Consider the following 57671-nt stretch of genomic DNA (forward strand, 5'->3'; position numbering starts at 1 on the left):
CCCCAAATCAAATGCATAAACAAAAGGAAATCAAAATGAAAACTTATAAAAACAAAAACCAAAGCAAATACAAATTTACTCTGGTTTAATTATTTATTTTTGTCCTTTAATCTGTATCGGATTTTCAGGACTAGTCAAATGTATAAATTTTTAATTTATTTTTCAGAATCAGGTCTGGTAGCTCTTCCGTATACCTGGAAATTAAATACCATAGAATAATTTCTTAAAGAGTATTGTGTGCTATAAGGATAATGTGGATCTCTTGCAAATGCAGCTCTTGATGGTACTAAAATAACACCCTGAAGATTATAAGGGTTTCCGCTTGGAAGATTATTAAAAGCTTTGAATTTCTGAATAGCCTCGCGGAAGCCTTCAACTTCATAATAACTTCTTTGCTGTGCTACTCCTGTTGTTGCTGCATCCCGGATACTCTTTTTAGCATAGTAGAATAACGGATCAATCATTGGAAGTCCGTTACCATTAATTGTATTTACCAGTGTTAAGCTGGAGATGAAAGAAACATTTCCATCAGTATTTCCCGCTAAATAAGCATTAGCTCTTACCATAAGCGTAAGAATATCAGATTCTCCGATAGTTTGTGGATCAACTGTTGGCTGTGCGCCTTCTCTCACAATGTATATGGTCCCTGAAGGAAGCGTTTGATACGGCAGATCTATTAATTTTTTTTCATTGTCATCACTGGTATCTGTTGTACTGAAAGCTTTTATGTTTCCCTGGGCGTCCAGATAATTTTCGCTCATAAACTTCTTAATAGCCTGATCGTCATAACTGTTCTGAACGGAGATGTCTTCCGGTTCTTTATAAGTTTCAACTTCATCATCTTTCTTACATGCAGAAAAACATAAAGATCCCGCAAGGATATATAAAAATATTTTTTTCATTTCAAAAAACTTTAATTACTTTACAAATAATATAACGGCAAAAGTATAAAAAATTATGAGAATAGATAAATTTTTATGGTGCATTCGTTTTTATAAGACGAGAAGTATTGCAACAGAGGAAATTAAAAAGAACAGAGTTTCAATCGGAACGTCTGCCGTAAAGTCGTCCAAAGAGGTAAAAGAAGGAGATGTTATCAAGATCCGTAAAAATCAAATCGATTATAAAATAAAAGTTACCCAGATTCCCAAAAGCAGGATGGGAGCAAAACTTGTTCCTCTTCATATCCAGGATGTGACGGACAAAGAGCAATACGAATTATTAAAGCTCCGCAAGATGTCGCAGGACTATTATAGAAATAAAGGCGAAGGAAGACCTACTAAAAAAGACAGACGCGAGATGGATGAATATGTAGGAAATGATATTGCCTCAGACTTTACAGACTGGGATGATTTCTTTGGAGAAACAACAGATGGTTCCGAAGAAAACGAAGATTAAAATAAAAAGCTCTAGAGATAGAGCTTTTCTACTATTTCCCGGACAATATCTTCAGGATCTCTGGAATCTGTGTTGATGCTGAACTGCGCTTTGCTGTAAAATGCATTTCTTTCAAATAAATGCTTGGCAATAAACTCGGGCAGGTCTTCATCGGAAATATTAGCTATTAAAGGCCTTTTTTCTTTCTGTTTGGAAAGTCTTTCATATAAAGTACCCACAGAGGCTCTTAAAAAAAAGCTTATGGAGCTGAGGTTGATAATTTCCATATTGTTGTAATAAACCGGCGTTCCTCCTCCCAGGCTTAAAACCACGTTTTCTTCCGAAGCAAGAATTTCTTCCAAAGCCTCTCTTTCCAGCTTTCTAAACTGAATTTCCCCCTTTTTTTCGAAAATCTCAGGAATGGTTAATTTATTTCTTCTGGAAATCTCTTTATCGAGGTCAATGAGTTTAAAATTTATTTTATCGCTTAAAATTTTGGAAATGTGAGATTTGCCACATCCCATGTATCCGATCAGTGAAATAACCATGAATTTTTTTTTAACAAATTTGCAAAAAAGTTTTGAGATAATGAAAAAACTCCTATCTTTGCACCACTGAAAACGAGGGACATTATTCAAATGTAAAATCGTTGCAAAGTGACCGACTCGGTAGCTCAGCTGGTAGAGCAATACACTTTTAATGTATGGGTCCTGGGTTCGAATCCCAGCCGGGTCACAAGCGAAAAAAATTACTAGATTTTTGTAATTTTATAGCCTGCGTGGTGAAATTGGTAGACACGCCATCTTGAGGGGGTGGTTTCCTAAGGATGTGCTGGTTCGAGTCCAGTCGCAGGCACTGCAAAGAAAATTTTATAATTAATGGTGGATAATTAAAAATTAATTTTATATTTATCATTATTAATTATGGCCGACTCGGTAGCTCAGCTGGTAGAGCAATACACTTTTAATGTATGGGTCCTGGGTTCGAATCCCAGCCGGGTCACAAGTTTACTGAAAAGTAAATTTTTTTCATATTAATATTTTGTGATTTGGTGTTCAAAGGTCTCCGCAAGAGACCTTTGATTTTTTTATTCCACTATAAAAACGAAAAACTCTGATAAAGTAATCAGAGTTTATGTTTTATAAGTAAAATATGCTGGGTATTTTGTTGAACAAGTGTTTAATATTAATCCAGATGCATATTGTCAATTAATCTTACACCATCCACTACAACTACAATGAATGCTCTGTAATTTCTGTCTTTATAGAAAAAGTCAGTTTCTTTCAATGTATTTTCATCAGCGATCAGAAAATACTCTAATTTCATGCCCTGCTGATGATCAAAGATATCTGTTACTCTTTCTTTTATTTCCGGAATGGTGATAATTCTGAACCAGTCATTTACTTTGGTTAAGGTCTCATAAATAATTTTTGCAGCTTCTTTCCGGTCTTCGTGGAGTCTTTGGTTTCGTGAGCTTAATGCTAAGCCGTTTTCTGCTCTGTAAATGGAAACGCCTGTAATTTTCACAGGAAGATGTTTCTTTTCAACCATTTTTTTGATAATGGCGAGCTGCTGGAAGTCTTTTTCCCCGAAATAGGCATTGTCCGGCTGGATCTGTCTGAAAAGCTCTTCTACTACTGTTCCCACTCCGTCAAAGTGTCCGGGTCTGGATTTTCCTTCCATTTCGTTTTCCAGTCCATCGAAATCATAATGCCGGCTTTCTGTTTTTTCAGGATAAATATCAGCTACTTCAGGAATATAAACCGCATCTACCAACCCCGAATTTTCCAGGATAAGAATATCCCTATTAATATCTCTTGGATATTTTTCAAGATCTTCCGGATTATTAAATTGGGTAGGATTTACAAAAACTGAAGAAACCACCAGGTCATTATCTTTTCTGGCTTCTTCATACAGGGAAAGATGACCTTTATGAAGTGCTCCCATCGTAGGGGCAAAGCCTATCTTTTTTCCCATTTCTTTCTGTCTTTCAATGAAATCCTGCAGGGTTTTCTTATTCTTTATAACTTCCATAGTTTATTTTAATACTAATTCAAAAATACTAAAAATATCATATAATTATATGAGTTTTTAATAATTTGAAAATGGGAATTATCGTAAAAAAATGTTAATTAAAATAATGTTGAATGTTTTTTTGTAATTTTGCACATTAAAGCGTTTTTACAAAAATATAGATAGAAATTTATGCCGAATCAAAAAATACTGTACATTACTACAGAGATGTATCCATATCAGGAAGACACGAATATGGCTGCATTGGTAAACAAAATGGCACTTAAGATGCACAATGAAGGCAATGATGTAAGAGTTTTTATGCCAAGATTTGGACAAATAAGTGAAAGAAAATTCCAACTTCATGAGGTAATCCGTCTTTCGGGAATGAATATTATCATCAATGACCTGGACCAGCCTTTAATTATTAAAGTAGCGTCTCTTCCGGGGGAAAGACTTCAGGTTTACTTTATTGATAACGAAGAATACTTCAAAAGAAAACAATACTACGTAGATGACGAAGGAAATCCTTTTGATGATAACGATGAAAGAGCGATTTTCTTTGCAAGAGGTGTTATAGAAACTATCAAAAAACTAAACTGGGTACCGGACGTTATCCATTTGAATGGATGGATGTCTTCTTTTGTTCCAATTTATCTTAAAACCTATTACGAATCTGATACTTACTTCAAAGATGCCAAAATCGTCCTTTCCTTATACAATGAGAAAGACGCCAACCTGGACAAGAACATTGCTGAAAAATTGACATTCGATAATATTTCCGGATTAAAAGCGTTAGATAATCCGACAATCAAAAACTTTGTTATTGAAAGTATGAACTATGTTGACATGGTGGTAAAAGGAGATGAATTTCTGGATGCAGACCTTGATAAAGGTTTCAACGAAACAACAACTCCGAAATCAGAATATGTGGACGTAGATTCTATAAACCAACTTTATTAAAACACATTTTTAATGATTCATACTGTTAAAAGGACTTTAGCCATGCTTTTTGTGGCGGTTTTCGGAAGTGCCCTTCTTTATAATTGCGAACCGGAAGCGGATTCGCTGGGCGAGCAGCTTTTTATAGACGGGGCTGCAGAAGGTAATGTAACTTCTTACGACCTTATTGCTTATAATATTAATAATCATGATACTATCAGAAGTGATGCAGGGAGACTTGTAAGTCTGGTGAATACAAATACATCCTATTCTGCAGCTGTTTTGGGAGCTTTCTCTGAAGGGCAGTTTGGTATGCAGAAGGCTTCATTTCTTACTCAGTTAAGAATGAGTACGGATAATTTTAATTTCGGAACAACACCAAAGGTCGATTCTGTAGTTTTAGTTATAAAGCCGACTCCGGTAGCCGACTCTTTAGTTACGCGGCCTGTTAAGGATGAAAATTTATTGGTAGGAAATGAAACAGTACCTGTTTCTACCACAATAAAATCTTATCCAACTGATTATTCTTTTAAATATGGAAAAATGAAGCTCGGTCCTGGCGGTACACATACTTTATTACATATTAATGTAGATGAAGTTACAACGTTTTTGGATGGTAACGATCCCAATTTCAAACGCTCCAATTTAGTTGTAAGTACCGGTGCAGCACTTGGCTCTACAGTATTTGACGGGACTGTCACCGCTAAAACTATCACGAAAAAATCAGATAATTCAACTTTGTTTACTTCTGATGCTGGAATTAGAATTCCTTTAAATAAAAATTTTTTCCAGACTATGATTCTTGATAAAAATGGTAAGCCGGAACTAATGGATGCTGCTAATTTTACAAGACACTTTAAAGGAATAAAACTATCTGTAACTGAAACAGACGGATATCTTTTGCAGTTTAGTCCAAATGATATGGAATTGGTAATGTATTATACCAATGAAGTAAATAATAACGGGACCATCACAAGGCCGCAGTCTAACTTCAAATTCCTTCTTACAGGTAATGTTGGGAATGCACGTTTCGGACAATATGAATATAATAGAACTGGTTCTGCATGGGCAAATGCTTCATCAACAATTAATGAATCAGAAGGTGATGCCAAGCTTTATATGCAAGGAATGGGAGGTCCTTCCGTAGGCGTGAAAATACCGGATGCAACTATTACAACTCTTAAAAAATTATATCAGAACGATAAAGCAGCAATTGTTAATGCTAAAATCAGAATTTTTACAGATGCTGCAAGCTGGAGCAATAATTACAGAAGAACAAATAATAACTTCTCTATTTTGCCTATCGATAAGAAAGATCCGGCTACAGAAGTACTTACTTCTTCAGGATTCATTGCAGATATTAATGCAGGATTTACATGGCTCAAATCTTATGATTTAGATAAAAATCCTACTTACTATGATTTCACTATAACAAAAACAGTAAAAGACATTGTTGAAGGAACGGCAGAAAATAAAACATTACTTATTAATATTGGACAATTTATAAGTACGGGAACTTCATTCCTTGGCTATAAATATACAACCAGATCATTTGCAACAGAAAGAGGAGTTTATGTGGGATCAGATAAAACGAATCCTAACAGAATTCAATTAAAAATCATTTACGGAACTAAAAAATAAAAAACACCAGATATAAATATGTGCGGAATTGTAGGATATACAGGATTTCAGGATGCGTATGAAATTGTAATCAACGGTCTTAGAAGATTAGAATATAGAGGATATGACAGTGCGGGAATTGTGTTGGAAGGTTCAAACAATAAGTTTGAAGTAGAAAAGACAAAAGGTAAAGTAGATGACTTAGTCAATATTTCAGCACAGTTAAAAGGAACAGCTAAAATAGGGATGGGGCATACCAGATGGGCTACCCATGGAGTTCCGAGTGATAGAAATTCACACCCTCATTTGTCAAACAACGGGAAAATTGCTCTTGTACATAACGGTATTATAGAAAACTATGATACTATTAAAACAATGCTTAGCGAAAAAGGATTTACTTTCAAATCCGAAACAGATACTGAAGTACTGGTTAACCTTATCCAATATTTCATGGATCTGAAATCTGAAACAGATTTCCCGACAGCTGTAAGATATGCTTTGAATGAAGTATACGGAGCATATGCTATTACTGTACTTCATGAAGATTATCCGGGTGTGTTGGTCGTGGCAAGACTTGGTTCTCCACTGGCAATCGGACTTGGAGATAAAGAATATTTTATTGCTTCTGATGCATCACCTTTCGTAGAATTTACCAAAGAAGCAATCTACCTTGAAGAAGGACATATGGCTACCATTTCTTTGGAAAATGGGGTAGACATCAGAACTATTAATGATAACTCAAGAATTGAGCCTGAAGTTCAGGAGCTTAAATTAAGCTTAGAACAAATTGAAAAAGGCGGATACGAGCATTTTATGCTTAAAGAGATCTTCGAGCAGCCTAAATCCATACATGATACGATGAGAGGGAGACTTCTTGTAGATGAAGGGATTATAAAAATGGCCGGTATCTGGGATCATTTGGAAAGATTTAAAAATGCAAACAGGATCATTATTATTGCCTGTGGTACTTCGTGGCATGCAGGCCTTATTGGGGAATATCTTATTGAAGAATATGCAAGAATTCCGGTAGAGGTAGAATATGCATCAGAATTCAGATACAGAAACCCGATTATTACGGACAAAGATGTTGTTATTGCAATCTCCCAATCAGGAGAAACCGCAGATACAATGGCTGCACTGAAGCTGGCAAAAGAAAAAGGAGCATTTATATATGGCATATGTAACGTAGTGGATTCGTCTATTGCAAGAATTACAGATGCCGGTTCATATACTCATGCAGGACCAGAAATCGGTGTGGCTTCTACGAAAGCATTTACTGCACAGCTTACCATCCTTAGCTTAATTGCGTTAAAATTAGGAAAGCATAACGGTAATTTAGGTAATGCTGAATTCATGAGCTTAATTGCTGAACTGGATGCTATCCCTAAAAAGATCGAAGAAGTATTAAGTACAACCCACGAGTTGACTCAAAATATTGCAAAAGATTTTATAAGCACTACAAACTTCCTTTATCTGGGAAGAGGCTACAATTATCCTGCGGCATTGGAAGGTGCTTTAAAACTGAAAGAAATCTCTTATATACATGCAGAAGGATATCCGGCGGCAGAAATGAAGCACGGACCTATCGCCCTTATTGATGAGAACATGCCAATCGTTATTATTGCTCCTAAAAAAGGACATTACGATAAGATTGTGAGTAATGTTCAGGAAATTAAGGCCAGAAAAGGAAAAGTTATTGCTGTAGTTAATAAAGGAGATAAGCAGGTAAGCGAAATGGCAGATTATATTATTGAAATCCCTGAGACTTCAGAATGTTTCTCGCCAATCGTGGCATCAGTGCCTTTACAGCTATTGGCTTACTACATTGCTGTATACCGAGGAGCCAATGTAGATCAGCCGAGAAACCTGGCAAAATCTGTAACCGTGGAATAAAAAACAGTTGTAAATAAAATAAATTTAGATTTCTTCCGTTATTTCAAAAAAAATCTTAAAAGTTTCTTAAAAAAATTATATATTTACGGCTTAATTATAAAAATTAACATGAAAAGGATATTTCTTTTATTATTGTCTGCGTCGGTAGCATCAGTATCTTGTTCAGGTGGTGGCAGTTCTTCTGTAGGGAAGCCTGGAACAAAAGGAGAATTGATACCAAGAGAAAAAACGAAATCATTTGTTGCGGAAAGACCATATGGAATGGTTGGTATTCCCGCAGGTTCATTTGTTGCTGGTCTTGCAGATCAGGACCCAACAAATACTCCTGAAAAAGCTTCGTTGAAAACTGTTACTGTTTCCTCTTTCTTCATGGATGAAGCGGAAACTACCAATGCAGAGTACAGAGTATTTATCAATTATGTAAGAGATTCCATTGCGAGAACTCTGCTGGCTGAAGCTGCTGGAGAAGGCGGTGAAGAAGGCGGACGTAGAGGAGCAAGCATCGGTGACTATGCATACCTTGCTAAAAAAGAAGAAAATTTAACACCTTATCAAGAATATTTAGAAGGCCAGGGAGGAAGAGAAGACGGAGGTTATGATGCAACTAAAAGATTAGACTGGAAAATCCCTTTACATTGGAGTACCGGAAAGTATCCTGATGTAGAATATGCGGAAGTTCTGGAATCTATGTATCTGCCTGCTTCTTCTAGAATCGGAAACGAAAGAATTTTAGACGTTAGTAAACTAAAATACAATTATCAGTGGGAAGATATGGATGCTGCACTTGCTGACAACGAAAGAGGAGCCAACTTCCTTAAAAGTTCAAGCATTGCAATTTATCCGGATACTACAGTTTGGGTAAAAGATTTCCACTTTGCTTACAACGAACCATTGTTTGAGCAGTATTTCTGGCACAAAGCCTATAAGGATTATCCTGTAGTTGGGGTAACCTGGGATCAGGCAAGAGCTTACTGTAACTTCAGATCTAAACTGAAAACAGATTATAACGAAAGCTTAAAAAGAAAAAAACAAAGACCAATGAAGTTCCGTCTTCCTACAGAAATCGAGTGGGAATATGCTGCCAGAGGCGGAATGCAAAATGCTACTTACCCATGGGGAGGTCCATATTTAATGGATGACAGAGGTTGCTACCTGGCTAACTTCAAACCTAAGAGAGGTAACTATATGGAAGACGATAAAAAAGGTACTTATACATATACAGCACCAGTAAAGAAATTTAAGAAAAATGGATTTGGGTTATTTGATATGGCTGGAAACGTTTCTGAATGGACAGAATCTGCGTATAACAACTCTTCTTATGGATTCTCTTCTACGTTAAATCCTTCTACGAAGAATAAAATAGATACGAAGAAGTCTGTAAGAGGCGGATCTTGGAAAGATATAGGATATGCCCTTATGACAGGTGCTAGAGATTGGGAAAGAAAAGATTCTGCAAGAAGCTATATCGGATTCAGAACTGTACAGGATATTCCTGAAGCAGCTGTTAAGCCAAGAAGAGTTAACAGATAATTAACCGGACAATTTTTCAATAACAATTTTATTTAACATTAAAAAAACTAACTTAATATGTTTAAGACTAAAGATGCTTGGATGAATTTCTTTTATTCATTCGGTGCTGCAATTGTAATTCTTGGAGCTTGGCTTAAAATTACTCACATTACCTTGGGACCAATTAATGGTAATATGGCTCTTACAGTGGGGCTTATTACAGAGGCCATTATCTTTATTATTTTCGCATTTGACCCTCCGAAATCAGAAGAGTCTTATGCATGGGAAAATGTATATCCTGAATTATTGGATAAGCATGCCAACCCAAACCCTTTACACTCTAATGTGTCATCCAAAAACAATGCACAGCAGTTTGCAGAATTAGAAAATTCTCTTTCAAATAAATTAGATAAAATGCTTCAGGAAGCAAAACTGGATGTTCAGTTATTTGATAGGCTTAGAACAGGGATCGATAAATTCTCCAGCTCTGTTGATCAGATCAACCAGACTGTTGATGTGTCTGCTTCTACTCATAAGTATAATGATCAGCTTAACAAAGCAGCTCAGCACATGGAAAGCATGAATGCTTTATATGCAATGCAGCTTGAAAACGGTAAAAAGCAATCAGAATTTGCTAACAAGTATGTAGCAGATATGCAGAAATCTGCAGAGCAGTCTGAAAAATTCAATCAAGAATTGCAAGGTTTAACAACTAATTTAAATAGCTTAAACAGAGTTTATGGCGGTATGCTTACTGCTATGAAGTCTTAATTCCTAACCATTTCTAAATTTAACTACTTAATCAAAAACTAAAAGAAAAGAGAATGGCACAAGGAAAACAGACCCCTCGTCAGAAGATGATCAACCTGATGTATTTGGTGTTCATCGCGATGATGGCCCTAAATATTGATGCAGAAATCATCAGATCATACTATGACTCCACATTATCATTAAGAGATACCCGTCTTTTAACTGAAAAGAAAAATGAGGGTATTTTTGAAAAAACTTTAGAAGCTAAAGCTCAACAAGTACCAGACACTTACTCTCAGCCTTGGGAACAATATAAAATATTGAAACAAAAAATCAATGATTTAGTTTCTCATTCGGAAGCAATCAAAGATAAATTGAAGAAAAAGGCTGAATTCATGGAAAAAGATCCGGTAACCGGAAAAGCCATTGATGTTAGTGAGAATTTTTCAGCACTTAATAATAATGAAGGTGCTACAGAATACTTCTTTAAGGAAGGAGATGAAAATACCCCTTCAAAAGAAGCAAATGAATTAAAAAGTAAGATTGATGATGTAAGAAACTATATCAATACTACTTTTGGAAATAACCCTCAATTACAGAATTTGGTTAACAGAGCTAATGCATCTCTTATTGCTGAATATCCTAAAGGAAAATCACCAAACGAGAAAACATGGTTCCAGAATAAATTCTATCATCAGCCATTGATTGGTGCAATTTCCAACTTGGAAATTATCCAGAATGATGCAAGAAACGTTCAGTCGGATGCTTTAGCATTATTATTACAGGAAAAAGTAGATGCAAGCATTAAATTCAGTAGCTACGAACCTATTGTTTCTGGTCCGGTTGATATCCAGGCAGGAAAGCAGGCTGAAGTAAAAGTAATGTTAGGTACCTACTCAAACAGTAACAAGATTAATATTTCTGGTGTAAGCAGAATAGAAAACGGTAAAGGAATCATTCCTATTTCAGGATCTGGTGTTGGTGAGCATAAACTTGCCGGAACGATTACTTTAACGGATGCTTCAGGAAAGCCTCAGACTTTCCCATGGACACATACGTATAACGTAATTGCAGGACCTAGAGAAGTAAAACTTGAAAAAGGATTATTACTTTCTGCTGATAAAATGAATGTAATGTATAGAGGACTTGAGAACCCTGTTTCAGGATCTATCTTAGGTGCTGATAATTCTAAACTTTCATTATCTGCTCCGGGAGCATCTGTAAGAAATACAGGTCCAGGAAAATGGATCGTGAAGCCTACAACAGGTAACGTAGTCAGACTGACATTATCCGGAATAGATCCTTATGGAAAATCCGTATCTCAGGTATTTGAATATAGAATTAAAAATGTTCCGCCGCCACAAGGTCAGATGAGAGGACAGAACGTATTGTCGATGCCGGCAACTTCTATTCCTAACCAGTCTGTACAGGCAGCCATTCCTGACTTCGACTTCCCGGTTTCATTTAATGTTACCCAGTTCATGGTTAGAGTTCCTGGAAGAGCAGCATTACTGGTTCACGGAAACTCATTAAGTGATGCAGCCGGATTAGTGAAAAATCTTAGATCTGGAGACGTAGTTTCAATTTTCGAAATTAAAGCTACAGCACAAGGGTTAGAAGGACAGCAGATTAAAAACATTACTCCTATAATTATTAATGTTCAATAGGACTAAAATTGTAATTTATTATGAAAAAATATATTAGCAGCCTTTTAGTATTAGTTTCGGGATTTGCTTTATCCCAGACTATTCTGAATGCTTCTTCTCCAGAAGAGTTCAGACAGATGAGAGAGGAAAACAAACAAAAAGTTGGTGATACTATTATTGATAACAAAGTAAAGCCTCTTGAATATGGTTTTGTAGAAGATAAAGACGTTCTTAAGAGTATGTTTGTTTGGGAAATCATCGATATGAATGATAAGATCAACCAGCCATTCTACTACGATAACCCGGATGGGCTTCTTTCTACACCTACCAGATCTCTGTACCAGTTACTATTAGATGGTGCATTGACAGGGAAGATTGAGCAGGTTTATGATGATGAAAACTTTACCGTGAAACTTTCACCGGAAGGTATTCAGAAAAGACTTGAAAAAGTAGTAATCAACGATGCTGCCATTGATATCCTTAACTCCGGAAGACAGTTAACCGAACAGGAGAAAAAAGAATATACCGACGTTTTCAAGACAACTACTGAAAAAGTAAAAGTTCTTAAAATCATGGGTATGTGGTTTATCGATAAGAGAGACGGACAGATGAAATACAGACCTCTGGGAATTGCAGCAATGGGACCAGATCCTGCTGTACAGGGAGTTATTGGACCAGATGGTAAGCCGATTGCCAGTAATGACGAGCTGATCGACCTATTCTGGATCTACTATCCGAATGCAAGAGAGATTCTGGCAAACAACTATGTTTACAACAGAAAGAACTCTTCTGCTGACCTTTCTTTCGATGATATCATCAATGCAAGAAGATTCTCTTCAGTTATTTACAAATCATCAAGCGGTTTAGGTGATGGTACTATCAAGGACTATATCCCTAAAGATGCTGAAGATCAGTTGGAAGAAAGCGAAAGAATCAAGGCACAGATCCTGAATATGGAAAATGATATGTGGAATTACTAGATTTCACTTGATATTTATACAAAACCTGAGTACTTTTACTCAGGTTTTTTTATTATGAAAGATGTAGACTATATTATTGTTGGAGATGGATATGCGGGATTGTTTTTCGCTCATCAGCTTATAAAGAATAACAAATCTTTTGTACTCTTTTCAGAGGGCAGAAAGAGTGCTTCCCAGGTTTCTGCCGGAATTATCAATCCGGTAGTCCTCAAAAAATTTACCACCTTCTGGAAAGCTCAGGAACAAATTGACTTTTTGAAAGACACTTTGAATGAAATAGAATCTTATACCGGGAAAAATTACCTTATCAATTCACCTATCCACAGAATTTTTCATGACGGGAATGAGCAGAACCTTTGGCTCAGGAAATCAGATAACGATGAACTTTCAGGTTTCCTGGATGGAAAATTCGATCATTTAGAGGTGGTAAAAAACGACTTTAATACCGGAAAGGTCAATCAGTCTGCCAGACTTGAGGTAAGCGGTTTTTTCATGGGTCTATTTGATTTCTTAGAAAAAAAAGGATTTTTGGTCAAAGAAAAGTTTGATTATGAAAAATTAGATGTTTCTTCAGCTACTTATAAAAATTTTCAGTGTAAGCATATTGTATTCTGTGAAGGAATGGGTGTGAAAGAAAATCCATTTTTCTCAGACATTGCTGTTATCCCGAACAAAGGGCATCATATTAAAGTAAAACTTTCCGCATCTATTCCAAAGGATATTACGATCAAAAAGAAACATTTTTTATTCCCTACAGATAATGGTCTTTATTTCTATGGCGGAACCTATGATAGGGAACAGCTTCATCATCATATTGACGAATCTGCAGTTGCACAGCTTGTGAATGGGCTGTCAGAAATTTATCCGTATGATTTTGAAGTTAAAGAAGTGAATTTCGGTTTCAGACCGACAGTAAAAGACAGAAGGCCGATTATCGGAAGGCATGCATCATACAAAAACCTGTATGTATTCAATGGCCTTGGAGCAAGAGGAATTCTGAATGGCTGTTACTTTTCAAAGAACCTGTATCAGTTTATTGAAGAAAATGTCCCACTGCATGAAGAAGTTTCCAGTGACAGATTTAAATAGTCAAGCTGGAAGTACTGTTGGGCTTTCAATTTGCTACGGCTGCATTAAAGATTTGATGAAATATATTAAACAAAGAATTTAACTATGAATGAAAATATCCTGGGCATAATAGCTGGAGTTCTTACTTCCATCTCCATGATCCCCCAACTGATCAAAGTCATTAAAGAGAAAAATGTAGATGATATTTCCCTGGTCATGCTCATAGTACTCATTACCGGGCTTTCACTTTGGGTCTGGTACGGCTTTATAAAAGAAGAGCTGCCCATTATTTTGTCAAATGCTTTTGCTGTTCTGGTCAATATAAGCCTTCTGATCTGCTATATGATCTATAAAAAATCTTAAAGAGAATTTATAATAAAAAAGACGTTTTACAAACCGTAAAACGTCTTTTTTATATCGTAAAATTTAATTCAGTTATGGTTGAAGGACAAATTTAGCCAAAGGAGCCATTCTTGCCTTGTTCAATGTCAGCGTATTGCCGTTTACAGAATAATTATCTGCGGCAAGCACTGCTTTTGTAAATAATTGCTCGGTTTCAAGATCCTCACAGGCCATCATCGTAGACATTCCCTGGTTAAATTTGATTCTCATCATATCAGGTTTGATCTCAAAAGTACCTCCAAATCCATTGCATCCAGCATGACCTTCATATCTCATACCTTCTGTATTAAGCTTGAAATAAGGATTGTTTTTGGGGTTTTTAAGTTGGATTGGCTGCCCGTTCAGTTCCGTCAGCTTCCATGTTTTTCCTGTAATATCTGTTGTCTTTTGCGCCGTAGCCGGTGCTGTTTTGCATGCCGTAAGAAAGACAAGTAAAAAAAGAGCTGATAAATAATAATGTAAGTTTTTCATAAGTATTATTTTGTGTAAGGTGGTGTTTAAATTAATAAGAAGCCATTTTTGCGGAGCCGGATGCTTTTGTTTCACGTTTTGCGTGGAACAGAACCATATCTACATTTTTTTTCAGTAAAGTAATATTTCCTTTAATATTCGAATACTGATATTCCTCATTGCTTGCAGTATACTCAGGAAGAGCATCACTTTTTTTAAGATCATAGGTTTTACCCTCCAGATGTACGGTTGCCGTACCTTTTGTATGGTTGATGATCACCTCGATTTTTTCTCCATAGCTGTCGGTGAAAACATCTTTTGTGGTTTCATCTTTGTTTTCCGGTACTGTCTCTGTAAGTACCTCTGCTTCTTTGCCCGGATGCTTACACGCTGTTGAGGAAAGGACTGCCAGCCCGATAAGGACCGATGTGAATAATTTTTTCATAATGATAGGTGATTGGTAAGTGTATCATGAAATAGTGATATTAATACTGCATAAATTTACAAATATTTTTAATAAATATATGTTAATTTTACATAAATTAATCTGATGTTTCTATCTGTTGTATATTACAATTCTTTACTGTCGTTTTTATAACCTACAAAAGGGTAGACCTTAAAGATTTGCAAAGAATAATTACCGCAGGACGCTTAAGCTGTCGGTTTTAAGAATAAAAAGTACAGTTTTTTTTCACGTTACATTTGTTGTTTTAATTGGGTGCAAAAGTATTAAAAATTATATAATGTTGATATACAGTGAGAAATGATTTAAATCATGCTCATGATGATGATTTTTTTTGAGATTAATAGAAAAAAGAGAACTGGCAAAGTCAATTCTCTTTAAAGTTAATTTTAATTAATATTTTTAATTGAATTTTTAAGGTGCTGTAATCTGGTCAATGGTGAAAAATGCTTTGGTTGTGTTGCAGGTGCCGCCCGGGCATGTAGTTGCATTTCCTACATCAGTAGGAGTTGTAGCTCCCATCTGTGGATGCGCTGTTGTTTCTGATCTGAAATTTCTATATTATATAATTATATCACATTATGTTTATAATTCATCATAAGCGCCAATTGTATGTTGTTTTCTTGTTAATGTTTTAAAATTGCTGATCATTCAACAAGTGGCTTCTAAAAAAAGTGAATGTTTCTTTCTTCAGCTAATTTAAAGGAGAGTTAAATTTTGTTAATCTGCTATGACGATATACATATCTAGATGTACATTTGCCACTTCAAAATGAGAAACTTTATAATATACTTTTTAACAGGTCTTTTTCTGCTTTTCGTAGTAGAAAGCAGACTTAACGTTAAAACACTCCGAAATGACTATTCAGGTCATGTTTCTCATCACATGCCTAAAAAAGCCAATAAGCTGAACCAGACTTTCGAAAAGCTTTCAGTACAGCAGATGGCAGATAATGTGGAAAATCCTACCCTGGAACTTACTGAAGACGATTTCCAGCTTTCTGATACCCTACAGTTTATTGCTGTATTTGCAGGGGTATTCAGTCTTGTTTATATTTTTGGACTTCGTTCTTTTAAAAGCAGAAAACCTGGTATTCATGGTTTTCTTTCACTTTATTCCAATGTTAAAACATTCATTCTGATCCGTTCTATCAGAATTTAGAATTTCATTTTTCCCGATCTGTTTTCTGTCCATAGTCCGGATAGGAAATACCCTGCGTTATCTATGCCGGTCATCTTACGGCGCAGGACCCCTATTACCAAACATTCTTATTTTCAAAACATTAACGATTTATATTAAACTCTAGAATTATGATCAAAAGAGTTGCCTCAGGCATTGCGATAAGCACCCTTTTATTGACTGTTGGCTGCAGTCAGAAGAAAGAAGAAAAAGAAGAAGCCGCAGTATATCCTGTCACGAGTCCTGTAAAAATGGACACCGTGATCAATAAAGAATACGTAGCCCAGATCCAGTCTGTAAAAAACATTGAAGTCCGTGCACAGGAGAAGGGATTCCTTGAAAAAATTTACGTAGATGAGGGTCAATATGTACACGCAGGACAGACCCTTTTCAGAATTATGCCTCAGCTTTATCAGGCAGAATTATTAAAAGCCAGAGCAGAAGTGGAGCAGGCGACCATTGAATTGAAAAATGCCAGCACCCTTGCCAGTAACAACATCGTTTCTAAAAACGAAAGAGCAATGGCCAAAGCCAAGCTGGATGCTGCCAATGCTGAAATGAAACTGGCCCAGATTCATTTATCCTTTACAGATATTAAAGCACCGTTCTCAGGGGTAATCAACAGAATTCCTTTAAAACTGGGAAGCCTGGTAGATGAAGGAGATCTGCTGACCTCATTATCAGATAATACCAACGTTTACAGCTATTTTAATGTTTCAGAACCGGAATATTTAACCTATCAGACCCATGCTGACGGAAGAGGAAGCAACCAGGTATCTTTAATTATGGCTAATGGAGAAATGCTTCCGCAGAAAGGAGAAATTCAGACCATAGAAGGTGAATTTGACAATGAAACAGGAAATATTGCCTTCAGGGCAAAATTCCCTAACCCTGATAAACTTCTTAGAAACGGGGAAACCGGGAAAGTACAGATGACTCTTCCTGTGCATAATGCACTGATCATTCCACAGAAAGCGACTTATGAAATCCAGGATCAGAAATATGTATTCATCATCGATAAAAATGGAACGGCAAAATCCAGAAATATAAAAATAGCTTATGAGCTGCCGGATCTTTATGTGGTAGGTTCAGGACTTGCCGAAGGAGATAAAATCCTTTTAGAAGGAGTACAGAAAGTAAAAGACGACCAAAAAATACAGACCAAATTCCAGGATCCTAGAAAAGTTCTTCAGTCATTGAAACTAAAAGCAGAGTAGTCTACTTGTAAAACGAAGCAGTATGTTTAAGAAATTCATCCGCAGACCTGTTCTGTCTATTGTGATCTCACTGATCATTGTATTTATGGGGATTCTGTCGCTGGTAAAACTTCCGGTGACCCAGTTTCCCTCCATTTCACCCCCTAAAGTAAATATCACCGCAGAATACCCGGGAGCCAACAACGAACTATTGATCAAATCAGTGGTCATTCCCCTTGAAAGAGGATTGAACGGAGTTCCTGGTATGAAATATATGACCTCCGATGCCGGTAACGATGGCGAAGCTTCCATTCAGATCGTATTTGATCTCGGAACAGATCCCAATGTTGCTGCAGTAAACGTTCAGAACCGTGTATCTTCAGTTGTTAACAAACTGCCACCTCTGGTAGTGCGTGAAGGGGTAAAAATTACCCGTGAAGAACCCAATATGTTGATGTACATTAACCTGTACAGTGACGATCCCAAAGCCGACCAGAAGTTTCTTTTCAACTATGCTGATATCAATGTGATGTCCGAATTGAGAAGGGTAAGTGGGGTAGGTTTCGCAGATATCCTGGGGACCCGTGAATATGCCATGCGTATCTGGCTTAAACCGGACAGACTTACCGCTTATAATATTTCCGCAGATGAAGTAATGGAATCCCTGAACCAGCAGAGTTTGGAAGCTTCTCCCGGAAAAACAGGGGAGAGTTCAGGAAAACGTTCTCAATCATTTGAATACATCCTGAAATATTCCGGACGTTTCAATAATGAAAAAGATTACGGGAATATTATCTTAAAAGCAAAACCGGGTGGAGAATTTGTAAGATTAAAAGATGTGGCTGATATAGAATTCGGTTCCTCAATGTATGATATCTATTCTACACTGAACGGAAAGCCTTCTGCAGCTATCACTGTAAAACAGTCCTATGGTTCCAATGCAAGTGACGTTATCAAAAATGTAAAAACTTTGATGAAAGATCTTGAGAAAAATAACTTCCCGAAAGGAATGCATTACGACATAAGCTATGACGTTTCCAGGTTCCTGGATGCATCCATGGAAAAGGTTATTCATACCTTATTTGAAGCCTTTATTCTGGTGGCGATTGTAGTATTCCTGTTCCTTGGAGACTGGCGTTCAACCTTAATTCCTGCGCTGGCGGTTCCGGTTTCACTGGTGGGTACATTTGCCGTCATGTCCGCATTTGGAATTACGCTAAACATGATTTCACTCTTTGCCTTGGTAATGGCCATCGGGGTCGTTGTCGATGATGCGATTGTGGTTATTGAAGCCGTGCACGCCAAGATGGAAGAAAAAGGACTTTCTCCACTAAAAGCAACGGAAGAAGCGATGCATGAAATCAGTGGTGCGATTATCGCGATTACTTTGGTTATGGCATCCGTATTCATTCCGATTGCATTTATGTCCGGCCCGGTGGGAGTATTTTACCGTCAGTTTTCCATTACCATGGCTTCAGCAATTATCCTTTCAGGAATTGTAGCATTGACGCTGACTCCGGCTTTATGTGCTTTGATCTTAAAAAATCATCACGGAAAAGCTAAAAAGAAAACGCCAATTACTATCTTCCTGGATAAATTCAATAATTTATTTACAAAAGGTGCAGGGAAGTATGAAAAAATGCTGAATAAAACAGTGAAGAAAAAATCCATCACGCTTCCTTTACTGCTGGCATTTTGTGCATGTACATATTTCTTAAGTAACTCACTTCCTTCAGGATTTATTCCGGCGGAAGACCAGGGAATGATCTATGCCATTATCCAGACGCCTCCGGGTTCCACTTTGGAAAGAACCAACCAGATTGCCAAAGAATTATTAAGAGAGTCTGAAGACATTGACGGGGTGCAATCTGTTTCTTCACTCGCAGGGTACGAAATCCTGACAGAAGGTACCGGCTCCAACTCAGGAACCTGTCTGATCAACCTTAAAAGCTGGGAAGAACGTAAAGAATCTGCTGCTGAGATCATTGAAAAGCTTGAAGAGAAAGCTAAAAATATTCCCGGCGCCAATATAGAATTCTTTCAGCCGCCTTCCATTCCAGGTTATGGTGCTGCAGGAGGTTTTGAACTCCGTCTGCTCGATAAGGCAGGAAGCGGAGACTACCACAAAATGGAGCAGGTAAGCAATGATTTTGTAAGAGAATTGAAGAAACGTCCTGAGCTTGGATCTGCATTTACATTCTATTCTGCAAGTTTCCCTCAGTATATGCTAAAAGTAGATAATGACCTTGCCGAACAAAAAGGAGTAACGATAGAAAATGCAATGGATAACCTGTCTACATTGATCGGGTCTAACTATGAGACCAGTTTCATCCGTTTCGACAGACCGTATAAAGTAATTGTGCAGGCAGGTCCTCAATACCGTGCTTTGCCTACGGATCTCCTGAAATTATATGTGAAAAACGATAAAGACCAGATGGTTCCGTATTCGGATTTTATGAGAATGGAAAAGGTATATGGACTATCAGAAATTACAAGACATAATATGTATAATTCTGCAGAAGTAAGCGGAACTCCGGCGCCGGGATACAGTAGTGGGCAAGCTATTAAAGCAATCCAGGAGGTTGCGGATAAAACTCTTCCGAGAGGTTTCGGTATCGACTGGGCGGGTATTTCCAAAGATGAAGTGAGCAGAGGGAACGAAGCCGTATTTATCTTCCTGGTCTGTCTTGGATTTGTCTATCTGATTCTTGCAGCACAGTATGAAAGCTTTATTCTGCCGTTGCCGGTAATTTTATCCCTTCCTACAGGTATTTTCGGAGCATTTTTATGTCTGAAATTGTTAGGGTTGGAAAATAATATCTATGCTCAGGTTGCCATGGTCATGCTGATTGGTCTGTTAGGTAAAAATGCAGTATTGATCGTAGAATTTGCCGTTCAGAAGAAAGCAGAAGAAGGAATTCCTGTAGCGAAGGCAGCTATTGAAGGGGCGGCGATCCGTTTCCGTCCGATTTTGATGACTTCATTTGCCTTTATTGCGGGTCTTATTCCGTTGGTAATCGCAACCGGACCGGGAGCGGTAGGAAACAGAACGATTGGTACCGCAGCTGCAGGAGGAATGTTGATAGGAACTATTTTCGGGCTGATGATTATTCCGGGGCTGTATTATATTTTCGGAACTATCGCAGATAAATCGAGACTGGCAAGATATGAAGAGGAGAATCCTTTAACAGAACAAACTGAACCTTATCAACACGATAACAAACATGAAGATTTATAATAAATATATAGCAGCCATTGCTCTATCACTTGTACTTACAGGTTGTAGAGCTCCCATGGCCACCGTTATAAAAGATGAAGTAAAAGAAAACCTGCCTCAGAATTTCAATCAGGAAGAGCAGCAGGATGCTAATGCAAACAGTGGAACAACCCCCTGGAGACAGTTTTTCACGGACCCGAATCTGGTAAGTTTAATCGAAACGGCTTTGAAAAACAATCAGGAATTACTGATCACCCTTCAGGAGATTGAAATTGCAAAAAGTGGGGTATTGGCTAAAAAAGGAAGACTGACACCAACGGTATCAGCCGGAATAGGAGCCGGAATAAAAAAAGCCGGCCGTTATACCAGTGAAGGAGCTGGTGATGCCACTACGGAAATAGAGCCCGGAAAAGAAATGCCCGATCCTCTGGGCAATTTTGAAGGCGGATTAATGGCCAACTGGGAGATTGATATCTGGAAAAAGCTCAGAACTGAAAAGGAGGCTGCCGTTGCTCATTATCTTTCTACAGTAGAAGGGAAAAACTTCGTATTATCCAATCTTATCGAAGAAGTAGCGGACAATTATTATGAATTGCTGGCACTTGACAATCAGTTAGACATCATTCAGCAGTACATTAAACTGCAGCAAAGAGCATTGGAAATTTCTAAAATTCAGAAAGAAGCTGCTGCGGCTACGGAACTGGCTGTTAAGAAATTTGAGGCGGAGCTGGCAAAATCCAAAGCTGCAGAATATACAATCCGTCAGGATATTACAGAGAAAGAAAACCAGATCAATGCGCTTTTGGGAAGATATCCACAGCCTATCGTGAGAACGAAAGAAAGCTTTATGTCTACGATGCCGCAGACTGTTTACACGGGAATACCGTCTCAGCTATTAGCTAACCGTCCGGATATTAAACAGGCGGAATTGGAATTAAAAGCTGCAAAACTGGATGTGCAGGCAGCAAGAAAGGAGTTTTATCCGTCACTGGAAATTTCTGCTACACTAGGATTGGAAGCCTTCAAACCTTCTTATCTGGTTAAGTTGCCGGAGTCTATTGCTTCTAATCTGGCAGGAGAACTGGCCGGGCCATTAATTAATAAAAGTGCGATCAAAGCAAACTTTCAGACTGCTGATGCCAGACAGGTACAGTCGCTGTACGAGTATGACAAAACGATCTTAAATGCTTATCTGGACGTAGCAAATCTTATGTCAAAGGTTAAGAATATAGATCAGTATTACCAGTTGAAATCGCAGGAGACCAAAGCTTTAGATCAGTCTATTGATATTGCGAACCAATTGTTCCGGAATTCAAGAGCAGATTATCTTGAAGTTCTCTTGAATCAAAGAGATGCTCTGGATGCCAAAATGGAGCTGATCGAAGCTAAACAGAAACAGCTGAGCACCGTTGTAGACATCTACAAAAGCTTAGGCGGTGGCTGGAAATAAGACATCATAATTCTATCAATAAAACAGTTAATGTTTTGAGCTGATCCCTTCGGGGATTGGCTCTTTTTGTTTTTATGAGTGAGATTTTATTGCATTTAGGATTGATTTTATTCACTGGTTGTTTGAAATAGACAGAAAATATTCTTGTATATAAAAATTTGGATTAAATCTCAACGGTGGGATTTGAAATGCGTTAAAAAATGTTAAATTTGCAAAAATATAAAAACTAAATACACAAGCAGATGAAGAAAATTTACTCTGGTGCATGTATTCTATGCACAGTTCTTGGATTTTCCGCCCAGGAAGTATTATGGCAGAAAGACATCAAATCCTCTACACAGGATTTTCTAAGCCAGGTGACCACAACCATAGATCAACAGTATCTGATCACGGGAAGCAGTATTCAAAGCAGTAAGCTTCAGGCTGAAGGCAGTAAGCAGAATAACGGCTACGATTTTCATTTAGTCAAACTCAACTAGCAGGGGGAACAGGTCTTTGAAAAATATTTTTCAGGAAATAACCACGACTATCTTTCCGCAACTGTTTCTACACAGGACGGAGGTTTTTTGATTTCAGGCACCTCCTATTCATCAAAAGGTCTTGATAAAAAAAAAAGACTCCAAAGGAGGTTCAGACATTTGGCTCATCCGCCTCAATGAATTTGGCGACGAACTCTGGCAGAAAACGTTAGGATCAGCATCCGATGAAGAAGCAAGATCAGTTATTCAGACGACAGATCTCGGATTCTTTGTAGCCGGGAATGTCACCCTTCGACAGGCTCAGGGTACTACTAAAGGTTATGGTTCCAAAGATATTTTGATTGTAAAGCTCGATAAGGATGGAAAAGAACTCTCTCAGTCAATCTTAGGAGGAAAAGGCTTGGATGAAATTGAAAAGATGATTCCAACAAAGGACGGAGGTGTATTGGTTGGGATATATTCAAGAAGCAACCTGGGCGGTTCAAAGAAAACCGAAAACTTTGGTGAAGGAGATTATTGGGTGATCAAGCTGGATAAAACCGGGAAAACAGAATGGGAAAAGAATTTCGGAGGAAAAGGAGATGATCATTTGAGAACCTTAGCGCTAACCTCTTCTGGCTATTTAATCGGAGGAGAATCCAGATCCGAAAGATCAGGAAACAAAACGGTTGGAATAGAAGAAGGCACCGATCTGTGGCTAATCTCTTTAAACGAAAGAGGCGAAGAGATCTGGCAGAAATCCTACAATTTTGGGAACCGTGATATTCTGATGGGAATGAGTGTTATTCAGAGTCAGGATTCAGGGACCAAGACCTGACCAAAGGAATTTTACTTGGAGGTTACACTCAGGCTGAAGGCAGAATTGAAGCAGATGATGAAACTTTCTGGATGTTGTATCTGAATCAGGATGGCAATGAGCAGTGGAGAAAATACGTGAAGGGAGACAATAGACAAAGAGAGGAGAGACTTTCAGATATTAAGCTGAACAGGGACGGTTCCATTATTCTGGCTGGAACCAGCGCGGAGGAACTTGGAAAAGAGAACTGGAAGATCGTGAAGCTGGGAGATAAACAGCTTGACCAGCTGATTGAAAAGCAGGACATCAAGATCTATCCTAATCCAGTATCAGACTATGCTTATGTGGAAATAGGCTATGATTTCAAGGAAGCTGATATTATGCTGTATGATATGGGTGGAAGACAGCTTCAGAGCTTGAAGACTAAAAATAAAGTAACCAAAATAAACACTCAAAACCTAATTCAGGGAGCTTATCTGGTGACGATAAAAACGGATACGAATAAAACAGCCAGTGCTAAACTAATAAAGAAATAAAATTCAAATTAGAATGAAGAAATTATTAATACCAATAGCCTTATTATGTATCGCTAATGTTTATGGACAATCAGGAAGCGGAAATAATAATAGTAATGATGGAAGTTCAAAGTTACCGGAAATAATTCCACCATCGCCTACAGCCTATGCCTTAGGGAATTATGGTAATGTACCTGTAGGGTTATTTATTGGGGCTCCCAATATATCAGTTCCATTACTTACTTATAAAACAAATAATATTACTTTACCATTAAGTCTTTTTTATGGCTCTAATGGGATCAAAATAGATGAGGTTTCCTCTAATGTAGGTTTAGGCTGGAATTTGAATTTTGGAGGTGTAATTACCCGTATGGTAAGAGGCAATGCTGATGAAGCTTCAACCAGTATTCCGGTACCTGAAAATGATAATGTAAATGGAGCATATACAAATCCTGTTACTAATCAGTTCTTCTTTAATTTAGCGAATCATACTAGTGCGGCAGATACGCAGGCTGATTTGTATTCATTTAATTTTAATGGATTTTCCGGAAAATTCTTTTATGATCGAAATAATCAGCCTCATATTGTAGACCAGCAGGCTCTAAAAATCGAAAGAATTGGTAATACTACAGGTGACGGGCAGGATTTTCTATTAACGACCTCTACAGGTGAAAAATATTATTTTACCCAGAAAGAAAGATCTATGTACAGGAATGTCGGAGGAGGACACTCCCTTATTCAGTCATCTATTACAGCATGGTATCTGACGAAGATTGTCCATCCTAAAGGAGACGAAGTCTATTTTACCTATGAAGATTATAATCTACCGACTTATGTAAGTTCACAATCACAGAGCTTGAGAATGTCTACAGGTTTCCCTGCTACTCAGACAGTATGTGGAGGTGGAAGCGGATATTCAACATCTCCAACATTAGGCCCCATTATAGATAATACACTCCGGGTTATAGGAAAAAGAATTACTTCGATAAGCAGTAATAATCCATTAAACGGAACTGTTACTTTTACTTATTCAACGGATACTACAAACCTGGATATTGAAGGGAATACTAAAATTCAAAATATTGCTCTAAAAGATCAAACAGGAGCCAATATAGAAACAGCAACTTTCAATTATCTTAATACGACTAATAAAAGAAATTTTCTAACCAGTGTAGTTTTCAAAGATCCTAATAAATCCTACAGTTTCGAATATGAAGATCCATCTGCATTTCCCTCAAGATTATCTTTCAGCCAGGATCATTGGGGATATTATAATGGGAAAATCAATGTAGCACTGGCCCCAAAAAATGTTGAAGATTATAATTTCAACCAGTTCGACTATTCAGGTGCTGATAAATCTCCGGATCCCAATTTTGCAAAAATCGGACTTTTAAAAAGAGTGGTTTATCCTACAAAAGGATTTACAGATCTGGAATATGAAGGGAATACCTATTGGGGACAAAAAACTATTTATCCCAATTATACCTATCTGCATTTGGCGGATCAAAACAATACTATTTCTGGAATTGTAACGCAGCAATATACTATTACTTCACCTGCCAATCAAAGAATTGAAATATCAGGTATGAGTGGTTTTAATACCCAATGTTCAGAATCTGAACAGACCCATAATCCTATTGGCAGAATCGAACTTGTAAATGGAGGAAGTTTTTATGGATCTCCACAGGGATCTCCCGTTCAATCAGGACCAATATACGAATTTGTGAATGGGCAATCGAATCTAATTTATTTTGATGCTTTAGCAGGAACAACCTATACTTTAAAACTATCAGCATCAAGATGTACCTATATTAGTGCTGATGCAAAATATTATGCTTCCGCACCGCAGGTTTTTGATACCAACCTTGATACAGGCGGAGTAAGAGTTAAGGATATTAAAGATTACGATGTTTCTTCATCAACTCCAAAATATACAAGATATATTTATGGTGACGTTAATCATTCATCAGGCCAGCCGGGAAATAAACCTTACTATGCCAATACCTTTACATGGCAGACTATATGTATGGACAACAACGGAACAGGGCTTGTAATGTGTACTTTTGTTGAAAATTCAGACAATATTCTTACCTCAAGCAGTATGATCCCATTGTATGATACAGGGACAACTAGCTGTCTTTACCCTAATGTTTCTATTAGTGAAGGGGGAGATCAATTTGAAAAAGGAGGGGAAATCAAAGAGTTTAAAATCCAGAGAGATGATGCAGGGAGCAATGTATGGGGGCCGGGAACTATAGTTAATAATCCTTGGACAAACAGGGGCTGGGATAACGGTACAGAATTAAGCTCGACAATAGTAAGAAAAAATACCGGATCATCAGCTCTTGAGATCGTTCAAAAAAAAGAAAACATTTATGAAAAAAGAGATTCAAGTACTTTTGAACTGAAAAATTATGTTGGTGAGCAGTTGTTTAATATCGCATGTAATTCTGCTTATGTAAGCCATACTTATACATGCACTGCTTCAGATGTTATTATACCAAATAGTGCCTGTACCGGCAAAACAGCAGGAGAACAGATAGTATTACAGCTCTTAGATAATGTTAATGTTACGGAATATAAAAATATCTCCTATTGGCATTATTTAAAGTCTCAAAAAACTACAGATTATTTAGGGGGCATTCCTGTAAAGACCGAAACAGAATATTTCTATGATAATCCTTCTCATTATCAATTAAATCGTCAGAAAACTACTTTTTCCGATGGCAGAATCGGTGAAACAGCTTACAGCTATGCCCATGAAAAAGGAAATCAGCTGATGATCGAGAAAAACATGGTTGGCATTCCATTAGAAACTACTACAAACCAGACTATTGGAAACGGAACAAAAACTTTATCAAAAACTGAAACACTGTATCCAAAGACTGTAGCAGAAATAACCCACAACAGTTCCTCTCTGGTTCTTCCTTCATCAGTTCTTTCCTATGATCTACAGAATAGCTCTCCATCTACCGAAGTCACTTATGACAAATATGATTCAAAAGGCAACCTTCAGCAGTACACCACAAAAGATGGCATTCCAACAACGATCATCTGGGGTTATAGCAAAACCCAGCCTATTGCCAAAATAGCAGGTGCCAAAATTTCAGATATCGCCCAGTCATTAATAGATAATATTGTAAATGCTTCAGATAATGATGCCCAGTTAAGTACTGATGCATCAGAACAGTCATTGACCTCTGCTTTAGATCTGTTCAGAAATAATGCTGCTTTACCAGGTTACCAGATCACCACTTATACCTACGATCCATTAATCGGAGTAAGAAGCATCACGCCTCCATCAGGAATCAGAGAGCTTTATAAATACGATACAGCTAACCGTCTTAAAAAGGTGATTGACATCAATGGAAAAGTACTGAAAGAATACAAATACAATTACAAAAACTAACACAGACATGAAAAAAATAATATTCATTTCCGGTATACACCTATCAGCAGGAGTTGTAAACCATGTGGCAATTCCATTATTTGGCAATGACCAGTTAAAAGAACAGTTGCTCAATATTTACCCATTAATTTAAAAGTATGCATAAAAAAATATACATAAGCATAGGGTTAATACTGGGGATTTATCACTATGGCCAGGTAGTCCTGAATTCTCCTCCTGCTCCTAATACAGAAAAAGCAGATCCTCAAAGTATACGCATGCTTCCTGGGTTCAGCTTCAATTCTGCTAACGGGACATTTCGGGCCTATATCGGAGGATCTTCTTCCAATAATCCGGGTAATACCTATACGCCTGTCACCGTTGATTATTCGACTAATATTTCAAATACTGAAAATTATATCTATACCCGGCAGTATTTAGTACCTACCGAAGTTTCAAACGGATCTCTTCAGCAGATACAGAGTGTACAGTTTTTTGATGGGCTTGGAAGACCTAAACAATTGGTGGGCATCAAATCTACTCCTACCGGAAAAGATCTGGTGACCCATATTCCTTATGATGGATTTGGAAGACAGGTAGACAGCTGGCTTCCGGTTCCTATGTCCTCGCAAAATGGAAATATTCAAACCGGGGTGGAAGGAAGTACCAATGCGTATTATCAGTCAAACGGTATTAATGATTCCTTTCCATTCAGCCATAAAAATTTAGAGAATTCTCCGCTCGACAGGCTTCTGAGCCAGAAAAATCCAGGAGCCGACTGGCAGAACAAACCTGTTGTTTTTGGGTATGATACCAATGTAGCAGGGGAAGTGAAAAAATATACTACCGCTACGAACTGGGTCGATGGGGCTACTTCTTCAGTATTAGGTACACCAGAAACTTACGGTGAAGGACAACTGTATAAAAATATCGTTACGGATGAAGATAATGGTAAAACCATAGAATACAAAAACGGTAAGGGACAAACCATATTAGTCAGAAAAGTCATCAGTTCTTCAGAAAATGCAGACACTTATTATGTGTACAATGAGTATGACCAGCTGGCGTTTGTAATTCCTCCGTTGACTTCTGCTTCCGCATCAGTATCTGCATCAGCTTTGGAGCAACTTTGCTATCAGTATAAGTATGATGGCAGAAACAGGCTTGTAGAAAAGAAGCTTCCGGGAAAAGGTCTGGAACAGATGGTTTACAACAAAAAAGACCAGGTTATTCTGTACCGGGATGCTGTTCTGAAAAACGGAATCTCCAATTTTACAGCTGATCAATCATGGGTTTTTACCAAGTATGATCAGTTTGGAAGAGTTGTTTATACTGGAATTTCGAGAGATGGAACTTCGAGGCAAAACATTCAGACATCCATTGATAATCAGCCGGTGAGTACTTCTTATGAAACCCGTGGAGGAAATCTTGTGCTGAACGGAATGAATATAGGCTACGGAAATGTTTCTTACCCCACAAGTATTGACAAGGTTCTTTCAGTCAATTATTATGATACTTATCCTCAGGATGCTTCGGCCATTCCGGTAACAATTTTAGGCCAGGAAGTATTGCCTCAGGATGTTCAAAGTTCGAATGTTAGTACCAAGAGCCTGCCTACAGCCTCTTATGTGAAAAATGTTGAGAATGATAGCTGGACAAAGACCTATACTTATTATGACAAGAAAGGAAGAGCAATATCCACTTATTCTGTAAACCATCTCGGAGGATATACCAAAACTGAAAGTTTTCTGAAATTTTCAGGGGTTCCGGATTATACGCTTACTGAACATAAAAGAGCTGCAGATGCAACGAAAGTAAATATCAAAGAAACTTTTGAGTATGATCACCAGGAAAGGCTGGTAAGACATTGGAATGAGATCAATGGTGGAGCTAAAGAACTTCTTGCTGAAAATCTCTACAATGATCTCGGACAGGTACAGGCCAAAAATGTAGGAAATACAACCGGAAGCCCGTTGCAGACTGTCAAATATGCATACAATATCAGAGGCTGGCTTACAAAAGTTAATGACCCTTCTGATCTGCAAAATAAACTCTTTGCTTACGAGTTGAGGTATAACAAACCGGACAGTCAGTTTTCCGGTTCTGCAAGGTACAACGGAAACATCTCACAGATGTCATGGATTACCCAAAACGATGCTGTACTGAGAAATTACTCCTATGAATATGATGCCATTAATCGTCTTAAAGAAGGGCGTTTCTGGGATGCCATGAATTTAGACAGAGGAGAATACCACGAGCAGCTTACCTATGACCTGAACGGAAATATTAAATCCCTGCTCAGAAGAGGAAGGCAGCTTCCCGGCTATACAGCTCCTGAAGTTATGGATAATCTTGAATACCACTATGAAAATGGCGAGCAGAGTAATAAATTAGCTTATCTTAAAGAGGTGGGAACAGGAAATGCTTTAAGCGGTTATCCGCTTTCATCAGGTAGTACCGGAAATACAATCAGCTATGACCTGAATGGAAATATGACGGTTCAGCAGGATAAAGGAATTTCCTCCATCCAATATAATTATCTAAATTTACCTGGAAGGGTTACCCAAAATTCCAAAGTAACGGATTATATGTATAGGGCAGATGGAGTAAAAGTAAAAAAGATCTTCGGTATGGAGACCACAGATTATTTAGACGGATTTCAATATGAAAATGGAACGTTGAAGTTTTTACCAACTGCAGAAGGTTATTTTAATTTTGAAACCGGAAAGTATGTGTATAATTATACAGACCATTTAGGAAACATCAGGTTAAGCTATGCTAAGAATGGAGCAGGAACAGAGATCATTGAAGAGAGTAATTATTATCCTTTTGGATTGAAACATGAGGGATATAATACTTTATTAGTAAATTCAGCTTATAAATATAAGTTCTTAGGGGAAGAGTTGCAAGAAACTGGTTGGTACGATTTAAACGCTCGTTTTTATATGCCCGATGCTGTAATTTTTGGACAACACGATCCACTTTCTGAAAAAACAATGCAACCTTACGCTTATGGTTATAACAATCCAATCCGTTATGGAGACCCAACAGGATTAAGCGGGAATGATTTTGTAGAAAGAAAAGACGGCTCTATTTATTGGGACAAGAACGCCAATAATCAGGCAACAACAAAAGCAGGAGAAACTTATTTAGGGAAAAACTTGTCCTTTACATTTAATAGTTTTATTGATGCAAAAAGTTGGGATGGTCCTTTAGGAAGTTTACCAGCAGGCGATAAGCTAACTTCAACGATTAATATTTCGGCTCAAGAAAATTCACAAGGAGAATTGACTGGATTATCAGCTACAAGAAATGCCGATCCTATAGGAAAAACTTTTGGCATATTCTCAGGTAGAGATTATTATCCTGGTGAAGGAGGAAGCAATAATTCTTTTACCCAAACTAATACATCTGTAAGTTATGAACGACATACAAGTGTTGCTAGTTTTGAAGAAGCGGGTTTAAATTCTATGGGTTTTAAAATAGTAGATGTTGCTCAAAAATTAAATATTAGTTTTGATAAGGGGAACGGTAATTTATCTGTAAACGCTTATACAAACATATTTCCTTCGGCTACATTAAAACTGAATAATACGGGAACTACTTTAATGAATTATAAACAACCTTCTTTTGTAGGAACACATACAGCACCAATCATAAATAATGCTGTTATGGGAAGAGGCGGAGTAGAACTTCCTAAGAAAGATTTTTCATATTATCCATCAAGATTTTATAAAAGAAATTAGAATGTTACAACCAACCAAATTAAACATTTGTATTAGTATAATTTTAAAATATTTTATATTTTATGTCTTGCTAATGTTTATAAATAAAGAGTTTAAGCTATTGGAAATTAGCAATATTAAAAATGGACAAGACTTATTTTATTATTTATGGATAGTTTTATTTTTTCCTATTGTGGATATGATTTTATTTGCTATTCCATTGTATTTTAGCTTCAAAGCTAAAAAGGTATTAATTTTTGTAATTAGTATTATTGTAATTCTATTGATAGAATATTTTATTTATGCTTATTTTACTTCACAGAAATTAATTGATCGAGACGCTTTCTTAAAAGTCATTATTAATCTTTTTCTACTTAGTATCTTTTTCTACAAAGCGATACGTTCAAAATTTACAGAATCATAAACAAAACCGCCACTCGAAAGAGTGGCGGTTTTTATTTAAAATTGTTTGTAGCTTGTTTCTGACAATAAAAGCTTCAATAAGCGTAAAGACATAATTTTTGTCTTTATAGGATATTTTATTTACTTCTTTTACTTTTTCCATCAATGTATCATTAAGTTCCAATTCTACGTTCCCTACTAAAAAACCTAAAGAAACATCCAAAGCCAAAGCAATTTTATTAGCAATCTCCCGCTGCGCAAAGTCTCTCGACTTTGAGCACATAAGAATTCCTTTGAAGATACAAAAGGCTGTCCAAAAAGTTTGGACAGCCTCTTTGTTTTTTTAGAACTAGCTATCAATAAAAACTCTGCAAAACAAGCTATCAACAAATTCAGGCAGGAAAATAACAATCTATCAATTCAAGACTTTGGAATTATCAAAAAATAATTTAATCCAACATCGGAGAAATACTTAGGTGTTTACTGCAATTATAACTGTTTTCTTTGGTATATTTGTGAGACAATCAACACCGCACAAATCTTATCGCCATGAAAAAGTTCCTTTTAGTTATTCTCGGAATCCTTGTTATTTTGGTTGCTGTATTGCTGATCAAAATGTATACTTATCCTTTTAAAAAGATTGCAGTACAAACGTCACAAGGATGGAAACCTGTGAAGAATGATTCTGCTGTAATGCGTCTGTCAGGCGGCATCAAAATTCCTACAGTTTCTACCGGAAGCCTTGGGGAATTCGATTACGTGCCGTTTGATCAGTTCAAAGAATATCTGAAAACATCTTATCCGCTTGTTTACCAGAATACCGAAAACAATGAGATCAACACCCATGCTTTGGTTTTCAGGCTTAAAGGTAGTGACCCTGCATTGGAACCCATATTATTCCTTTCCCATATAGACGTTGTACCTCCCGGAGATGCCGATGTGAAAAATAAAGAGCAGAATATTTTCAGACCTGATGATAAACCCCTGCCTCCTGTTTCTAAAGTAGCAGAAGACTGGGATTTTGAACCTTTTTCAGGGACCGTGGCCAATGGTAGAATCTATGGAAGAGGAGCCATCGACATGAAGGGAATGCTCTTTTCTCTCATGGAATCTATGAATACCATGATTAAAAGTAAAAAAATCCCAAAACGTGATATCTATCTGGCTTTCGGCTTTGATGAAGAAGTAGGCGGACAAAAAGGTGCTGTACAGATTGCAGATTATTTTAAGAAAAAAGGCCTTCAGTTTGATGCTGTTTATGATGAAGGAGGCCTGATTATGCAGAAAGGTAATGTAGCTGGCGTAGATTCCGACGTAGCTGCTGTTGGATGCGCAGAAAAAGGTTTCTTATCCGCAAAAATAAAAGTCAAAGGACTTGGAGGGCATTCCTCAATGCCTCCCATGGAAAGTGCAATAGGAAAAGCTGCCGTGATCATGCAGCGGCTTGAAGATGATCAGATGAAACCTTCTATAACACCGCTCATCAAAGAATTTTTCAGTAATATTGGCGGAACAATGCCCTTTACTTCCAGGCTGGCACTTTCTAACCAGTGGCTGCTAAAGCCCCTTCTTTTATCCCAGCTTACAAAAAATAATACCACTAATGCTCTGGTGCGTACAACGACTGCTTTGACGATGATGAAGGGAAGTGACGGAACCAATGTACTCTCTCCCGAAGTGGAATTTGTGGTCAATTTCAGGCTTCTTCCCGGAAACACTGTGAAAGATGTCCGTGAGCATATTGCAAAAGCAACAGAGGGTTTCGATGTTGAGGTAGAAGATATCGACAATACAAGAGAGGCTTCTGCCGTTTCTCCTTCCGATACAAAAGGATTTAAATTAATAGAAGCCGGAGTCAGAGAGATCTATCCGGGGACTATTGTGACTCCGTATATTACTATAGCCGGTACCGACGCGTATAAATACCAGATCGTAAGCAAAAATATCTACAGATTCATGCCGATCAGGATCAACAGCTCGGAACAGCAAAGCATCCATAGCACCAATGAATATATCAGTATTGAGAACTACCTGAAAATGATCCATTACTTTGAATACATGATGATGAATTACGACAAATAGTGTTTGGGTTTGTGAACCGGAGTTCAGTCGGAGTTCGAGAGTCGGAGAGTTTGAGTGTCTTAGAGTTTCGGGATTCGGGTTACGGGGGTAAAGTAGGAGTCGCTATTGTGTATTTCGGCATCTTAAAAGTTAACCGTTGCTATATAAAGGTTTTAAACAGTTGGTTTAAGTCATATGATCACCCTTAGTCTTAGTCTCATCAAAAATCTCATGTCTGAAATCTTGATTCTTGACTCTTGCATCTTGGCTCTCAAAAAAAAAAATAACACGTCAAGTTTTGTCGCATTACAGCAATAGCTTTGTCATATCAAAATTACAGAGCTATGGAATTGCCGTTTTACTTAACATTTAAAGAATTTGAAAGCCATTATTATGACACCCTTGAAAAATGGTTTGAACAATATCATAATGCCAGCGAAATCGATTATTTAAAGGCGCTGGCAGATCTTTACAGCCCTTATTTATACTATAGTTTTACAGATGACAGGCTTTTGGCTGATGCTTCTATGGAAATTAAAGACTGCTTTTTCCCTTATCATGAAAAGATCGGGATTTCTTTCTGTACCAACTGTGAAAATGAAAAACATCCCAAAGCTGCCAAAGGCATGAATCATATATTTGAGTGGAAAACCATTACCATGATGGAATACGCGCAGCATATTCTGGATAAGATCAACAGGCACCTGTCAAAAAACGGAAGTTCTGTGGACGGAAATAAAACGGTTTTGGATTATATCAATGACCGTGAGATTATTACCTCAAGAGTCGGAGCAGGGTATTGTGTGAACTACAACAGGCATCAGGCCGCGGTTCCTTTTTTGAAAGCCTATCTTCCTTATTACGGACAGACTGTAAATATTGCAGTATATCGGGATTTTATTTTTTCTGTCGTGCAGATCGCAGAATATATCGATAAGAAACTGAAATCCGTACAGGCCTTTGAGCATACGGTTTACGCTAAATTAAAATCAGAAGCCAGGTTCAAAGTACAGATGAGTCATCAGTTTCTCACGATCTGCAATTAAATTTTACACCAAACATTCATATCTAATTATATTGATGGAAGACCTTCAACAGTTTTCCAGACAAATCCTGGCAGAAATGCCGGGATTTTGTTTATTTCACTCCTTACTTTAAAGGATATTGAATAAATAAAAAGTCTTAAACAATTAAGTTTAAGACTTTTATATTTTTGCAGAAAGGAAGGGATTCGAACCCTCGATACAGTTACCCGTATACTACCTTTCCAGGGTAGCTCCTTCAACCACTCGGACACCTTTCTATTTGAGACTGCAAAAATAGGGTAATTTCTGGAATCTGCAAATTATTATTTAAAATTACTCAGTAATTTCTCCACAAAGACTTCTGGTAAAGTTGTCTGCAAAGGTTCCGGAGTAACTCGGATTATCTATCAGGTGCATCGCTTTACTGATGGCACTTTCTGCTGTCATATCTTTTCCGCTGATCGCTCCGATCCTTGAAAAAATATTACTGTTTTCATACTTTCCGAACGAAATACCTCCTGAAATACACTGACTTACCACAACGATTTCTGTTCCGTTGTTTCTTATTTCTTCAAGGGTTTCCTGTGTTTTCTCACTGCTGAAAATGGTTCCTGAACCAAAAACCTGAAGAATTAAAACCTTCATTTTAGGAATTTCTTTAAAGTGGCTCAGATGCATGCCCGGAAAAATTCTCCAGAACAGAATATCTTCAGAAATATGTTCATCCACATGAAATTCTATAGCAGGATCGCACCGGTAAAGATTATCCTTGATGATATTTAAATGAACACCAGATTGCCCCAATATCGGATAGTTCGGGCTGGCATAGGCATCAAAATACTCTGCAGAATATTTCAGGGTTCTGTTTCCTCTTAATAGTTTATATTCAAAATAAACGGCAACTTCCTGAATAACCGCTTCATCATTTTCATAAAGACTGGCGTAATAAAGGCTGGTCAGAAGATTTTCTTTTGCATCCGTTCTCAGATCCCCGATCGGCAGCTGCGAACCCGTCATAATCACAGGTTTTCTAAGTCCTTTCAACATAAAACTTAAAGCAGAAGCTGTATAAGACATTGTATCCGTTCCGTGAAGGATCAGAAAGCCATCGTACAGTTCATAGTTTTTTAGGATATAATTGGCAATAACCTTCCATTCCTCAGGTCCCATATCCGAAGAGTCCAGCGGTTTTGCAAATGGATGCACAAATACTTCGCATTCCATTAATTTCATCTCGGGCATTTTTTCGAAAATATTTCCAAAATCAAATGCGCGGAGGCTTCCGGTTTCATAATCTTTTTCCATACCGATGGTTCCTCCGGTATAAATGAGCAGGACTTTTCGTTTCATGAATTACTTTTTTCTAAGAAATTGAGCCTCGTTCAGGTTCATAGCCCAAAATTACGTTAATTTGCAAAGATTTGAAAATGAATGGAAGATTTAGCGCAAACTTTTGAATACTTAAAGCAGTTTTTAACAGAGGAAAGACTCTCAAAAATAGAACATTTCTCCAAAGAAAGTTCCGATTTTGTCCTTCCTGTGATGGATGATGTCTACCAGTTCAGAAATGCGGCAGCTATTATAAGATCCGTGGAAGCAAATGCTTTTCACAAGGTGGTGGCCATGGAAGAGGAAAATGTTTTCGATCCTAATCTTACCGTAACCAAAGGTGCCGAAACCTGGGTGGAAGTAGAGAAAATGCCTAAAAATATAGCCTCATTACAGAACATTAAAAACAGAAGGTATAAAATTCTGGCTGTATCCCTTGAAAAAAATGCAGTGATGCTTCCGGACTATCAGATTACAGAACCTATTGCTCTCGTATTCGGAACTGAGAAGGAGGGAGTATCAGAAGAAGTTTTAGATTTTGCAGACGAAACACTGGCTATTCCAATGTACGGACTGACAAGAAGTTATAACGTTTCCGTAGCCGCGGGCATCTGTATGTACGAACTGAAACAGAAACTGATAAAATCAGGTATTGAGTATAAGCTTAATGAAGAAAAACTGATGAAAATGAAGATCCGTTGGGCAGTCAACTCAATGCGGAGCGGACATCAGATTTTCAAAAAATATTTAAAAGATAATAATTTAGCATTTGAATAAAAGCCTATTTAAATAAATTTATATAGCAGATAATTTCACCATGTTTCTGAATTCAAATGATGCTTACGCTTTCTGTTATTAAAGAATATTTCGTATAAATATTCGTAATTAATTTTTAAACAGGTTCTAACATACGATATCTTTTTTCATCATTTCAGGCTGCTTCAAATCGTTGGTTTTAATTCTCAGTAATGGAAATTAAGGTAAGGACATTGCTTTTGTATGGGTGTATTTGTTTGTGGAGTGTAAATGCAGATAAGGTGCAGTATATATGCGGTAGTAAATTTTTCGGTATTAAAGATAGTTCTGTATAGCTTTAGTAAAAAATTTACTTATGAAGAATATATTGACTTTTTTATTAGTTACCTGCTTTTATGGTATTAATGCACAGGAATGGTGTGCTTCGGATAAAGTTCAGGCTGAACTGGAAGCAAAAGATCCATCAGCTAAGAAAGCAAGGCTGGATTCGGAAGCAAGATTATTGGCGGAAGGAATACAGAATTACCTGAAAAAAGCAGGTGTGAATCATAGCTCTGCAGGAAAAACATCTACAGTGTATGAAATTCCGGTCGTAGTGCACGTCATTGCTCCTACTGGTGCTGCAATAGGAACAGCTTATAATAAAACAGATACAGCAATTACCAACTGGATTGATGATACCAATAAGATCTATGCAACGACATATGGAAACGGATATTATGCAGAAGGTACAGGAAATGACGGAGGTACTGTAATACCCATAAAATTGGTTTTAGCGAAAAGGGATCCGCAATGTCAGCCTACGAATGGTATTATCAGGTATAATGGTGGTGTCCTTGCCGGTTATGACGACTATGGTGTTATAAGACAGACTACAAACGGAGTCACCACTGATCAAATTAAAGCAATTGCCCCACACTGGCCGGAATCTTCATATTTTAACATTTATGTTATTAATAAAGTAGACGGTAGTTCAAATAGTGGGATTCTGGGTTGGGCAACAATGCCTACAGTTAATGATAGTTCTTACGAATCTTTTATGATGTCTTTCGTAACCACGAACCGTCCAAAAACTTTAGCTCATGAGTTTGGACATGCTATGGGACTTTATCATACTTTTGACGGTGGAGATACAGGAATATGTCCTGCAAATAATAATTGTACAACAGACAATGATAAAGTTTGTGATACTTCCCCCATATCGCAGATCAATGGAAGTACAATGCCAACCAACTCAGATATTAACCCTTGTACTGGTCAGTTGTATGATGGTGTTCAATATAATGTGATGAGTTATGGTAGTGATGCAAGAAAGTTTACCCCGGGACAGAGCGACAGGGCTTTAGCTACATTTTTAAGCGCAAGGTCTAATCTAACCCAGTCATTAGGAGGAACAGATTTGGCGTCTAATCCGGGATCTGGCACACCTGTTTCTCCAAGTTGTGCACCTACAGCAGTGACTAGTCTGGGGAATTATAATACCGGGCCTATACTGGTAAAGCTGGGAGCTATTAATAACAGAACGGATGGGCAGAACAATGCTAACGGGAACCAATTTTATATAGATTATACAACCCAAAATTGCCTGAACAATATATTCTCGACGGAACTAAACGTAACAGATTTACAAAATATTCAGGTTAACATTAAACAAAGTACTCAAAGTATCAGGGTCTGGATTGATTACAACAATAATGGAACATTTGAAACCGGAGAACTGGCAAAATCTGCGGACAATGTTGTTGCTAGCGGTTCTACTGAGACTGTTTGGAACGGAACCTTCACGGCTCCCGGAACAACTGTACTTAATATGCCATTGAGAATGAGAGTTATTGCTGGTAAAAGCGTAAGCACTACCAATGCATGTGCTAACCTGCAACATGGACAAACCGAAGATTACACGGTAGTATTTAAAAATACCTCCGTTTTAAAAAATTCACTAGCACAAGTAACAAACAAATCTTTTAGTATTTATCCGAATCCTAGTCATGATGGAGATTTTTATATCAGCGGAGGTGATATCGCTGTTCAGAATATTAAAATTGAAATTGCAGATGTTAGCGGAAGAAGAGTTTTCCAGTCTGACTTTAAAGAAAACCAAAAAGAGCTGAAAATAAATTCTCATTTATCCAATGGTGTTTATTTTGTAAGTATTATAACGGGAAACACAGTTCAGACTGAAAAAATAATAATCAAAAGATAAACACAGTTTATAAATATCATAAAAAAATCGACTGCATTAGCAGTCGATTTTTTTATTTAATATAAATTTTTATAATTCCAGGCGGCAACAAATACGCCCGCTGTTTCCGTTCTCAATCTTTGACGTCCAAGTGAAACCGCTTTTACGTTACTGTCAGATAGAAACTGAATTTCCCTTTCAGAAAAATCTCCTTCAGGACCAATCAAAAAAGTGATCTCTTCCAAAACGGGAATTTGGTTAAGTTCAATCCTTTCAAGATTTTCATGGCAGTGGGCAACAAAAGTATGCTGCGGATCAATGTTTTTTAAAAAATCAGTGAGTTTCACTGCATCATTAATGACAGGGAAATGAAATCTAAGACTTTGCTTGGAGGCGGCAACAGCCTGCTTTCTGATCTTGTCAATATTTATATTTTTACGTTCAGTTTTCTCTGTAATAATAATACTGATCTCTGAAATGCCCATTTCCACAGCTTTTTCCACAAAAAACTCGATCCTGTCGATATTTTTCGTAGGAGCAATAGCAATATGAAGTTGGGGACTAAAATCCGGAGTATTTGTTTTAATTTCAGAAACTTCCAGACCGGCTTTTTTTCCTTCAATAATTAATTTTCCTGAAGCAATATTTCCTTTTCCATCTGTTACGTGAATTTCTTCACCATTTTTCATACGAAGAACTTTCACAATGTGCTGTTGTTCTTCGTCATTAATTATTGCTTTTCCGTTATTAATTTCGCCAAAAAAAAGTTTCATATATTGATATTTAGAATGCGCCTGAATTTTATGTATAAGTGATGATTAAAAGGTAATTTCATTATCGCTTATAAATGCTACACCGGTTTTTATTGTGGTATAAATATCACCTTCACAATCTCTGTATGAACATGCGTAAATTTCTTCAACCCACTTATTATTCATAAAAATTAAATTCAGATATTCGTTTTTTCTTAAATTATTTTTGATGGATAAGTAATCTCCTTCTTTGGGTTCGTAAGTAAAACTAAATACATTTTCTGAATTGATCTTCTCTATGATCTCTTCCTTTATATTTTGAACATATCCAATTTCTGAACTTATCATTAAATAATCTTCGTCTTCAGCTTTTTCTGTCACTTCATTTTTTCCTATAACGGTTTCTAAAACCCAATAATATTTTGAGTTCTTTTTAGAATGCGTTCCAAGTATTTTTTCTTCTAATAGTATTTTCATAAATCATATTTTGCAGTTGCGGAAGTTCTCAGATCCGTAAATTCACCTCTTTCAAACTTCAATTGAGCAACCATGGCAATCATCGCAGCATTATCAGTTGTATATTCAAATTTTGGAATGTAGATATTCCAGCCTAATTTTTCATGATTGTCCCCCATTACTTTTCTCAAAGCAGAATTGGCAGAAACTCCACCGGCGATGGCCACTTCTTTTATGTTCAATTCTTTGGCGGCTTTTTCAAGTTTGTCCATCAGGATTTCAATGATTGTTCTCTGAACCGAAGCACACAGATCATTCAGATTTTCTTTAATAAAATCCGGATTTTTTTTCACCTCTTTCTGAATAAAATAAAGAACCGAAGTTTTGATCCCGCTGAATGAGTAATCATAGCCCTCCATCTTAGGCTTGTTGAAGGTAAAAGCATCAGGGTTTCCTTCTTTTGCCAGTCGGTCTATAATAGGCCCGGCAGGGTAATCAAGGTCAAAAATCTTTCCGATCTTGTCAAAAGCCTCTCCTGCAGCATCATCTATTGTTTTTCCGATAATTTCCATATCAAAATAATCCTTCACCAATACAATCATCGTATGACCCCCGCTTACCGTAAGGCATAGGAAAGGAAATTGAGGCGGCATAGGATTTGCATCTTCAATGAAATGGGCTAAAATGTGCGCCTGGAGATGGTTTACTTCAATTAATGGAACATTTAAGCTCATAGCCAAAGACTTAGCAAATGATGTTCCTACAAGAAGTGATCCTAAAAGTCCGGGACCGCGTGTAAATCCTATAGCTGAAATAGCATTTTGTTGTATATTTGCTTTAGTAAGAGATTTTTCAACAACGGGGATTATATTTTGCTGATGCGCTCGCGATGCCAGTTCCGGGACCACACCTCCATATTCTTTGTGGATGGCCTGATTCGCAGCAATGTTGGACAGAATACAGTTTCCCTTGATGATAGCTGCTGAGGTGTCGTCGCAGGACGATTCAATACCTAAAATTATAGAGTCGCTCATAATAATGGCAAAGTTAGAGAATAATAACGAGAATGAGAATAAAAAATCAGTAGCTGAGAACCTAAGTAATCAGGTACAAAAGACTGTTGAAGATGTAGAAGGGGCTGTAAAGGAGACCGTTAAGGAAGCGTCTGAGCTGGCATCAGATGCTATTCATCATCCTGTAGAGACCGCTGAGGAATTTGGGAAGCAGGCTGTAAAAGATGTTACCAGTTATTCCTGGTGGGCAAAGCTTCTCCTGATCCTTTTCTGGCTGGGAGTTATTCTTGTTGGAGGAATACTCACTGCCATTAATCTTCCGGTAACCAAACGATGGGCAGCCAACCAGGCACTTCAGATCGTAAACAAAGACTTTAAAGCAGGGATGTCTACAGAAAGTGTAGAAGTAGATTACTTTGGAGATGTCACCATAAAAGGATTGAAGATAAAAGACTATAAAGGTCTTGAATTCATCAAAGCAAGAGAATTTCGTGCAAATTCAGATTGGATGTCTCTCGCTTACAATGCCATTTCAGGAAACAGCAATTCGCTAAGTTTTAATTCCCTTACCCTTATTAATGCAGATGTAAAGGTAATTACATACAAAGGAGATAGCATTTCCAATTTTATACGATTTACGCAGCTTTTCGACAGCGGCAAAAAAAGAGATCCGAAAAAACCTCCTTTCCAATTGGATTCCCGTGTACAAATCATTGATTCTAAGGTTTCTATCATCAGTCAAAACTCTCCTGGAGAACCGGGAAAATGGCTTACTGCCACAAAATTTAATTTAAAAGCACCTAATGTCAAGGTTAATGGGGCCAATATTTCGGCACTGATTAATAATATGTCTTTCGTTACCAACAGATGGGGAAAATCTCATTTTGTAGATACTTTTTCTACTGAGCTTTCTTTAACACCTGAATTTCTGTCCCTAAAAGACCTTACCCTGAATACAGATCATTCACTGCTTCAGGGAAATATCAAATTTAATCTTCATGACGGTTCATGGTCAGATTTTGCAGACCGTGTACGCTGGGATATGGAAATCCAACAGGGAAGCCAGCTGAGCGGATATGATATCAGCTACTTTGTGACCAATTGGGATAATTTTAAGCCATTCAACCTTGCCGGAAAAATGACCGGCCCATTGAATAAATTCTATCTTGAAAATTTCCTGATCAGAAATCCTGATGTTAATATTGCAACCAAAACAATGAAGGTCGACAGGCTGCTGAAAGGTAATTTCTCTATTGAAACAAACGATCTTTCTACCGATTTTACATACAAAGACCTCAAAGCGATGATGCCTTCATTTATTTCTAAAAAGATGAAGAATTTTGCAGATGATTTCGGAAAACTGAAATATAACGGAACAGCAAAAGTGAACCCGGAACAAGTATACGTTGCCAGTGGAAACCTGATGACCGGAATAGGGCAGGCGAAGATCACTAAACTTTCGCTTACCGGATACAGCACGGCAATGCCTAAATATTCAGGTTTTCTGGATGTAAAAGATCTTAATACTTCTGTCATTACCAAAAATAAAGCAGTTGGCCTGATCTCCGGTAAATTTGATATTAACGGGCAGAGCTTTGATGTCAATACAATGCGTCTGACCACGAAATCCCAGATTACCAGTATCGAAATTATGGATAAGCAGATCAGTAATCTGTATTTGGACGGACTCTTAGACCATAAAAAATATAACGGACTTATCACGGTTAATGATGAGCAGGCTAAGGCAACGATTAAGGGGCTTATTGATTTCAGTACCTCGAGGGTTGCCATGGATGTAAATGCAGATGTTACCTACCTGAATATGAATTATTTTACCAATAAACCCGGAAACCAGATCGTAAGCGGAAGGGTAGAAGGTAAAATGTCTATGTCTAATATTAACGATTTGACTTTGGACGTGGATGCCAATGATCTTCACTTTGCCACAGCCACACAAAAGTATATTATCCCTACAGCGAAACTTAAGACCTTTATAGAAGCCGGCGGACGTGTCATTGATGTCGATGCACCCGGTGCTGCAAGCGGTAAAATATCAGGAAGATATAACCTTGCCGATCTTGCGGGTATGGTAGAGAACGGAATCGGAAGAATTCTGGTAGGTCCTCCTCCGAGAAAATTATACAGAGGTCAGAATTTTAAAATGAATTTTGATGTTCAGCAGGGCGTTGTGAATTATTTCCTGCCTGATCTGAAACTTCCGCAAGGTGCTGTGATAGAAGGAGAATACAACGGAGACTCAAATGACCTGATCCTGAATCTGGATGCCGCCTCTTTGAAGTATATCATGACGAAGAAAGAAGAAATTTCGGATGCAGATAAAGCTTTGGCCGCTGCCAATCCTGAATATAAGATCAATGACAGAAATAATATTTCCAGAGACAGTGCAATGATCGACAGCGTTATGGTGAGGATCAATACGGCAAACCTTAATGAACAGCTGTATGCAAGAATCAGCAAACTGGTATATAATAAAAATATTATCAAAGATTTTGAACTTAAAGGTAAAAATGAAAACAATACAGCCCTTCATCTGGCCACGACATTCAAGCATGGAAGCCCTGAAGATGAGCTGAATGATAATCTTAAAGCTTATGCCATTAATGTTGACCAGTCTACGAATGCTGCCGGTGACTACGTTTTCAGGTTTGAACCTACAGAAGTTAAATTCAATGAGGTAACCTGGGCAATAGATACAAGCCCCGAACTGGATCATTCCATTACTTACAGAAAAAACACAGGAGATTTCGATATCAGGAACCTGCGTATATATTCAGATAAAAGTGCTCTCTTTATCAAAGAGGCACAGTTCAAATCTGCCAAAGATTTTTATTTAGATGCAGATATTGAAGAATTTGCTGTTGAAAAACTTCTTGAAATGCAGTCCGGAGGAAATCCTATGGGAATAAAAGGACTGGCGAACGGAAGTGTGAAGATCAAGATGGATAAAAGCACTTTGCAGCCAATTGTAGATCTTACTGTAGATAATATCGTTATGAACGGAAACCAGATGGGGAACCTTACTATTTCTGCTACAAACGGTTTTTCTCTGAATGTTTATGATGTAGATGTAAAAGTGACCTCGGCAGGAGTTCTGGGAAATAACAACCTTCATCTGACAGGTACTGTAAATAATAACACTGCTTCTCCTACCATTGACCTGACTGCGGAAATGCGTGATTTTGATCTTGCCTTTACCCAGCAGTTTGTTCAGACTGTTTTCGGAAATATCAGAGGAAAAGCTACAGGTGACCTGAAGATCAACGGAAAATTAAGCGATCTTGATTATAGCGGGGACATTGCTTTAAAAGGTTTCGGGCTAAAGCTCCTGTTTACCGGAGTAGATTATTCATTTGATGATACGGTGATTCCGCTCTCCCGAGGTCTTGCCATTCTTAACAATATTGAAGTTCATGACGGAAGATCCAATTCCAAAGGGACAATTTCCGGTGCGATTCAGTTTGAGACAATTTCGTCAATGGGGGTCAACTTGGTAATGAGGGCTGACAATCTTCTTATGTTGAATACGAGCCAGAAAGATTATGATTTGTTCTGGGGTAGAGTTTACGGTCAGGGAGATCTCTATGTAGACGGGCCTGTTTCCGGATTGAGTATTTCGACTCCCAATATGAAGGCGCTGAACGGAAGTAATTTTACCTTTAATTCCAGCTCCACATCCAATGTTGAAGAATTTAAAATGCTGAGGTTCCTGAAAGAAGGAAAAGACGGGCTTATCACGCTGGAAGAAAAGAAAAAGACGGGAGCTAATATGCGTATCGACTTCAGTCTTGATGTAGATAAGGGAACAACAGTGAATGTTCTTGTGGGTGATGATGTAGGTAATATTACCGTAAAAGGGACTGCCGACAGGCTGAGGTTCCAGATGGGCCGACAGGGTAACATTGCTATGAATGGTACTTATAAGGTAGATAACGGAACATTTGTTTCCAAGGCTATTCTTAATAAAACCTTCCAGATAGAAAAGAACAGCAGCATCAGGTGGGATGGTGACGCAATGAAGCCGGCACTGGATATTACAGCCAATTATGTAAGAATGGTTTCCAATGCTGGAGAATATTTAAGCATGGGGAAACTGCAGCCGATCAGTGTGCTGCTTCAGGCCAATATTACCCAGTCCCTGATCAATCCTAAAATAGATCTGAATGTGACTGCCCTTGATGTGTCAAGCCAGGTAAAAGAGACATTGGCGGCCAAGATGAGCCAGGAAGGTGAAAAAGTACTTCAGTTTGGTTCTGTCCTGCTTCTGAGCACATTTAATGTTTCCAACAGTGGAGGTGTGGACTTTGATGTGGCAGGTGTAGCGGAATCTTCCGGATACAATATGCTGTTGAAACAGTTGGGATCTGTTCTTAATACGATGAGCAACGAATTCCAGATTGATTTGAATTATGTAAAAGGTGACCAGAATTCCAACACTGGTGACCGTGCCAATGCCGGGGTAAGTGTGGCACTTTCCCCAAGGGTAAATATTAAAACCGGGCTGGGAATTCCACTGACAAAAACGGAAGGTACCCAGACCAATTATCTTTCAGGTGAGGGATCTATTGAATATGACATTTCTAAAAAGAATGACGGAAGTCTTGTTTTAAGAGGGTATTCCAAGCCTACCAATATAGGTATGGTAAGTACCAATGGTTCTGCAAATCAGGCCTATGGTGGGGGAGTTGTGTGGAGTAAAAGCTTTAATTCTCTCTTTAAAAAGAGGAAAAAAGATAAAAAACAACCAGAACCTAAAACAGAAATAAAAACAGATTCTACAAAATCGACTAGCAAATAATCGTAATATTTTAATGATTTTTATCATCCGTGTTAATTATTGTTAATATTTGATATAATTTTTTTAGTTAAATTATTTTTTATAAATTTGCAACAAATACATAGATTTTTTAAGAAAATTGTAATTTAACTAATATGAACTATCAACTGGACGAAATAGACAAGAAAATTCTTGATTTCTTAGTCGAAAACACAAGAATGCCTTTTACTGAAATTGCAAAACAGATGGATGTTTCTGCTGGAACAATTCACGTAAGAGTGAAAAAAATGGAGGATGCAGGTATTATTTTGGGATCATCTCTTAATATCGATTATGGCAAGCTGGATTATCACTTTACAGCTTTCATTGGAATCCTTTTGACAAAATCAAACCGCACTCAAGAGGTATTGAAAGAACTTTCAGTACTTCCAAACGTAATCGAAGCGAGCGTTATTTCCGGAAAATATAATATTTTCTGTAAAGTAAGAGCTAAGAATACCGAGGATGCGAAAAGAATTATCTATCAGATAGACGACATTCAAGATGTAATGAGAACCGAAAGTATGATCTCTATGGAAGAGTACTTGAGCGACAAAAACAGATTGATCAACGCTATTTCTATATAATTCAAATTTTAAACGAATATTATATTAAAGAACTTATGAATGTATTCATAAGTTCTTTATTTTTGCAGCTATGGAAGAATACAGTTACTTTGACGAGGATCCAAAGAAAGGATGGGGCTTTATTTTAGCATTTGCAGCATTGATGCTGTTCACTATTATGGGGTTGGGAATTGATATCGATGAATATCTTCAGCATGAATACCTTCAGATCCCGAGATGGTATTTTTTTGCTATTTTCTCTATTGATGCTCTGATGATGCTTGGGCTTATCCTAATGTTCTTCTATAGAAAAATAGGTATCTTTATGTTTCCGGCATTGCTGGTTCTGCATTTCTTTATGCATAATTATTACCTGTCCACATTTTTGTATACGGATGTAACCAATCTTTTTCTTTTTACCGGTTTCGGTATGCTTGCTATTATTCCGAAGTGGAAATTCTTCAGATAGGATCTTTGACTGATGAGGTTTAGGTTTTTGCCTGCTCCTCATAAAAACGTATAGCCTTTTGCTTTAAAGGATTCCTGCTCCATGTTTCCCATTTTCCGGTATAGGGGTCATATCCGCATTTCAGAGGCTTAGAAGTGTCCAATCCTTCGTTATTTGTGTGATTGCGCTCCGTATAGGCTCTGCAGTCCGTACAGACATATCTGAACTCACAATCTTTGCAGATTTCTATTTTGTCTTTGGTGAGATTCCAATATTTTCTGAATCCTGGTTTTATCACTGCATCCTCAAGACTGATATCGTTGATGTTTCCAAAGCTTTCAGCCATTAAAGGACAGTTTTTAATGTTACCATTTATGTCTATTCCTACTTTTTTATGGAGACAGGAATTATGGTTTACCGCTTCTGAAACTTTTGAAATATTAGTGTTGAAATATTTCAGATCTACTTTTCCGCAGGAGGAAATTTTCACTTCTTCTTCAGCAAAGTATAAGGTAAATCTGAATTCATCTCTTGTTCTGAAAGGTTTTTTTCTGCAACCGTAAAAAACAATATTATATATTCTCTCCGTATTCTTATGAAGGGTATTTATAAAGAGTTTATTTACAACCTCATGGAATGGAGAAAAGATTTCTATACCACATAAAACGGAATTGGAAAAGATCTGATCAATCTCTATAAAGTCCTCGGCTGTGAATTTTTTCTTGCTGTAAATGATCAGATGCTTTATCCTAAGATGTTCTACTGATTGTTTTATTTTTTTCAGAATAGAAATTTCTGAAAGCTCAACAAAAATTTCTGAAAGAATACTGGGCTCATCATATTCATAGGAGAGAGTCTGGAAATTTTGGTCCCAATGATCCTCTGTAATAAACCCATATTCATTTTGCAGCAAAATATCTAAATATTCTTTGACCATAAATTTAGATTCTTCGTCGTAACCATCGATGACATTTTCTATACAATGGGTTTTGAGTTCCTCCATGATATCGTATAATTCCAAAGGATAGAGTTCCGATACATTCCTTTGAAGATCTGATATTAAAACTCTGCCTGCTCCTTTTGTAACTAATATATTTGAAAACAAATTAAAATATCTCATAATAATCGGGTCAATGGTTTTACAGGCTTCTCCCTTACATAAAAATTGCTTTGGTATTTTTCACTTTTCAGAATGTATATAATTTTTTTATTGTTCTTTTTGCCTGTGTGTTCACAATATTCCATCTGTTTAAATGATAAAGGCAGCTTATGCTTTTCTCCAAAATTTTCTTTCATAAATAATCAGCAATTTTTTTAAATAGGGGATAATTACAGTGATAGGCTACATTAGCAAACTGTCCCACAGGATTTACCTCCAGGAAGTAATAGAGATTTCCGCTTTTAATAAAATCCAAAGAGCCACAATTAAGATCCAGCATCTGCATCAGCTTTTGAATCTTGTCTTCTATTTCCTTTGGAAGAGTATATCTGATATTTCTATTCGGTTTTTCATTATTATATTTTCTGAAATCTGTTTTCGTCTGATCATCATTCTGAGAAAAAATAGCCATTGAATAGCATTCACCGTTTAAATAAAAAGTTCTGATCTCAAAATCTTTTTCTATTTTTTCCTGAAAAAAAGAAATAAAGAATGACTCTTTCTCTTTTTTATCAATGATACTCGTATATAGCATTCCATCTTTGTTTTCTGAAATATTATCCAGAGAAGCATTTCCGGTAATTGCTTTTGTGATCGTTTTTCCGGGAATTACTTCATCGGTATTTTCAGCCAGAAAATACTCAGGAACATTCAGTCCTATATTCTGTGCATACTCTAATACCAGGAGTTTATTGACGTGACTGTTACTTTGCTTGTTGATATGCTTTTTGGATTCTAAAGTCTTGAGTATATAATCTTCCAGCCAGTGCTGGGTTTCATTCATATAGATATTAATAGAATTGTTGCTGTATTGATAGCGTTTGAAGAAAATTCCTCCTCTCCTGTACCACACGCTTTGTATATCATCAAGAAAGAAGCTGTTTTTCTGGCTTTGCAGAAAGAACCGCTTTTTATCAACTTTAATGTCAAAAAACTCATCATCATTCACAAGAATAAAGTCTTTCTTAAGGGCTGCCAGCCAACGTATAACTTCTATCGTTGTTCTGTCGTTATTATCAGAAAATATCAGTATCATTTGGTTTTCAGGCTATCAGAAAAGTCTTTTGCTAATTTGTTTCGGTATTTCAAGCTTGGCAGTCCTATACTTTTCCGGTTTCGGTTTACTTTAGCTGAATCGGTTATATTCTGTGTCCACTGATAAACACCATAGGTATAAGGCGCTTTATGATGCAGGTTATTTCGGTCCACCATAGCAGCGTAATCTCGTGGGGGACACTCGCCGGACTTTACATATTCCAGGATTTTTGCTTTGAAGTACGGATGGTATTCATCATAATCTGCCATGTGAAGAATTATTACATCCATAGGTATGAAAGTATCCTTATAGTATAAACCAATTTTTTGTTTGGAAGGAAAACCATGGTTCTTAAAAGTCCATTTCAACAGTTCAGCATTTTTCAGGTCATTTTCAACACGGTCAGAATTATTAAGACGTTCTCCATATTTATCACGAGCAATTGCAACAACAAAAGAATCAATCAGTATCTTGTTATGCTTACTTTCCCAGAGTGCAACTTTCTGTTCCATGCTCAGGCTGTCAATTCCGTATTTTTTATAAAGGTTTATGAATTTCGGATCTTCCTTTTTATATCTCCAGTAAGGGGCAATTAAAGGAATCAGGCGATAAAGGCTTTTTTGACCTCCGAAATTTTTGCCATACTTATCTGAAACCCTGATGTAGGTTTCATATTCCTCTATACGCTCCTGATTGAGGGGGCGGTATTTCCTGAACAATTTTTTGTATTTTTTTATCGCTTTTTCAGGCTGTTTGGCCATTCTGTACATGCTGTCGATCTCGTTTACTTTGTTGTAGTAAGTGATATAATCCCTGCTTTTACAGCAGTAAAAGAAAAAACAGATAATTATAGAAGTTAGACTCAGGTATCTGATATGTTGATTTTGTTTCATATATAGGATTTCCTTTCACAATAAATTAAAACTGCTTGAATGGATAACAAACAGGACTATAACAGTCCTGTTTGTTCTAAACCTAATTAATAAGCTGTAGTAGGATTGGCTCCCTCAATGGTTAAAGTCATCGTCTTAGTACCATCTTTGTAGTATGCTGTATCAGAGCAATTAGGGCCGCATAATGTTGGCTCTGAAGTTCTTGATGTATCATCTCCTCCAGTGATTGACTGTAAATTTTTCAGTTTTTTGTTTTCTAATGAAGAAAAGTCATTCTTCATTCCTTGAAGCTTTTTCATAATTGAATAATTTTTTTGTTAAAATCTGTGTTGTCATATAAGCCCTGACATGGGTTTTGACATTCTCTTGTTCCATCCCATACTGTACACTTACAGGCGAAATATCGAATTTCAATCAACGTTGATTATTTCAAAACTATAAATAATTATATCCCTTCGATGTGAGTAGTATGTATTTTTTTTGTGAGTTTTATAAATGTATTGTACAGATTAAAATAAATCTTAAAAATACCCGGGTTATGAAATTTTATCCATTACGGCATGTGGAATGTGAGATTTGATATTATAAATTGAATTATTAAAATAAATACTCTGATAGCGGTTTTGTACATACAGGTGATGTATTGTACATACAAAAAAATGATGTATAAAATACATTAAATCATGACTGGAAGATTTATTTTTTTCATCTATTTTTGCATCTTAACAGCATCATCAAAACTTAAATGACAAAATCAATGTATGAAAAGCCTCAAACAACTCAATATTGAGTTAAAAAATCATCTTGAGGAAATTAAAGGTGAATTCATTGAAAATCTTGTACAAATGCTCAAAGGAGAAAATGCAGATTATCTCAGTGGAAAGACTAAAACTGATATTAAAGCCCTATATTTTGAATATGAATACGATTATCTGGATATCGTAGCTTGGGCTGCAGATAAAAATGGAGAGATCATCACTGGTGCTGTGAAATTACCCGGTCAAAGGAAAGAACAGATTGGTGAAAGTAAAGAATGGACCTATTTTCTGCCTGAAAAGATATGGAACTCAGCTTCGGAATTTCACGAGCAATATGAAGAAGAAGATGATTTCGATGATTTTTGGGATGAATATAATGATGAAAAATACACATTGTTTGAAAGCTGGTTCTCCGACTGCTGGAAAAAAGCTGCAGAGAAGGCCCAGGTGACATTAGATGCCTATTTTTCAGTTCATGACACTTACTTTAAAACAGATCTGAATACTTTTACAACCATCAGTGACGATGAGATTGCAAAACGCTATACATCCGGATAAAATAATTAAACATTAAAATATATCACAATTTATTATGAACACTTATCAATTTTACAAAAAAGAAGGAGCTCTTTTTATTTTCAAAAACCAGCCTATATTTAGTTCGGTATTGGCTATTCTTATATTTATTGCTGCAGGGCTTGCTTATAAGTATAATTTCCCTTTGTTGGGCCTATTCTTAATTGTGGTTGTAGGACTTATCATTGCTAATTTTTTTGCAAAAAAGTTTGTGATTGATCCTCAGCAACAGACCATTACCTGTAAACCCAGCGTTTTTGTTTCTGCAAAGACCTATGCTTTCCAGGATTTTACAAATTTTGAAGTTTTGACGACGAAATATCTGGGGTTCATTCCTATGAATGTATTTCTAAATATTCATTTTGAGGTTAATGGAAAAGAACATAAATTTATGATAGGACAGGCCCTTACCCACAAAAGCATACAGAAAATGGTAAATGAAACCGAAGATATTATGGGTTTAAATGAAAACTTACGATGAATACTAAAGACCGATATAAATTTGATGATAACGGCAGTGAAATAAGTTTTATGCCTGATTACAGCTCCCTGAGTACTTTAAGATGGTGGTTAGGCGTTGGAATTCTTGCAGTTCCGGTGATGTATTATCTCAGAAATATACTATCTGAAAATACCTTTACCATTGCCTCCGTTATATGGGGAGTTTATATGGTTTATTTTCTATGGGATCTTTTTTTTAGAGTTCCTGTAAAATATATTTTCGATAAGAGGGAAAAGAATATCTACAGAAGACTATTTCTTACTAAAAAAATTATGAGCTTTGATGAGATGACCTACTTCATTAATGATGAAAGCGGTGCCTACTATTATGTTATCGGAAAAAAAAGAAACCAGTTTGTCAAAAACTACAGGATCAGCAATTATTTTTCAGGTTCTAAAGCATCCCGGTTAAAAGAAGAGGAATTTCTGGAAAATATATTATATCCTGTGCTTGATGTGCTCGATATTCCCATCAACAGACCTCAGTAAAGGGTTTAATTGCCGGGATGCAAGAATTCCTATTTACTTCACAATAGGTACTGCGACCATTCCCCTCCTCCGGAGGGGTGGCAGATCGAAGATCTGACGGGGTGGTCAAAAAAAGCTCGGCTGTTTCGAAGAAACAGCCGAGCTTATATGATATAGCTTATCTTAGTTTGCTAAAATTCTCTTTACAGCCTCTTTCACAGCAGTTGCATCGATCTTATATTTCTTCATCAATTCTGCAGGAGTAGCAGATTCTCCGAAAGTATCGTTTACTGCAACAAATTCCTGTCTTGTAGGTCTTTTTCTGGCCAGCATTCCTGCAACAGATTCCCCTAAACCGCCAAGATAGTTGTGCTCTTCAGCTGTAACGATCTTACCTGTTTTTTCAACAGATTTGATGATGATCTCCTCATCCAGAGGTTTAATGGTGTGGATGTTGATCACCTCACAAGAAATACCTTCTTTTTCAAGCTCATCTGCTGCTACAAGAGATTCCCAAACAAGATGTCCGGTTGCAACAATCGTTACATCAGTACCCTCCTGAAGAAGAATTCCTTTTCCAATTTCGAAAGGCATATCTTCAGGAATAAATACAGGAACGGTAGGTCTTCCGAATCTTAAATACACAGGACCATCATGCTCAGCGATAGCGATAGTAGCCGCCTTAGTCTGATTATAATCACAAGGGTTGATTACCGTCATGCCCGGAAGCATTTTCATCATACCGATATCTTCCAAAACCTGGTGCGTAGCACCGTCTTCCCCTAAAGTAAGGCCGGCGTGAGAGGCACAGATCTTTACATTTTTTCCTGAATAAGCAATAGACTGACGGATCTGGTCATACACTCTTGAAGTAGAGAAGTTCGCGAAAGTTCCTGTAAAAGGAATTTTTCCTGTAATGCTTAAACCTGCAGCAATTCCCATCATGTTAGCCTCTGCAATACCTATCTGAAAGAATCTTTCCGGTGCTTTTTCAATGAACTTTTCCATTTTCAAAGAACCGATAAGGTCTGCACAAAGTGCCACTACATTAGGGTTTTTGTCGGCAAGTTCTGCTAATCCGGCTCCGAATCCTGAACGCGTATCCTTTTTTTCTGTATATGTATATTTCATTTTTACTAAAGTTTTTGATAGTGATCAATGATATTTTTCCTTAAGATTTAAACCATCATCATTGATCATTTATTATTAATAATCGGCAGGAGCCTCCAGATATAATTGTTTGAATGCGGTGTCAAGCTGCTCATCATTCGGAGCTTTTCCATGCCATGCATGACTGCCCATCATATAATCTACACCAGCACCCATTTCTGTATGAAGAATGATTACTACAGGTTTTCCTTTTCCTGTTTCAGTTTTTGCTTTCTCAAGGATCGCAATCACAGCTTCAAGATCATTACCGTTTTTCTCTTCCAAAACAGTCCATCCAAATGCCTCAAGTTTAGCATGCAGGTTTCCTAAGCTTAATACATCATCCGTATCACCATCAATCTGGCGTCCGTTGTAGTCAATAGTTGAGATGATGTTGTCCACTTTCTTGGCAGCAGCATACATCAATGCTTCCCAAACCTGACCTTCCTGAAGCTCACCGTCTCCGTGAAGTGTATAGACTAGAGACTTATCTCCGTCCAGTTTTTTGCCTTGGGCTACACCAAGTGCTACAGAAAGACCCTGACCAAGAGATCCGGAAGCAATTCTGATCCCCGGAAGACCTTCATGGGTAGTAGGGTGTCCCTGAAGTCTTGAATCCAGTTTTCTGAAAGTTCTCAACTCATCTACCGGAAAGAAATTAAATCTTGCTAAAGTAGAATAGTAAACCGGCGAAATATGCCCGTTTGAAAGATAAAAATGATCCTCATTTTTCCCCTCCATGGTGAAAGGAAGATTATAGTTCATTACATTCCCAAAAAGCGCTGTAAAGTATTCCGTACAACCCAAGCTTCCACCCGGATGTCCTGAATTTACAGCGTGAACCATTCTTAAAATGTCTCTTCTGATCTGCGTAGTAAGAGATTTTAACTCTTCGATACTTTTACTCATTATATCTGATTTATTTGCACGCGAATTTACAATTTTTTAACGGCTTACGGAAATGCAAAAATCCGGATTGATGATCCGGATTTAGAATTATTTCTGTGAAATACTGATTTTAACAGCCTTCATTCAGGTATACTGAAATTTCTGTAATAATATTGTTGACAAATTTAAAAGAAAGCTGTGTTCCGGCATCAAGATCTTCCAAAGTGAAGTATCCCGCATCTTGAAGTCGTTTTTCACTCTTGTCGTCCCAGGCAGGATGTACTGTAAAGCTGGGGTAATTTCGATAAGCATTAATGAGATCATCTTTTGTATTTCCGATCCCGATTCCGCTTTTTGTTTTGAACTTTTTACTGGTGGTTGTGATTCCCATAATGCTTGCTACATTTGGTTGGGCTTCACTGATATAATTTTCATAAAGATCAAGTATAATCAGTTCTCCACTATATTTTACAGTATTTTTGATCTGTCCGTCCGTTATTTTCAATTTTGTTCCTGCAATTTTTTCAGCTTCAGTTTTTTCCATAAAAACTTTGTAGGGCCCGATTCTTAAGGTAGAAACCTCAAAATCCTGTGCACATGTAAATCCGAATGTTAGTAAGAATCCGAAAAGTAAAATAATTTTTTTCATGGCTGTTATTTAGTTTTTGTTTTTAGAATGTATGGTGCTTATTTTTTTCCTAGTGCTTTATCAATAATCTTTTTAATAACCGATTCCATGATGGTATAACCAGCAGGATTGGGATGGATGCCGTCCTTTGAAAGACCTTCACGCATACCGCCTTTTTCATCGCGCATTGCTGTATTATAATCGATAAAAGTGAGCTTATTGCTGAGCGAATACTGTTTTAACCTGCTGTTCAAAGCATCTACTTTCTGAGGCACATCCGTTATTTCTTTACGCCAGGGAAATGCAGCTGCAGGAAGTACAGAGGCAATAATTACTTTAATTCCGTTGCTTCGGGCAATATCAGCCATCGTTTTAATATTGTTAAAGGTAAAGTCCTGGTCATAAGTACCTGCGTTTTGAGCAATATCATTAGTGCCGGCATTAATGATCACCAGCTTAGGCTTTAGAGCAACAACATCATTTTGAAACCGCAGCAGCATTTGTGAAGAGGTTTGCCCGCTGATTCCCCTGCCTGTATAATTATTCTCAGAAAAAAACTCCGGGTGGTTTTTTACCCAGCCTTCCGTAATGGAATTGCCCATAAATACCACATCCACTTTTTTCTTTGCATTTAAAATTGCTGTATTGTCATCTTTGTACCTGGAAAGATTGGCAAAGTCAACAGCATTTTGTGCGTTTATAAGTTCGCTTAAAAGCAAGGCAATAGCCAGGAATATTGATGATTTCATGATATATTATTTTAAGTTTACCAGATGCCACAACAGAAAACCATTGAGATGTGATTAAGGATTTAAAACTATTTTCCTGATTATACTACTTTTAAATATTGTTTGTTCTTCACCAGCCATAAACCAATAAACGTAAGCAGTCCGTTAAGAACAATAAGTTCTACACCAATTCTGTAATCAGTATAAGTGGTAACGGATAAATTGATTAAATAAGTGATGACAGGTGCTAAAATCGTAACAGCAAGGATGGCATATTTTCTTGAAATCTGAAATTTGGTAAAAATTCCGAAGGCAAAAAGCCCCAAAAGTGGTCCGTAAGTATAGCCGGCAATTTCCATGATCAGATAAACGATCGATTTATCATTCATGGCTTTAAAAACCATGATCAGAATGAAAAAAACGACGGTGAACGTCAGGTGAACTTTCATACGAAGGTGTTTCTTTTCCTTTTCGGTTTTGGTTTTATCTTCATTAAGGCTTAATAGATCTACACAGTATGAGCTGGTTACTGCCGTTAGGGCACCATCAGCCGAAGGAAATAATGCAGAAATAAGTCCGATAATAAAAATAACGGAGATCAGCATTGGGAAATGTCCCTGAAGTGATAAAGCAGGGAAGAGGTCGTCTCCCATAATATTTTTTATATTTCCTGCGGCATCCTTGAAGCCGAAAATATTGGTAACGGTTTCAGATTTTGCCAATCCATATTCTGCACCGTTCTGTAAAGCAAAAAGATAAAGCAAACCTCCTAAAAATAGGAATGCCAAATTGACAAAAAGTAAGGTTCCTGCGAAGGTCAGCATGTTTTTCTTTGAATTCTGAAGATTGTCCACGGAAATGTTTTTCTGCATCATTTCCTGATCCAGACCCGTCATAGCGATTGTGATAAAAATTCCTCCTAAAATGGTTTTGAGGAAAAACGTTTTGGAATTAGGATCAAAATTGATGAAATGAGTATAGTTTTTCTGTTCCAAAATGGTATATGCTTCACCAAAAGATAAATTCAGATTGGATAGAATATAAACGATACAGGCAATTAAGCTGATAATCATAAAGGAGGTCTGCAGTGTATCTGTAATCACAATGGTTTTTACACCTCCTTCAAAAGTATATAAAAGAACCATCAGTAACAGTACAAGTGCGGTAACCCAAAACGGAACTCCGAGGCCTTCCAGTAAAAATATCTGTAAAACATTAACCACCAGATACAACCTGGCAGTAGCGCCAATAGCCCTGGAAATGATAAAAAATATAGAACCTATTTTATGGGCTTCTACATTAAACCTTTTCCCCAGATAGGTGTAAATAGAAGTCAGATTCATCTTGTAATATAGCGGAAGCAATATGGCGGCAACTATAAAATATCCGATAAAAAAGCCAATAACCATCATATAATACTCAAAGCCTCCGAAAATATATTCAGTGCCTGTCATTTTTCCGACCGTTCCCGGAACTGAAATAAAGGTAACCCCGCTTAAGCTGGTTCCTATCATTCCAAAAGCAACGAGCCACCATTTACTTTTCTTATTACCGATAAAAAATGACTGGTTATCAGAATTCCGGCTTGTGAAATAGGAAATCACCAAAAGGCCAACGAAATAGATAAAGACAAATAGCAAAAGGATAGTTCCTGAATTCATGCTGAAATTTTAAATTTTAGCAAATATAGTTTTTTTCTGTTCTGGTCAAAAAGAAAAAACCTTCCAGAGTAAAACATCTGAAAGGTCTGTATCTGAAGGACAGAAATAGTCTTAATTAACTAGAACATCCTGTAATTCTTCACTTTTCTGAAAACTAGCTTTGGCAAACGGGCAAAGCGGAATGATCTTTTTGTTATTTTTTCTGGCAAAATCTACTGCTGCCAGGAGCATGTCTTTTCCTACACCTTTTCCGTTGTAGTCTTCTTCCACCTCCGTGTGGTCAATGATAAATCTTTCTTCTCCGGCCCAGGTATAAGTCATTAATCCTGCGCGTTTTCCATCTA

The 57671-nt window shown here is 37.2% G+C and carries 49 protein-coding genes and 4 tRNA genes (1 of these 53 running past the window's edge); 32 read left to right on the plus strand and 21 right to left on the minus strand.

Annotation, left to right across the window (positions count from 1 at the left end):
* Nucleotides 1-155: 155 nt before the first annotated feature.
* Nucleotides 156-902 carry a hypothetical protein gene (locus AC4IFE_RS11045; RefSeq protein WP_490757057.1) on the minus strand — a complete coding sequence of 249 codons (747 nt, stop codon included), beginning with the start codon at nucleotides 900-902 and terminating at the stop codon, nucleotides 156-158.
* 55 nt (nucleotides 903-957) lie between these two features.
* Between AC4IFE_RS11045 and AC4IFE_RS11050 the strand changes: the two genes are divergently transcribed.
* Nucleotides 958-1398: an RNA-binding S4 domain-containing protein gene (locus AC4IFE_RS11050; RefSeq protein ID WP_490757058.1), complete on the plus strand. Its 441-nt coding sequence runs from the start codon at nucleotides 958-960 to the stop codon at nucleotides 1396-1398.
* Nucleotides 1399-1409: 11 nt separating this feature from the next.
* Here AC4IFE_RS11050 and AC4IFE_RS11055 read toward each other — a convergent pair whose 3' ends face one another.
* A complete protein-coding gene (locus AC4IFE_RS11055; protein ID WP_490757060.1) occupies nucleotides 1410-1925 on the minus strand; it encodes a shikimate kinase in 516 nt (171 codons plus the stop codon).
* 114 nt (nucleotides 1926-2039) lie between these two features.
* On the opposite strand from AC4IFE_RS11055, the gene AC4IFE_RS11060 reads away from it, so the two are divergent.
* The 3 genes from AC4IFE_RS11060 to AC4IFE_RS11070 all read left to right on the plus strand — a co-directional run bounded on the left by AC4IFE_RS11060 (nucleotide 2040) and on the right by AC4IFE_RS11070 (nucleotide 2379).
* Nucleotides 2040-2112: transfer RNA gene (locus tag AC4IFE_RS11060), tRNA-Lys, on the plus strand.
* Between the two features lie 37 nt (nucleotides 2113-2149).
* Nucleotides 2150-2232, plus strand: a tRNA-Leu gene (locus AC4IFE_RS11065).
* Between the two features lie 74 nt (nucleotides 2233-2306).
* Nucleotides 2307-2379, plus strand: a tRNA-Lys gene (locus tag AC4IFE_RS11070).
* A gap of 183 nt (nucleotides 2380-2562) precedes the next feature.
* Here the strand turns inward: AC4IFE_RS11070 and panC are convergent.
* The gene (gene panC / locus AC4IFE_RS11075) at nucleotides 2563-3411 is read right to left on the minus strand and encodes a pantoate--beta-alanine ligase (RefSeq protein WP_490757061.1); all 849 of its coding nucleotides are present in this window, start codon (nucleotides 3409-3411) and stop codon (nucleotides 2563-2565) included.
* A 171-nt stretch (nucleotides 3412-3582) separates the two neighbouring features.
* Between panC and AC4IFE_RS11080 the strand changes: the two genes are divergently transcribed.
* The 9 genes from AC4IFE_RS11080 to AC4IFE_RS11120 all read left to right on the plus strand — a co-directional run bounded on the left by AC4IFE_RS11080 (nucleotide 3583) and on the right by AC4IFE_RS11120 (nucleotide 14161).
* The gene (locus AC4IFE_RS11080; protein ID WP_490757063.1) at nucleotides 3583-4353 is read left to right on the plus strand and encodes a glycogen/starch synthase; all 771 of its coding nucleotides are present in this window, start codon (nucleotides 3583-3585) and stop codon (nucleotides 4351-4353) included.
* A gap of 12 nt (nucleotides 4354-4365) precedes the next feature.
* Nucleotides 4366-5973 (plus strand): DUF4270 family protein, encoded by a 1608-nt coding sequence (locus AC4IFE_RS11085; RefSeq protein ID WP_490757064.1) that lies wholly within the window; start codon nucleotides 4366-4368, stop codon nucleotides 5971-5973.
* An 18-nt stretch (nucleotides 5974-5991) separates the two neighbouring features.
* Complete coding sequence (glmS, locus tag AC4IFE_RS11090) at nucleotides 5992-7845, plus strand: glutamine--fructose-6-phosphate transaminase (isomerizing) (RefSeq protein WP_490757066.1); 1854 nt, start codon at nucleotides 5992-5994, stop codon at nucleotides 7843-7845.
* A 108-nt stretch (nucleotides 7846-7953) separates the two neighbouring features.
* A complete protein-coding gene (gene porK, locus AC4IFE_RS11095; RefSeq protein ID WP_490757068.1) occupies nucleotides 7954-9375 on the plus strand; it encodes a T9SS ring complex lipoprotein PorK/GldK in 1422 nt (473 codons plus the stop codon).
* Nucleotides 9376-9432: 57 nt separating this feature from the next.
* Nucleotides 9433-10125: a type IX secretion system motor protein PorL/GldL gene (gene porL, locus AC4IFE_RS11100; protein WP_048503046.1), complete on the plus strand. Its 693-nt coding sequence runs from the start codon at nucleotides 9433-9435 to the stop codon at nucleotides 10123-10125.
* A 53-nt stretch (nucleotides 10126-10178) separates the two neighbouring features.
* Nucleotides 10179-11771, plus strand: coding sequence for a type IX secretion system motor protein PorM/GldM (porM, locus tag AC4IFE_RS11105; RefSeq protein WP_490757069.1), 1593 nt, complete (start codon nucleotides 10179-10181; stop codon nucleotides 11769-11771).
* 20 nt (nucleotides 11772-11791) lie between these two features.
* A complete protein-coding gene (gene porN, locus AC4IFE_RS11110) occupies nucleotides 11792-12730 on the plus strand; it encodes a type IX secretion system ring subunit PorN/GldN (protein WP_490757070.1) in 939 nt (312 codons plus the stop codon).
* 54 nt (nucleotides 12731-12784) lie between these two features.
* Nucleotides 12785-13819 (plus strand): NAD(P)/FAD-dependent oxidoreductase, encoded by a 1035-nt coding sequence (locus tag AC4IFE_RS11115; RefSeq protein WP_490757072.1) that lies wholly within the window; start codon nucleotides 12785-12787, stop codon nucleotides 13817-13819.
* Between the two features lie 84 nt (nucleotides 13820-13903).
* Nucleotides 13904-14161 (plus strand): SemiSWEET transporter, encoded by a 258-nt coding sequence (locus AC4IFE_RS11120; RefSeq protein WP_490757074.1) that lies wholly within the window; start codon nucleotides 13904-13906, stop codon nucleotides 14159-14161.
* A 72-nt stretch (nucleotides 14162-14233) separates the two neighbouring features.
* On the opposite strand, the gene AC4IFE_RS11125 is transcribed toward AC4IFE_RS11120, so the two are convergent.
* The gene (locus AC4IFE_RS11125) at nucleotides 14234-14671 is read right to left on the minus strand and encodes an META domain-containing protein (RefSeq protein ID WP_490757075.1); all 438 of its coding nucleotides are present in this window, start codon (nucleotides 14669-14671) and stop codon (nucleotides 14234-14236) included.
* A 31-nt stretch (nucleotides 14672-14702) separates the two neighbouring features.
* Nucleotides 14703-15095, minus strand: a complete 393-nt coding sequence (locus tag AC4IFE_RS11130) for a hypothetical protein (RefSeq protein WP_490757076.1) — start codon at nucleotides 15093-15095, stop codon at nucleotides 14703-14705.
* A gap of 789 nt (nucleotides 15096-15884) precedes the next feature.
* Between AC4IFE_RS11130 and AC4IFE_RS11135 the strand changes: the two genes are divergently transcribed.
* From AC4IFE_RS11135 to AC4IFE_RS11175, 9 genes are all read left to right on the plus strand, one after another.
* Nucleotides 15885-16274, plus strand: coding sequence for a hypothetical protein (locus AC4IFE_RS11135; RefSeq protein WP_490757077.1), 390 nt, complete (start codon nucleotides 15885-15887; stop codon nucleotides 16272-16274).
* 149 nt (nucleotides 16275-16423) lie between these two features.
* Nucleotides 16424-17509: an efflux RND transporter periplasmic adaptor subunit gene (locus tag AC4IFE_RS11140; protein WP_490757079.1), complete on the plus strand. Its 1086-nt coding sequence runs from the start codon at nucleotides 16424-16426 to the stop codon at nucleotides 17507-17509.
* 22 nt (nucleotides 17510-17531) lie between these two features.
* On the plus strand, nucleotides 17532-20726 hold the full coding sequence (locus AC4IFE_RS11145) for an efflux RND transporter permease subunit (RefSeq protein WP_490757081.1): 3195 nt from the start codon (nucleotides 17532-17534) through the stop codon (nucleotides 20724-20726).
* A complete protein-coding gene (locus tag AC4IFE_RS11150) occupies nucleotides 20713-22155 on the plus strand; it encodes a TolC family protein (protein ID WP_490757082.1) in 1443 nt (480 codons plus the stop codon). The genes AC4IFE_RS11145 and AC4IFE_RS11150 overlap by 14 nt, the downstream gene beginning before the upstream one ends.
* Before the next feature lie 242 nt (nucleotides 22156-22397).
* Complete coding sequence (locus AC4IFE_RS11155) at nucleotides 22398-22634, plus strand: hypothetical protein (RefSeq protein ID WP_490757084.1); 237 nt, start codon at nucleotides 22398-22400, stop codon at nucleotides 22632-22634.
* 121 nt (nucleotides 22635-22755) lie between these two features.
* Nucleotides 22756-23451: a hypothetical protein gene (locus AC4IFE_RS11160; RefSeq protein WP_490757085.1), complete on the plus strand. Its 696-nt coding sequence runs from the start codon at nucleotides 22756-22758 to the stop codon at nucleotides 23449-23451.
* A gap of 71 nt (nucleotides 23452-23522) precedes the next feature.
* A complete protein-coding gene (locus tag AC4IFE_RS11165; RefSeq protein WP_490757087.1) occupies nucleotides 23523-23966 on the plus strand; it encodes a T9SS type A sorting domain-containing protein in 444 nt (147 codons plus the stop codon).
* Between the two features lie 13 nt (nucleotides 23967-23979).
* The gene (locus AC4IFE_RS11170) at nucleotides 23980-27354 is read left to right on the plus strand and encodes a hypothetical protein (RefSeq protein ID WP_490757088.1); all 3375 of its coding nucleotides are present in this window, start codon (nucleotides 23980-23982) and stop codon (nucleotides 27352-27354) included.
* Between the two features lie 137 nt (nucleotides 27355-27491).
* Nucleotides 27492-31079 (plus strand): DUF6443 domain-containing protein, encoded by a 3588-nt coding sequence (locus tag AC4IFE_RS11175; RefSeq protein ID WP_490757090.1) that lies wholly within the window; start codon nucleotides 27492-27494, stop codon nucleotides 31077-31079.
* Nucleotides 31080-31476: 397 nt separating this feature from the next.
* Here AC4IFE_RS11175 and AC4IFE_RS11180 read toward each other — a convergent pair whose 3' ends face one another.
* Nucleotides 31477-31743 carry a helix-turn-helix domain-containing protein gene (locus AC4IFE_RS11180; RefSeq protein WP_490757092.1) on the minus strand — a complete coding sequence of 89 codons (267 nt, stop codon included), beginning with the start codon at nucleotides 31741-31743 and terminating at the stop codon, nucleotides 31477-31479.
* A 266-nt stretch (nucleotides 31744-32009) separates the two neighbouring features.
* Here AC4IFE_RS11180 and AC4IFE_RS11185 point away from each other — a divergent pair, with 266 nt between their 5' ends.
* On the plus strand, nucleotides 32010-33542 hold the full coding sequence (locus AC4IFE_RS11185; RefSeq protein ID WP_490757094.1) for a M20/M25/M40 family metallo-hydrolase: 1533 nt from the start codon (nucleotides 32010-32012) through the stop codon (nucleotides 33540-33542).
* A 323-nt stretch (nucleotides 33543-33865) separates the two neighbouring features.
* Complete coding sequence (locus AC4IFE_RS11190) at nucleotides 33866-34567, plus strand: hypothetical protein (RefSeq protein ID WP_490757095.1); 702 nt, start codon at nucleotides 33866-33868, stop codon at nucleotides 34565-34567.
* 170 nt (nucleotides 34568-34737) lie between these two features.
* Here the strand turns inward: AC4IFE_RS11190 and AC4IFE_RS11195 are convergent.
* Nucleotides 34738-34824: transfer RNA gene (locus AC4IFE_RS11195), tRNA-Ser, on the minus strand.
* Nucleotides 34825-34879: 55 nt separating this feature from the next.
* Complete coding sequence (locus tag AC4IFE_RS11200; protein WP_490757096.1) at nucleotides 34880-35896, minus strand: asparaginase; 1017 nt, start codon at nucleotides 35894-35896, stop codon at nucleotides 34880-34882.
* A gap of 81 nt (nucleotides 35897-35977) precedes the next feature.
* Between AC4IFE_RS11200 and AC4IFE_RS11205 the strand changes: the two genes are divergently transcribed.
* On the plus strand, nucleotides 35978-36652 hold the full coding sequence (locus AC4IFE_RS11205; protein ID WP_490757098.1) for a TrmH family RNA methyltransferase: 675 nt from the start codon (nucleotides 35978-35980) through the stop codon (nucleotides 36650-36652).
* Between the two features lie 334 nt (nucleotides 36653-36986).
* A complete protein-coding gene (locus AC4IFE_RS11210; protein WP_490757100.1) occupies nucleotides 36987-38834 on the plus strand; it encodes a zinc-dependent metalloprotease in 1848 nt (615 codons plus the stop codon).
* Nucleotides 38835-38890: 56 nt separating this feature from the next.
* On the opposite strand, the gene AC4IFE_RS11215 is transcribed toward AC4IFE_RS11210, so the two are convergent.
* Genes AC4IFE_RS11215 through tsaD form a run of 3 tightly spaced genes read right to left on the minus strand, consistent with a single transcriptional unit; the run spans nucleotide 38891 to nucleotide 41055 of the window.
* Nucleotides 38891-39586, minus strand: a complete 696-nt coding sequence (locus AC4IFE_RS11215; RefSeq protein ID WP_490757102.1) for an RsmE family RNA methyltransferase — start codon at nucleotides 39584-39586, stop codon at nucleotides 38891-38893.
* A gap of 45 nt (nucleotides 39587-39631) precedes the next feature.
* A complete protein-coding gene (locus tag AC4IFE_RS11220; protein WP_490757104.1) occupies nucleotides 39632-40042 on the minus strand; it encodes a hypothetical protein in 411 nt (136 codons plus the stop codon).
* On the minus strand, nucleotides 40039-41055 hold the full coding sequence (gene tsaD, locus AC4IFE_RS11225; protein ID WP_490757106.1) for a tRNA (adenosine(37)-N6)-threonylcarbamoyltransferase complex transferase subunit TsaD: 1017 nt from the start codon (nucleotides 41053-41055) through the stop codon (nucleotides 40039-40041). The genes AC4IFE_RS11220 and tsaD overlap by 4 nt, the downstream gene beginning before the upstream one ends.
* Nucleotides 41056-41059: 4 nt before the next feature.
* Between tsaD and AC4IFE_RS11230 the strand changes: the two genes are divergently transcribed.
* From AC4IFE_RS11230 to AC4IFE_RS11240, 3 genes are all read left to right on the plus strand, one after another.
* Nucleotides 41060-45850 (plus strand): translocation/assembly module TamB domain-containing protein, encoded by a 4791-nt coding sequence (locus tag AC4IFE_RS11230; RefSeq protein WP_490757108.1) that lies wholly within the window; start codon nucleotides 41060-41062, stop codon nucleotides 45848-45850.
* A 134-nt stretch (nucleotides 45851-45984) separates the two neighbouring features.
* Nucleotides 45985-46455 carry an Lrp/AsnC family transcriptional regulator gene (locus tag AC4IFE_RS11235; RefSeq protein ID WP_034703315.1) on the plus strand — a complete coding sequence of 157 codons (471 nt, stop codon included), beginning with the start codon at nucleotides 45985-45987 and terminating at the stop codon, nucleotides 46453-46455.
* Nucleotides 46456-46525: 70 nt separating this feature from the next.
* Nucleotides 46526-46903: a hypothetical protein gene (locus AC4IFE_RS11240; protein ID WP_490757111.1), complete on the plus strand. Its 378-nt coding sequence runs from the start codon at nucleotides 46526-46528 to the stop codon at nucleotides 46901-46903.
* A 19-nt stretch (nucleotides 46904-46922) separates the two neighbouring features.
* Here AC4IFE_RS11240 and gwsS read toward each other — a convergent pair whose 3' ends face one another.
* The 4 genes from gwsS to AC4IFE_RS11260 all read right to left on the minus strand — a co-directional run bounded on the left by gwsS (nucleotide 46923) and on the right by AC4IFE_RS11260 (nucleotide 50269).
* Nucleotides 46923-48002, minus strand: a complete 1080-nt coding sequence (gwsS, locus tag AC4IFE_RS11245) for a grasp-with-spasm system SPASM domain peptide maturase (RefSeq protein ID WP_490757113.1) — start codon at nucleotides 48000-48002, stop codon at nucleotides 46923-46925.
* Between the two features lie 172 nt (nucleotides 48003-48174).
* Nucleotides 48175-49077: a grasp-with-spasm system ATP-grasp peptide maturase gene (gene gwsG / locus AC4IFE_RS11250; protein WP_490757115.1), complete on the minus strand. Its 903-nt coding sequence runs from the start codon at nucleotides 49075-49077 to the stop codon at nucleotides 48175-48177.
* A complete protein-coding gene (locus AC4IFE_RS11255) occupies nucleotides 49074-49970 on the minus strand; it encodes a hypothetical protein (protein WP_490757117.1) in 897 nt (298 codons plus the stop codon). Before AC4IFE_RS11255 ends, gwsG begins: the two co-directional genes overlap by 4 nt.
* An 86-nt stretch (nucleotides 49971-50056) precedes the next feature.
* Nucleotides 50057-50269 carry a TIGR04139 family peptide modification target gene (locus AC4IFE_RS11260; RefSeq protein WP_490757119.1) on the minus strand — a complete coding sequence of 71 codons (213 nt, stop codon included), beginning with the start codon at nucleotides 50267-50269 and terminating at the stop codon, nucleotides 50057-50059.
* A gap of 462 nt (nucleotides 50270-50731) precedes the next feature.
* Here AC4IFE_RS11260 and AC4IFE_RS11265 point away from each other — a divergent pair, with 462 nt between their 5' ends.
* The 3 genes from AC4IFE_RS11265 to AC4IFE_RS11275 are packed head-to-tail and all read left to right on the plus strand — an operon-like array spanning nucleotide 50732 to nucleotide 52294.
* Nucleotides 50732-51286: a hypothetical protein gene (locus AC4IFE_RS11265; RefSeq protein ID WP_490757121.1), complete on the plus strand. Its 555-nt coding sequence runs from the start codon at nucleotides 50732-50734 to the stop codon at nucleotides 51284-51286.
* A 34-nt stretch (nucleotides 51287-51320) separates the two neighbouring features.
* Nucleotides 51321-51785 carry a hypothetical protein gene (locus tag AC4IFE_RS11270; protein ID WP_490757123.1) on the plus strand — a complete coding sequence of 155 codons (465 nt, stop codon included), beginning with the start codon at nucleotides 51321-51323 and terminating at the stop codon, nucleotides 51783-51785.
* On the plus strand, nucleotides 51782-52294 hold the full coding sequence (locus AC4IFE_RS11275) for a hypothetical protein (protein WP_490757125.1): 513 nt from the start codon (nucleotides 51782-51784) through the stop codon (nucleotides 52292-52294). The genes AC4IFE_RS11270 and AC4IFE_RS11275 overlap by 4 nt, the downstream gene beginning before the upstream one ends.
* Nucleotides 52295-52456: 162 nt before the next feature.
* On the opposite strand, the gene AC4IFE_RS11280 is transcribed toward AC4IFE_RS11275, so the two are convergent.
* The 6 genes from AC4IFE_RS11280 to AC4IFE_RS11305 form a co-directional block, all read right to left on the minus strand.
* Entirely contained in the window at nucleotides 52457-53404 is a 948-nt protein-coding gene (locus AC4IFE_RS11280) for a transketolase family protein (RefSeq protein ID WP_490757127.1), read from the minus strand.
* A gap of 75 nt (nucleotides 53405-53479) precedes the next feature.
* Nucleotides 53480-54334: a transketolase gene (locus AC4IFE_RS11285; RefSeq protein WP_490757449.1), complete on the minus strand. Its 855-nt coding sequence runs from the start codon at nucleotides 54332-54334 to the stop codon at nucleotides 53480-53482.
* Between the two features lie 106 nt (nucleotides 54335-54440).
* Entirely contained in the window at nucleotides 54441-54959 is a 519-nt protein-coding gene (locus AC4IFE_RS11290) for a hypothetical protein (protein ID WP_490757129.1), read from the minus strand.
* Nucleotides 54960-54997: 38 nt separating this feature from the next.
* Complete coding sequence (locus tag AC4IFE_RS11295; RefSeq protein WP_490757131.1) at nucleotides 54998-55687, minus strand: SGNH/GDSL hydrolase family protein; 690 nt, start codon at nucleotides 55685-55687, stop codon at nucleotides 54998-55000.
* 80 nt (nucleotides 55688-55767) lie between these two features.
* Nucleotides 55768-57327, minus strand: a complete 1560-nt coding sequence (locus tag AC4IFE_RS11300) for a sodium:solute symporter (RefSeq protein WP_490757133.1) — start codon at nucleotides 57325-57327, stop codon at nucleotides 55768-55770.
* Nucleotides 57328-57438: 111 nt separating this feature from the next.
* On the minus strand, nucleotides 57439-57671 hold the 3' portion of the coding sequence (locus AC4IFE_RS11305) for a GNAT family N-acetyltransferase (protein ID WP_490757135.1). The gene runs 55 nt beyond the window's last position; only the last 233 of its 288 coding nucleotides appear in the window; its start codon lies off the right edge, out of view; it ends in the stop codon at nucleotides 57439-57441.

The sequence above is a fragment of the Chryseobacterium sp. UF-81 genome (assembly GCF_058245105.1).

What these genes read in the sequence shown, in the direction of transcription:
- AC4IFE_RS11270 (WP_490757123.1), top strand. Translation starts at nt 51,321, where the DNA reads ATGAACACTTATCAATTTTACAAAAAAGAAGGAGCTCTTTTTATTTTC.
- AC4IFE_RS11200 (WP_490757096.1), bottom strand. Translation starts at nt 35,896, where the DNA reads ATGAAACGAAAAGTCCTGCTCATTTATACCGGAGGAACCATCGGTATG.
- AC4IFE_RS11145 (WP_490757081.1), top strand. Translation starts at nt 17,532, where the DNA reads ATGTTTAAGAAATTCATCCGCAGACCTGTTCTGTCTATTGTGATCTCA.
- AC4IFE_RS11235 (WP_034703315.1), top strand. Translation starts at nt 45,985, where the DNA reads ATGAACTATCAACTGGACGAAATAGACAAGAAAATTCTTGATTTCTTA.
- AC4IFE_RS11175 (WP_490757090.1), top strand. Translation starts at nt 27,492, where the DNA reads ATGCATAAAAAAATATACATAAGCATAGGGTTAATACTGGGGATTTAT.
- AC4IFE_RS11120 (WP_490757074.1), top strand. Translation starts at nt 13,904, where the DNA reads ATGAATGAAAATATCCTGGGCATAATAGCTGGAGTTCTTACTTCCATC.
- AC4IFE_RS11140 (WP_490757079.1), top strand. Translation starts at nt 16,424, where the DNA reads ATGATCAAAAGAGTTGCCTCAGGCATTGCGATAAGCACCCTTTTATTG.
- AC4IFE_RS11185 (WP_490757094.1), top strand. Translation starts at nt 32,010, where the DNA reads ATGAAAAAGTTCCTTTTAGTTATTCTCGGAATCCTTGTTATTTTGGTT.
- AC4IFE_RS11045 (WP_490757057.1), bottom strand. Translation starts at nt 902, where the DNA reads ATGAAAAAAATATTTTTATATATCCTTGCGGGATCTTTATGTTTTTCT.
- AC4IFE_RS11115 (WP_490757072.1), top strand. Translation starts at nt 12,785, where the DNA reads ATGAAAGATGTAGACTATATTATTGTTGGAGATGGATATGCGGGATTG.
- AC4IFE_RS11215 (WP_490757102.1), bottom strand. Translation starts at nt 39,586, where the DNA reads ATGAAACTTTTTTTTGGCGAAATTAATAACGGAAAAGCAATAATTAAT.
- AC4IFE_RS11190 (WP_490757095.1), top strand. Translation starts at nt 33,866, where the DNA reads ATGGAATTGCCGTTTTACTTAACATTTAAAGAATTTGAAAGCCATTAT.
- porL (WP_048503046.1), top strand. Translation starts at nt 9,433, where the DNA reads ATGTTTAAGACTAAAGATGCTTGGATGAATTTCTTTTATTCATTCGGT.
- tsaD (WP_490757106.1), bottom strand. Translation starts at nt 41,055, where the DNA reads ATGAGCGACTCTATAATTTTAGGTATTGAATCGTCCTGCGACGACACC.
- AC4IFE_RS11080 (WP_490757063.1), top strand. Translation starts at nt 3,583, where the DNA reads ATGCCGAATCAAAAAATACTGTACATTACTACAGAGATGTATCCATAT.
- gwsG (WP_490757115.1), bottom strand. Translation starts at nt 49,077, where the DNA reads ATGATACTGATATTTTCTGATAATAACGACAGAACAACGATAGAAGTT.
- AC4IFE_RS11165 (WP_490757087.1), top strand. Translation starts at nt 23,523, where the DNA reads ATGTTGTATCTGAATCAGGATGGCAATGAGCAGTGGAGAAAATACGTG.
- porK (WP_490757068.1), top strand. Translation starts at nt 7,954, where the DNA reads ATGAAAAGGATATTTCTTTTATTATTGTCTGCGTCGGTAGCATCAGTA.
- AC4IFE_RS11280 (WP_490757127.1), bottom strand. Translation starts at nt 53,404, where the DNA reads ATGAAATATACATATACAGAAAAAAAGGATACGCGTTCAGGATTCGGA.
- AC4IFE_RS11130 (WP_490757076.1), bottom strand. Translation starts at nt 15,095, where the DNA reads ATGAAAAAATTATTCACATCGGTCCTTATCGGGCTGGCAGTCCTTTCC.
- AC4IFE_RS11275 (WP_490757125.1), top strand. Translation starts at nt 51,782, where the DNA reads ATGAATACTAAAGACCGATATAAATTTGATGATAACGGCAGTGAAATA.
- AC4IFE_RS11260 (WP_490757119.1), bottom strand. Translation starts at nt 50,269, where the DNA reads ATGAAAAAGCTTCAAGGAATGAAGAATGACTTTTCTTCATTAGAAAAC.
- gwsS (WP_490757113.1), bottom strand. Translation starts at nt 48,002, where the DNA reads ATGAGATATTTTAATTTGTTTTCAAATATATTAGTTACAAAAGGAGCA.
- AC4IFE_RS11050 (WP_490757058.1), top strand. Translation starts at nt 958, where the DNA reads ATGAGAATAGATAAATTTTTATGGTGCATTCGTTTTTATAAGACGAGA.
- AC4IFE_RS11255 (WP_490757117.1), bottom strand. Translation starts at nt 49,970, where the DNA reads ATGAAACAAAATCAACATATCAGATACCTGAGTCTAACTTCTATAATT.
- AC4IFE_RS11155 (WP_490757084.1), top strand. Translation starts at nt 22,398, where the DNA reads ATGAAGAAAATTTACTCTGGTGCATGTATTCTATGCACAGTTCTTGGA.
- AC4IFE_RS11230 (WP_490757108.1), top strand. Translation starts at nt 41,060, where the DNA reads ATGGCAAAGTTAGAGAATAATAACGAGAATGAGAATAAAAAATCAGTA.
- porN (WP_490757070.1), top strand. Translation starts at nt 11,792, where the DNA reads ATGAAAAAATATATTAGCAGCCTTTTAGTATTAGTTTCGGGATTTGCT.
- AC4IFE_RS11170 (WP_490757088.1), top strand. Translation starts at nt 23,980, where the DNA reads ATGAAGAAATTATTAATACCAATAGCCTTATTATGTATCGCTAATGTT.
- panC (WP_490757061.1), bottom strand. Translation starts at nt 3,411, where the DNA reads ATGGAAGTTATAAAGAATAAGAAAACCCTGCAGGATTTCATTGAAAGA.
- AC4IFE_RS11290 (WP_490757129.1), bottom strand. Translation starts at nt 54,959, where the DNA reads ATGAAAAAAATTATTTTACTTTTCGGATTCTTACTAACATTCGGATTT.
- AC4IFE_RS11125 (WP_490757075.1), bottom strand. Translation starts at nt 14,671, where the DNA reads ATGAAAAACTTACATTATTATTTATCAGCTCTTTTTTTACTTGTCTTT.
- AC4IFE_RS11150 (WP_490757082.1), top strand. Translation starts at nt 20,713, where the DNA reads ATGAAGATTTATAATAAATATATAGCAGCCATTGCTCTATCACTTGTA.
- AC4IFE_RS11300 (WP_490757133.1), bottom strand. Translation starts at nt 57,327, where the DNA reads ATGAATTCAGGAACTATCCTTTTGCTATTTGTCTTTATCTATTTCGTT.
- AC4IFE_RS11135 (WP_490757077.1), top strand. Translation starts at nt 15,885, where the DNA reads ATGAGAAACTTTATAATATACTTTTTAACAGGTCTTTTTCTGCTTTTC.
- AC4IFE_RS11205 (WP_490757098.1), top strand. Translation starts at nt 35,978, where the DNA reads ATGGAAGATTTAGCGCAAACTTTTGAATACTTAAAGCAGTTTTTAACA.
- AC4IFE_RS11085 (WP_490757064.1), top strand. Translation starts at nt 4,366, where the DNA reads ATGATTCATACTGTTAAAAGGACTTTAGCCATGCTTTTTGTGGCGGTT.
- porM (WP_490757069.1), top strand. Translation starts at nt 10,179, where the DNA reads ATGGCACAAGGAAAACAGACCCCTCGTCAGAAGATGATCAACCTGATG.
- AC4IFE_RS11180 (WP_490757092.1), bottom strand. Translation starts at nt 31,743, where the DNA reads ATGTGCTCAAAGTCGAGAGACTTTGCGCAGCGGGAGATTGCTAATAAA.
- glmS (WP_490757066.1), top strand. Translation starts at nt 5,992, where the DNA reads ATGTGCGGAATTGTAGGATATACAGGATTTCAGGATGCGTATGAAATT.
- AC4IFE_RS11240 (WP_490757111.1), top strand. Translation starts at nt 46,526, where the DNA reads ATGGAAGAATACAGTTACTTTGACGAGGATCCAAAGAAAGGATGGGGC.
- AC4IFE_RS11210 (WP_490757100.1), top strand. Translation starts at nt 36,987, where the DNA reads ATGAAGAATATATTGACTTTTTTATTAGTTACCTGCTTTTATGGTATT.
- AC4IFE_RS11055 (WP_490757060.1), bottom strand. Translation starts at nt 1,925, where the DNA reads ATGGTTATTTCACTGATCGGATACATGGGATGTGGCAAATCTCACATT.
- AC4IFE_RS11265 (WP_490757121.1), top strand. Translation starts at nt 50,732, where the DNA reads ATGAAAAGCCTCAAACAACTCAATATTGAGTTAAAAAATCATCTTGAG.
- AC4IFE_RS11220 (WP_490757104.1), bottom strand. Translation starts at nt 40,042, where the DNA reads ATGAAAATACTATTAGAAGAAAAAATACTTGGAACGCATTCTAAAAAG.
- AC4IFE_RS11295 (WP_490757131.1), bottom strand. Translation starts at nt 55,687, where the DNA reads ATGAAATCATCAATATTCCTGGCTATTGCCTTGCTTTTAAGCGAACTT.